The organism is Massilia brevitalea, from assembly GCF_030711405.1.
Classification (GTDB): Bacteria; Pseudomonadota; Gammaproteobacteria; order Burkholderiales; family Burkholderiaceae_D; genus Telluria; species Telluria brevitalea.
Genome location: NZ_JAULSI010000028.1, coordinates 1 through 57671, shown reverse-complemented (window position 1 = coordinate 57671; position 57671 = coordinate 1). Strand labels below are relative to the sequence as shown.

49 protein-coding genes and 2 pseudogenes (1 of these 51 running past the window's edge) are annotated in these 57671 nt (G+C 67.0%); 33 read left to right on the top strand and 18 right to left on the bottom strand.

Annotation, left to right across the window (positions count from 1 at the left end):
• The 16 genes from QWL29_RS17795 to kefC form a co-directional block, all read left to right on the top strand.
• Window positions 1-92, top strand: the end of a protein-coding gene (locus QWL29_RS17795; RefSeq protein WP_370663712.1) for a putative bifunctional diguanylate cyclase/phosphodiesterase. Its footprint begins 790 nt before the window's first position; 92 of the gene's 882 nt are visible here — the last part of the coding sequence; the start codon falls outside the window, past its left edge; it ends in the stop codon at window positions 90-92.
• An 8-nt stretch (window positions 93-100) separates the two neighbouring features.
• Window positions 101-481 carry an EAL domain-containing protein gene (locus tag QWL29_RS17790; protein WP_370663710.1) on the top strand — a complete coding sequence of 127 codons (381 nt, stop codon included), beginning with the start codon at window positions 101-103 and terminating at the stop codon, window positions 479-481.
• Between the two features lie 36 nt (window positions 482-517).
• Window positions 518-3904: a CheR family methyltransferase gene (locus QWL29_RS17785; protein WP_305824211.1), complete on the top strand. Its 3387-nt coding sequence runs from the start codon at window positions 518-520 to the stop codon at window positions 3902-3904.
• A 170-nt stretch (window positions 3905-4074) separates the two neighbouring features.
• On the top strand, window positions 4075-4653 hold the full coding sequence (locus QWL29_RS17780; RefSeq protein WP_305824210.1) for a TetR/AcrR family transcriptional regulator: 579 nt from the start codon (window positions 4075-4077) through the stop codon (window positions 4651-4653).
• A gap of 1 nt (window position 4654) precedes the next feature.
• Complete coding sequence (locus QWL29_RS17775; RefSeq protein ID WP_305824209.1) at window positions 4655-6343, top strand: MFS transporter; 1689 nt, start codon at window positions 4655-4657, stop codon at window positions 6341-6343.
• Window positions 6344-6349: 6 nt separating this feature from the next.
• A complete protein-coding gene (locus QWL29_RS17770; RefSeq protein WP_305824208.1) occupies window positions 6350-7699 on the top strand; it encodes an HlyD family secretion protein in 1350 nt (449 codons plus the stop codon).
• Window positions 7696-9075: an efflux transporter outer membrane subunit gene (locus tag QWL29_RS17765; RefSeq protein ID WP_305824207.1), complete on the top strand. Its 1380-nt coding sequence runs from the start codon at window positions 7696-7698 to the stop codon at window positions 9073-9075. The genes QWL29_RS17770 and QWL29_RS17765 overlap by 4 nt, the downstream gene beginning before the upstream one ends.
• A 415-nt stretch (window positions 9076-9490) precedes the next feature.
• On the top strand, window positions 9491-10723 hold the full coding sequence (locus QWL29_RS17760; RefSeq protein ID WP_305824206.1) for a 3-methyl-2-oxobutanoate dehydrogenase (2-methylpropanoyl-transferring) subunit alpha: 1233 nt from the start codon (window positions 9491-9493) through the stop codon (window positions 10721-10723).
• 79 nt (window positions 10724-10802) lie between these two features.
• Complete coding sequence (locus tag QWL29_RS17755; protein WP_305824236.1) at window positions 10803-11810, top strand: alpha-ketoacid dehydrogenase subunit beta; 1008 nt, start codon at window positions 10803-10805, stop codon at window positions 11808-11810.
• The gene (locus QWL29_RS17750; protein ID WP_305824205.1) at window positions 11811-13205 is read left to right on the top strand and encodes a dihydrolipoamide acetyltransferase family protein; all 1395 of its coding nucleotides are present in this window, start codon (window positions 11811-11813) and stop codon (window positions 13203-13205) included.
• Window positions 13206-13209: 4 nt separating this feature from the next.
• Window positions 13210-14607, top strand: a complete 1398-nt coding sequence (lpdA, locus tag QWL29_RS17745; RefSeq protein WP_305824204.1) for a dihydrolipoyl dehydrogenase — start codon at window positions 13210-13212, stop codon at window positions 14605-14607.
• 231 nt (window positions 14608-14838) lie between these two features.
• Window positions 14839-15360 (top strand): porin family protein, encoded by a 522-nt coding sequence (locus QWL29_RS17740; RefSeq protein WP_305824203.1) that lies wholly within the window; start codon window positions 14839-14841, stop codon window positions 15358-15360.
• A gap of 252 nt (window positions 15361-15612) precedes the next feature.
• A complete protein-coding gene (locus QWL29_RS17735) occupies window positions 15613-16203 on the top strand; it encodes a PEP-CTERM sorting domain-containing protein (protein WP_305824202.1) in 591 nt (196 codons plus the stop codon).
• A 206-nt stretch (window positions 16204-16409) separates the two neighbouring features.
• Entirely contained in the window at window positions 16410-16913 is a 504-nt protein-coding gene (locus QWL29_RS17730; protein ID WP_305824201.1) for a porin family protein, read from the top strand.
• Between the two features lie 142 nt (window positions 16914-17055).
• On the top strand, window positions 17056-17610 hold the full coding sequence (kefF, locus tag QWL29_RS17725; protein ID WP_305824200.1) for a glutathione-regulated potassium-efflux system oxidoreductase KefF: 555 nt from the start codon (window positions 17056-17058) through the stop codon (window positions 17608-17610).
• The gene (gene kefC, locus QWL29_RS17720) at window positions 17600-19408 is read left to right on the top strand and encodes a glutathione-regulated potassium-efflux system protein KefC (RefSeq protein ID WP_305824199.1); all 1809 of its coding nucleotides are present in this window, start codon (window positions 17600-17602) and stop codon (window positions 19406-19408) included. The genes kefF and kefC overlap by 11 nt, the downstream gene beginning before the upstream one ends.
• A 197-nt stretch (window positions 19409-19605) precedes the next feature.
• Here the strand turns inward: kefC and QWL29_RS17715 are convergent, their stop codons facing one another.
• Window positions 19606-20721 (bottom strand): serine hydrolase domain-containing protein, encoded by a 1116-nt coding sequence (locus QWL29_RS17715; protein ID WP_305824198.1) that lies wholly within the window; start codon window positions 20719-20721, stop codon window positions 19606-19608.
• Window positions 20722-20980: 259 nt separating this feature from the next.
• Between QWL29_RS17715 and QWL29_RS17710 the strand changes: the two genes are divergently transcribed.
• The gene (locus QWL29_RS17710; RefSeq protein WP_305824197.1) at window positions 20981-21502 is read left to right on the top strand and encodes a DUF6622 family protein; all 522 of its coding nucleotides are present in this window, start codon (window positions 20981-20983) and stop codon (window positions 21500-21502) included.
• A gap of 165 nt (window positions 21503-21667) precedes the next feature.
• Here QWL29_RS17710 and QWL29_RS17705 read toward each other — a convergent pair whose 3' ends face one another.
• The 5 genes and pseudogenes from QWL29_RS17705 to QWL29_RS17685 form a co-directional block, all read right to left on the bottom strand.
• Window positions 21668-22300: a chemotaxis protein CheW gene (locus tag QWL29_RS17705; protein ID WP_305824235.1), complete on the bottom strand. Its 633-nt coding sequence runs from the start codon at window positions 22298-22300 to the stop codon at window positions 21668-21670.
• A pseudogene (locus QWL29_RS17700) lies at window positions 22286-23142 on the bottom strand (chemotaxis protein CheW); the annotation flags it as partial. The gene QWL29_RS17705 and the pseudogene QWL29_RS17700, both read right to left, overlap by 15 nt.
• Window positions 23143-23273: 131 nt before the next feature.
• Complete coding sequence (locus QWL29_RS17695) at window positions 23274-23762, bottom strand: chemotaxis protein CheD (RefSeq protein WP_305824196.1); 489 nt, start codon at window positions 23760-23762, stop codon at window positions 23274-23276.
• Window positions 23759-24589 carry a CheR family methyltransferase gene (locus tag QWL29_RS17690; protein ID WP_305824195.1) on the bottom strand — a complete coding sequence of 277 codons (831 nt, stop codon included), beginning with the start codon at window positions 24587-24589 and terminating at the stop codon, window positions 23759-23761. The genes QWL29_RS17695 and QWL29_RS17690 overlap by 4 nt, the downstream gene beginning before the upstream one ends.
• Window positions 24590-24592: 3 nt before the next feature.
• A complete protein-coding gene (locus QWL29_RS17685) occupies window positions 24593-26290 on the bottom strand; it encodes a methyl-accepting chemotaxis protein (RefSeq protein WP_305824194.1) in 1698 nt (565 codons plus the stop codon).
• Window positions 26291-26917: 627 nt separating this feature from the next.
• Here QWL29_RS17685 and QWL29_RS17680 point away from each other — a divergent pair.
• The 12 genes and pseudogenes from QWL29_RS17680 to QWL29_RS17630 all read left to right on the top strand — a co-directional run bounded on the left by QWL29_RS17680 (window position 26918) and on the right by QWL29_RS17630 (window position 41517).
• The gene (locus tag QWL29_RS17680; protein WP_305824193.1) at window positions 26918-27394 is read left to right on the top strand and encodes a hypothetical protein; all 477 of its coding nucleotides are present in this window, start codon (window positions 26918-26920) and stop codon (window positions 27392-27394) included.
• Window positions 27395-27427: 33 nt separating this feature from the next.
• Window positions 27428-28756 (top strand): hypothetical protein, encoded by a 1329-nt coding sequence (locus tag QWL29_RS17675; protein WP_305824192.1) that lies wholly within the window; start codon window positions 27428-27430, stop codon window positions 28754-28756.
• A gap of 111 nt (window positions 28757-28867) precedes the next feature.
• The gene (locus QWL29_RS17670) at window positions 28868-29833 is read left to right on the top strand and encodes a carboxypeptidase-like regulatory domain-containing protein (RefSeq protein ID WP_305824191.1); all 966 of its coding nucleotides are present in this window, start codon (window positions 28868-28870) and stop codon (window positions 29831-29833) included.
• Window positions 29834-29839: 6 nt separating this feature from the next.
• Entirely contained in the window at window positions 29840-31183 is a 1344-nt protein-coding gene (locus QWL29_RS17665) for an SdrD B-like domain-containing protein (protein ID WP_305824234.1), read from the top strand.
• On the top strand, window positions 31180-33672 hold the full coding sequence (locus QWL29_RS17660; RefSeq protein ID WP_305824190.1) for a porin family protein: 2493 nt from the start codon (window positions 31180-31182) through the stop codon (window positions 33670-33672). Before QWL29_RS17665 ends, QWL29_RS17660 begins: the two co-directional genes overlap by 4 nt.
• A gap of 39 nt (window positions 33673-33711) precedes the next feature.
• Window positions 33712-35400 carry a CLIPPER-2 domain-containing protein gene (locus QWL29_RS17655; protein WP_305824189.1) on the top strand — a complete coding sequence of 563 codons (1689 nt, stop codon included), beginning with the start codon at window positions 33712-33714 and terminating at the stop codon, window positions 35398-35400.
• Between the two features lie 126 nt (window positions 35401-35526).
• Window positions 35527-37854 (top strand): annotated as a pseudogene (locus QWL29_RS17650) (PAS domain S-box protein); the annotation flags it as partial.
• Window positions 37855-37915: 61 nt separating this feature from the next.
• Complete coding sequence (locus QWL29_RS26810) at window positions 37916-38317, top strand: response regulator (protein ID WP_370663711.1); 402 nt, start codon at window positions 37916-37918, stop codon at window positions 38315-38317.
• A gap of 186 nt (window positions 38318-38503) precedes the next feature.
• Window positions 38504-39148, top strand: coding sequence for a response regulator (locus QWL29_RS17645; RefSeq protein WP_305824187.1), 645 nt, complete (start codon window positions 38504-38506; stop codon window positions 39146-39148).
• Between the two features lie 25 nt (window positions 39149-39173).
• Window positions 39174-40751, top strand: coding sequence for a sensor histidine kinase (locus QWL29_RS17640; RefSeq protein WP_305824186.1), 1578 nt, complete (start codon window positions 39174-39176; stop codon window positions 40749-40751).
• The gene (locus QWL29_RS17635; protein ID WP_305824185.1) at window positions 40744-41106 is read left to right on the top strand and encodes a response regulator; all 363 of its coding nucleotides are present in this window, start codon (window positions 40744-40746) and stop codon (window positions 41104-41106) included. Before QWL29_RS17640 ends, QWL29_RS17635 begins: the two co-directional genes overlap by 8 nt.
• Window positions 41107-41301: 195 nt before the next feature.
• Window positions 41302-41517: a hypothetical protein gene (locus QWL29_RS17630; protein ID WP_305824184.1), complete on the top strand. Its 216-nt coding sequence runs from the start codon at window positions 41302-41304 to the stop codon at window positions 41515-41517.
• Window positions 41518-41536: 19 nt separating this feature from the next.
• Here QWL29_RS17630 and QWL29_RS17625 read toward each other — a convergent pair whose 3' ends face one another.
• The 8 genes from QWL29_RS17625 to QWL29_RS17590 all read right to left on the bottom strand — a co-directional run bounded on the left by QWL29_RS17625 (window position 41537) and on the right by QWL29_RS17590 (window position 50740).
• Entirely contained in the window at window positions 41537-42559 is a 1023-nt protein-coding gene (locus tag QWL29_RS17625) for a GlxA family transcriptional regulator (RefSeq protein WP_305824183.1), read from the bottom strand.
• A 90-nt stretch (window positions 42560-42649) separates the two neighbouring features.
• Entirely contained in the window at window positions 42650-43660 is a 1011-nt protein-coding gene (locus QWL29_RS17620; RefSeq protein WP_305824182.1) for a Csu type fimbrial protein, read from the bottom strand.
• Between the two features lie 98 nt (window positions 43661-43758).
• Window positions 43759-46095 (bottom strand): fimbria/pilus outer membrane usher protein, encoded by a 2337-nt coding sequence (locus QWL29_RS17615; protein WP_305824181.1) that lies wholly within the window; start codon window positions 46093-46095, stop codon window positions 43759-43761.
• Between the two features lie 7 nt (window positions 46096-46102).
• Window positions 46103-46462: a fimbrial biogenesis chaperone gene (locus tag QWL29_RS17610; protein ID WP_305824180.1), complete on the bottom strand. Its 360-nt coding sequence runs from the start codon at window positions 46460-46462 to the stop codon at window positions 46103-46105.
• Window positions 46463-46500: 38 nt separating this feature from the next.
• Complete coding sequence (locus QWL29_RS17605; protein WP_305824179.1) at window positions 46501-46857, bottom strand: fimbrial biogenesis chaperone; 357 nt, start codon at window positions 46855-46857, stop codon at window positions 46501-46503.
• Window positions 46858-46874: 17 nt separating this feature from the next.
• Window positions 46875-47393, bottom strand: coding sequence for a Csu type fimbrial protein (locus tag QWL29_RS17600; protein WP_305824178.1), 519 nt, complete (start codon window positions 47391-47393; stop codon window positions 46875-46877).
• A 137-nt stretch (window positions 47394-47530) separates the two neighbouring features.
• On the bottom strand, window positions 47531-49852 hold the full coding sequence (locus QWL29_RS17595; protein WP_305824177.1) for a sensor histidine kinase: 2322 nt from the start codon (window positions 49850-49852) through the stop codon (window positions 47531-47533).
• Window positions 49853-50110: 258 nt separating this feature from the next.
• On the bottom strand, window positions 50111-50740 hold the full coding sequence (locus QWL29_RS17590) for a TetR/AcrR family transcriptional regulator (RefSeq protein WP_305824176.1): 630 nt from the start codon (window positions 50738-50740) through the stop codon (window positions 50111-50113).
• 114 nt (window positions 50741-50854) lie between these two features.
• On the opposite strand from QWL29_RS17590, the gene QWL29_RS17585 reads away from it, so the two are divergent.
• The 4 genes from QWL29_RS17585 to QWL29_RS17570 all read left to right on the top strand — a co-directional run bounded on the left by QWL29_RS17585 (window position 50855) and on the right by QWL29_RS17570 (window position 55396).
• Complete coding sequence (locus tag QWL29_RS17585; RefSeq protein WP_305824175.1) at window positions 50855-52333, top strand: flavin-containing monooxygenase; 1479 nt, start codon at window positions 50855-50857, stop codon at window positions 52331-52333.
• Window positions 52330-53139 carry an SDR family NAD(P)-dependent oxidoreductase gene (locus QWL29_RS17580; protein WP_305824174.1) on the top strand — a complete coding sequence of 270 codons (810 nt, stop codon included), beginning with the start codon at window positions 52330-52332 and terminating at the stop codon, window positions 53137-53139. The genes QWL29_RS17585 and QWL29_RS17580 overlap by 4 nt, the downstream gene beginning before the upstream one ends.
• The gene (locus QWL29_RS17575; protein WP_305824173.1) at window positions 53136-54101 is read left to right on the top strand and encodes an alpha/beta fold hydrolase; all 966 of its coding nucleotides are present in this window, start codon (window positions 53136-53138) and stop codon (window positions 54099-54101) included. Before QWL29_RS17580 ends, QWL29_RS17575 begins: the two co-directional genes overlap by 4 nt.
• 449 nt (window positions 54102-54550) lie before the next feature.
• Complete coding sequence (locus tag QWL29_RS17570) at window positions 54551-55396, top strand: DUF817 domain-containing protein (protein WP_305824172.1); 846 nt, start codon at window positions 54551-54553, stop codon at window positions 55394-55396.
• A 50-nt stretch (window positions 55397-55446) separates the two neighbouring features.
• Here the strand turns inward: QWL29_RS17570 and QWL29_RS17565 are convergent, their stop codons facing one another.
• From QWL29_RS17565 to QWL29_RS17550, 4 genes are all read right to left on the bottom strand, one after another.
• On the bottom strand, window positions 55447-55932 hold the full coding sequence (locus QWL29_RS17565; protein ID WP_305824171.1) for a hypothetical protein: 486 nt from the start codon (window positions 55930-55932) through the stop codon (window positions 55447-55449).
• Between the two features lie 248 nt (window positions 55933-56180).
• Complete coding sequence (locus tag QWL29_RS17560; protein ID WP_305824170.1) at window positions 56181-56627, bottom strand: STY0301 family protein; 447 nt, start codon at window positions 56625-56627, stop codon at window positions 56181-56183.
• Window positions 56624-57079: a BPSL0067 family protein gene (locus tag QWL29_RS17555; RefSeq protein WP_305824169.1), complete on the bottom strand. Its 456-nt coding sequence runs from the start codon at window positions 57077-57079 to the stop codon at window positions 56624-56626. The genes QWL29_RS17560 and QWL29_RS17555 overlap by 4 nt, the downstream gene beginning before the upstream one ends.
• A gap of 9 nt (window positions 57080-57088) precedes the next feature.
• Window positions 57089-57580, bottom strand: coding sequence for an Hcp family type VI secretion system effector (locus QWL29_RS17550; RefSeq protein ID WP_305824168.1), 492 nt, complete (start codon window positions 57578-57580; stop codon window positions 57089-57091).
• Window positions 57581-57671 lie beyond the last annotated feature (91 nt).

Here is a 57671-nt window from a genome sequence, read left to right as displayed (position 1 = left end):
GCGCCAGGATGCATGCGCTGCGCACCCATGGCGTCTGCNGGACATCCTGGCCGCAAGCGGCGCACCGCCCCAGCAGCTCTTCCTCGAACTGACCGAGAGCGTGTTCGCCGAAAACCTCGACGAGGCCTGCGCCAGGATGCATGCGCTGCGCACCCATGGCGTCTGCTTTTCGCTCGACGACTTCGGTACCGGCTATTCCTCGCTCGCCTACCTGAAGCGCTTTCCGCTGACCGAACTGAAGATCGACCGCAGCTTCGTCAAGGATTTGCCCGACGAAGCGCATGCCGGCGCCATCGTCGACGCCATCCTCGCGCTGGCGCGCACCCTGAACCTCGACGTGGTAGCCGAGGGCATCGAGACCGGCGCGCAGCGCGACTTTTTGGTGGCGCGCGGCTGCCGCCTGCTGCAAGGCTACCTGCTGGGCAAACCCAGCCCGATCGCCGACTTCGAATCGCAGTTCGGGACGGCCGGCCAGGCTTGACGGCCGCAAGTGCGCGCCAAATCGCCGAGCTGTGCGATGCTGCCTGCAACGGCTTCGCACTTTTCCATCATGGGCACCCAGAGATCCGACCAGGCACGGCAACAGAACCACGCACCATCCGCCCCGTCCTTTCCGGTCGTCGGTATCGGTGCGTCCGCCGGCGGCCTGGCGGCGCTGGCGACCATGCTGGAGAACCTGCCGGCGGCGCCGGGCATGGCATTCATCGTCGTCTTCCATCTGCTGGCCGACCAGCACAGCAACGCCGACCGGGTCTTGCAGGGTTCGACCCGGCTACCGGTGGTGCAGGTCAGGCACGCCACGCTGGTCCTGCCCGACCACGTTTACGTGATCCCGCCTGCGCGCAGCATGAAGATGGAGGACGGCTACCTGGTCCTGTACCAACTCGATCGCACACCGGGCCATCCGGCGACCGTCGACAGTTTCTTCGCTACGCTGGCCATGGCCCACCGTGAGCACGCCATCGGCGTCGTCCTGTCCGGTCTCGGTTCGGATGGCACGGCGGGCCTGGCGCACATCAAGGAACAGGGTGGCGCGACCCTGGTCCAGTCGCCTGCCGATGCCGAGCACCCCGGCATGCCGCAGTCGGCGATCGATGCCGGCGTGGCCGATGCCGTGCTCGCGGCTGCCGCCATCCCGGCCGCGCTGGCGGCGCTGCGCCCTGGCCTCGGCCCCGGCCAGGAGCGCGCCTTGCAGGATGTGCTGTCGCTGCTGCAGGCGCAGACCGGCCACGACTTTCGCCACTACGCGCGCGCCTCGCTGCTGCGCCGGCTGGAACGGCGCCTGGCGCTGCGCGGGCAGCCGGACCTGGCGGGCTACCATGCGCTGCAGCGGCAAGACCCCGCGGAATCGCAGGCCCTGCTGAAGGACCTGCTGGTCGGCGTGACCCGCTTCTTCCGCGACCCCGCGGCATTCGCCATGCTCGAGCAGATGGTGCTGCCGCGTATCTTCGCCGGCAAGGGCCCGCACGATACGGTGCGCGTGTGGGTGGCCGCCTGCTCCAGCGGCGAGGAAGCCTATTCGGTGGCGATGCTGCTGGCCGACCACGCGGCGTCGCTGGCCGATCCGCCGGCGATCCAGGTGTTCGCGTCCGACATCGACGCGCAGGCGATTCGTACGGCGCGCGCCGGACTGTATCCCGCGTCGATCGCGCAGGACGTGCCGCAGGACCGGCTGCAGCGCTATTTCACGGCCGAACACGGCGCCTACAAGGTACGCAAGGCGCTGTCGCGGCAGGTACTGTTTGCCGAGCACAACCTGCTGCGCGATCCCGCCTTTTGCACGCTGGACCTGGTCAGCTGCCGCAACGTCCTGATCTACCTGGACAAGGCCATGCAGCGTCAGGTCTTCGACAAGTTCCACTTTGCCCTGTGTCCGGGCAGCTATCTCATGCTCGGCAGCACGGAAACGGCCAATGACGCAACCGGCCTGTTCGAGGCGGTCGACAGCGGCGCGCGCATCTACAGGACGCTGCCGGAGGCGTGTTCTACGCCAACGCCGGCGCCCGCCCTGTCCCGGCATGTCGAGCGGCATGTGGAACCGCATCTTCAGCGCCATGAACCGCAGCCCGGCATGCGCCGCCGCAGCCGTCTGTTTTCCTTTGCCGACATCCACCTGCACAAGATAGCGGAGGGGGCGCCGCCCAGTGTCCTGGTCGACGGCAATGCCGACATCGTGCACATTACGGCAGGGGCCAGCCGCTTCCTGCGCCATGCCGGCGGCGAGCCCACGCGCGAGCTGGTGGCGCTGGTTCCGCCGGCATGGCGCCTGGCGTTACGCACCGCACTGTTCCAGGCACGCAAAACCGGCCGCGAGACCGGCACCGGCGCGGTGCGGTACGAGGAGAACGGCGAGCAGCGCGCGGTCGACATCAAAGTCGTGCCCTTCCACGACGAGCATGCCGAAGGCCTGCTGATGCTGGCGAGCTTCATCGACGTCCCCGCCCTGCCAGCGGCGGCTGCGGCACCCGACCTGCGCGGCCAGTCGATGCTGGAACAGTTCGACCAGGAACTGCGCGCTACCCGTCACCGGCTGCTGGAAACCATCGACCAGGCCGAACAATCCGACGCCGCGCTGCGCACCAGCCTGGAAGAGACGAGGACGACGGTCGAAGAGCTGCGCGCGTTGAACGAGCGGCTTGGCGCGGCATTGGACAAGGCGCGCGCCGCCAACGGCGAGCTCCAGGCCGCCAACGCCGGCCTGGCGCAGCGCCTGGACAGCCTGGTCAAGTCGCACGACGACCTGGACAACCTGATCGCCTCGTCCGACGTCGCGACCCTGTTCCTCGACCGCGGGATGCGCATCGAGCGCTACACGCCGGCCATCGCCGGCCTGTTCAACGTGATCCCGGCGGACATCGGCCGTCCGCTGCGGCACATCACCAGCCGGCTCGACAATCCCAACCTGGCCGCGGACGCCGCCCGCGTCTTCGAGACGCTGCAGCCGCTGGAGCAGGAAGTCAACGGCAAGGACGGCCGCGTGTACATCGTGCGGGTCTACCCGTATCGTACCGGCGCGCACCGCATCGCGGGCGCGGTCATGAGCTTCTTCGACATCACCGGCCGCAAGCGGGCGGAAGACATGCTGCGCGAGCGCGAGGTGCTGCTGCGTACGCTCCTGGAAAGCCATGCGCAGGCCATCTGGCAGACCGATGCGCAAGGCCGGGTGGTGGCCGATTCGGCTTCGTGGCTCGCGTATACCGGGCAGTCCGGCGCCCAATGGTCGGGAGAAGGCTGGGCCGACGCACTGCATCCGGATGACCGCGAGATGGCGCTGCGGGTGTGGCGTGCGGGCATCGCCGCAGGCCAGGCCATCCGCAACCGCTTCCGCCTGCAAACCGCGCACGGCGTCTGGCGCTGGACCAGCGTTCTGGCCGCGCCCGTGCGCCATCCGGATGGGTCGGTGCGCAAGTGGGTCGGCATGAACATCGACATCGATACCGAACAGCGTGCCGAGGACCTGCTGCGCGCGAGCGAGATGCGCTTGTGGGCGCGCCCGGCCGACCAGGCTTGCTCGCGCCTGTTCGAGGCGGCTCCGGCGCCGCTGCTGGTGGTCGGGACCGACGCGCCGCGCTTCACCATCCGCGAGGTGAACAGCGCGTATCTGGCGGCCACCATGCGCAGGCGCGAAGACCTCGTCGGCTGCGGCATCGTCGACGCCTGGCCCGACCATCCGCAAGGCGCTGGCGGCGGTACTGCGGCGGCGCTGCGCGCGTCGTTCGAACACGTGCTGGCCTCGCGCGAGTCCGACTGCCTGCCCGACCTGCGCTACGACATCGTGCGGGCTGACGGCAGCGTCGAGGAACGCTGGTGGCGCCCGATCAATGCGCCGGTGCTCGACGGGGACGGCATGGTCGAGGCCGTCATCCACCATGCCATCGACGTCACCACGGCGCGCCGCGCCTGACACCGCATTCGGGCATGGGCCGTGGCGTGCGCTGGGAACCGGGCGAATCGCAGTATTCTAATAGCAAATATACAATGAGAAACAATGAGAGACAATGCGTGGCGCCGTGCGACAAGGATGCCGCGCCGTCCTCCTTGCCTGCCTCGATTAACCGGACAAAGGTGTCCCACTTGACGACCACGCTTCGATCCGACGCCGCATTGCGGCGCGACCAGATCCTCGACGCAGCCGATGCGGTCTTTTCGCGCCATGGCGTGACCGCGCCGCTCGACCTGGTGGTGGCGCAGGCCGGTGTCGGCCGGGCCACGCTGTACCGCAACTTCCCCGACCGCGCGGCCCTGATGGACGCGCTGCTCGACCGTTCCCTCGCAGCGCTCGAAACGGGCGCCGGCGGAGCCGATCTGTTCGTGCTGCTGGAGCAGGTGGCGCAGTGCATCGTCGCCTCGCCCGCCGTGACCGACTACTGGCGCGCGGTCGACGCCGGCCATCCGTTGGCCAAGGAGGGACGCGAGCGGCTGGCGCGCCTGTTCCGCGCGCCGCTGGCCGCCGCCATCAAAAGCGGCGCCTGCCGCGCGGATCTGAAACCCGGCGACATCGTGCTGGTGTGCGGCATGCTGGGCGCGGCCCTGCGCGGCAGCAGCGTGGCCCAGCAACGCAGCCTGGCGCGGCGCGCCATCGAACTGGTGCGGGGCGGGATCGCTTCGCCCGCCTCGACATCTACCTCGACGGCAGCAGCGCGGAGACGCTAGCATGGCGGTGCTGCTCAAGCCGACGCCGAACTGGGAAGAGCACGAAAAGCCGACCCTGCCCGGCTCTGCCTCGATGCCCTACCATACGCCCGCGGTGCGCCTGGCCTATGCCTGCGTCGCGCTGCTGGTGGGGATTACCGGGGGCCTGGGCAATGCACTGGTCACGGCCAACCTGGCCACGATCCAGGGCCAGCTTGGGCTGACGCCGTCCGAAGGCGCCTGGCTACCGGCCGCCTACGTGATGGTGAACATCACGGTGAACATGCTGGTTTTCAAATTCCGCCAGCAGTACGGGCTGCGCCTGTTCGCCGAGATCGGTCTCGGCCTGTACGCCGCCGTCACCCTGCTGCACCTGCTGGTCGGCGGTTTCGCGATGGCGGTGCTGGTGCGCGCCGCCAGCGGTTTTGCCGCCGGCACCGCCACCACGCTGTCGATGCTGTACATGCTGCAGGCGGCGCCGCGCGCCTACACCGGCAAGATGGTCGTCATCGGGGTCGGCATCCCGCAACTGGCCACGCCGCTGGCCTGGCTGCTGTCGCCGACGCTGCTGGTGTTCGGCCAGTGGCACAACCTGTACCTGTTCGAGGCCGGCCTGGCCCTGTGTTCGCTGGCGGCCGTCGTCGTGCTGAAGCTCCCGCCCGGCATGCACGTGAAGGTATTCGAGAAGAAGGACTTCATCAGCTTCGCGCTGATGGCGCCGGGGGCCGCGATGCTGGTGGCGGTGCTGGCCCAGGGCTATTCGCACTGGTGGTTCGACGAAGCCTGGCTGGCCTGGCTGCTCATCGGCGCCGTGGTCTTCATCCTCGCCGCCCTGTTCGTCGAACACCACCGCGAGAACCCGCTGCTGCAGACGCGCTGGCTGGTCACGCCCAACATCCTGCGCTTCATCGTCGGCGCCTTCTTGATCCGCTTCCTCACCTCCGAGCAGACCTTCGGCGCGGTGGGCCTGCTGCGCACCCTGGGCATGGGGCCGGACCAGATGCAGCCGCTGTTCGTCGTGATCCTGGCCGGGACGATCGTCGGCATGCTGGCCAGCGCCCTCACCTTCAGCCCCAGGACCCTGATCGCCCAGCTGATCGCGGCCATCGTGCTGTTCGGGGTGGCAGCCATGATCGACTACGGCCGCACCAGCCTGGACCGGCCGGAAGACTTCTTCCTCAGTCAGTTCCTGGTGGCCCTGGGCAGCGGCATGTTCATGGGGCCACTGGTCTTCCTGGGCATCAGCCAGGCGTTGAAGTACGGCCCAAATTATGTGGTGACCTTTACGGTGGTGCTGTCGCTGACCCAGTCGCTGGGCGCGATGACCGGCTCGGCCCTGCTCAGCACCTACCAGCTGCACCGCGAGCAGGTGTATTCGAGCGCGCTGACCGCCGACATCAACCCGGCCGACCCGCAGGTGGCGCTGCGCCTGCAACAGCAGCAAGGCGTGTACCGCGCGCTGATCACCGACCCGGTGCAGCGCGCCGCGCAAGGCACGGCCCTGCTGTCGCAGATCGCACGGCGCGAAGCCAACGTGCGCGCATTCAACGACGTGTTCGCACTGTCGGGCATGCTGGCCCTGGCCTTCCTGTCGTGGTCGCTGTTCGTGGCGATCCGCGCCTCGGTACGCAACCGCCGCGCAGCTGCTGCCGCAGTTGCTACCGCTACCGCTTCCCCCAATCCGGCGCCGCCAGGCGCCACCAAAGCTTGATTACGCATGAACACTCCGATCCATCCGACCCGCGAAGAAACCGAAGAAACCGAAGTCAATCCGCCGCCGCCCGGCGACGGCAACGACCCCAGGCCGCCAGCAGCCACCACGCCGGCAGCCGACCCGCCGCCCAGTCCCTACGCGGCCGGTGCAGCGCCTGCTGCCGCTGCCGCTACCGGTTCAGGCTCGGCCTCGGCCCCGGCTTCGGCCGCCGCCGCCCCGGCAACGCCCGCCACCCTTGAGCCGCCGCCGAAGAAAATCCGCGCCACCCCGGCCGCGATCGGCATCATGATCACGGTGGCGGCGGTCGGTATCGCCCTCATCATGTGGGCCTGGCACATCGGCCCCTTCAACAGCACCCGCATGAGCACCGACAATGCCTATGTGCGCGGCGCCGTGACGGTGCTGTCGCCGCAGGTGAACGGCTACGTCGCCGACGTGCTGGTGAAGGACTTCCAGTACGTGAAGGCGGGCCAGGAACTGCTGCGCATCGACGACCGCATCTACGCCGAGCGCGTGCGCCAGGCCGAAGGCCAGCTGGCCAACGCCGTGGCCCAGCTGAACAATGCCGAGCAGACCCAGGCCCAGAACACGGCCTCGGTCGGCTCGGCGCGCGCCAACCTGGCGGCGGTGGAGGCCGAGCGCGCCCGTGCCCAGGCCGAGCAGGGCCGGGTCGAGGAGCTGGCCGAGCGCGGCTCGGTGTCGTTGAACGAACGCGACCGCGTGCGCACCACGGCGCGCCTGGCCGCGGCCAACGTACTCAAGGCGCAGGCCGATATCGACATCGCCCAGCAGCGCGTGAAATCGACCACGGTGGCGCGCGGCGGCCTGGAAGCCCAGGTGAGCATGGCCGAAGCGGCGCTGGCGCTGGCGAAGATCGACCTGGCGAACACCGTGGTCACGGCGCCGCGCGACGGCCAGGTGAGCGAAGCGACCGTGCGCCGCGGCCAGTACGTGACGGCCGGCTCGCAGCTGCTGTTCCTGGTGCCGGACCAGCTGTGGGTGGTGGCCAACTTCAAGGAAGGCCAAACCTGGCGCATGCGCATCGGCCAGCCGGCGCGCTTCACGGTCGACGCCTTCGAGGGCGCGGCGCTCACCGGCCATGTGGAACAGATCGCGCCGGCCACCGGCTCCGAGTTCAGCGTGCTGCGCCCGGACAATGCCTCGGGCAACTTCACCAAGGTGGTGCAGCGCCTGCCGATCCGCATCGCCATCGACCCCGGCCAGGAACTGGCCAAGCGCCTGCGCCCCGGCATGTCGGTGACGGCCGAAGTCGATACCGGCGCCCAGCCGCGGGAAGCGGCCCGCCCTGCCGGTCCGCCAGCTAAGCAGAGCGCGCCGGGGACGGCGCAATGAAGCGGCGCACCTTCAATACCGCACTGGCCATCGTTGGCGTCGGCATGCTGGCCGGCTGCGCGCCGGCCTGGCGTCCGGCGCCGCCGCTGGCCAGCGTCGCACCGCCCGATACCTGGCGCGAGCCGAACGATGGCAGCGGGAGCGTCGACCCGCAGTGGTGGATCGCCTTCGGCGATCCGGAACTCAACCGCCTGGTTGGCGCGGCCCTGGTGCGCAACAGCGACGTCCTGATTGCGGTGGCCCGGGTCGACGAAGCGCGCGCCCAGGCCGAACTGGCCGAGGCTGCGCGCCTGCCGGCGCTGAACGGCGCGCTCGGCCTGCAAGCCGGGCGCGCGCTGCAGGCGACGGGCATCGGCACTGCGCGCTCGGTCCAGCCTTCGCTGCAGGCCAATTGGGAGCCCGATCTGTTCGGCCGCATCCGCACCCAGATCCGCGCCGCCGCGCTGCAGTTCCGCGCCACCCAGGCCGAGCGCGATGCCGCCGCCCTCACCGTGGCTGCGGCCACGGCGCAGAACTACATCGCCCTGCTCGCCATCGACGCCCAGTTGCGCATCACGCGCGAGACGGTGGCCTCGCGTGCCGAAGCACTGCGCCTGGCGAGCGACCAGGCGCGCGTCGGCTACATCTCGCAATTGCAGCTGACCCAGGCCCAGTCCGAATACGAGGCGGTGCAGCAATCGATCCCGGAACTCGAGCTGGCCATGCGGCGCCAGGAAAACGCTGTGCGCCTGCTGGCCGGCGAACTGCCCGGCGCCGTAGAACGCGGCAAGGCCTTCGAGGACCTGACCCTGCCGACGGTACCGGCCGCCCTGCCCTCGCAGCTGCTGGCGCGCCGGCCCGACGTCGCCCAGCGCGAACTGCTGCTGGCCGCCGCCGACGCCGGCCTGGCCCTGCGCCGCCAGGCTTTCCTGCCGCAAGTGAGCCTGAGCGCGCAGCTGGGCAGCATTCTGACCAGTTCGCTCGACTACGACCCTGTGCGCGTGTGGAGCATCGGCGGCAGCGTGCTGGCGCCGATGTTTTCGGGCGGACGGCTGCAGGCCCAGTACGAGGCCTCGGCTTCGGCGCGCGACCAGGCCGCGTTTGCCTACCGGAGGACGGTGCTGACCGCGTTTTCCGAAGTCGAGAATGCGCTGGCCGGCGTGCCGCGGCTGCAGGACCAGGTGGGGCATGCCATGCGGCGGCGCGAGGTGTTGACGCGCTCGCTGGGGTACGCGCGCGACCGTTACCAGGCCGGATATGCGTCGTATCTCGAAGAATTGGACGCGCAACGCAATTTGTACCAGGTCGAGTTGGCGATGGTTACGCTGCGGCGCACACAAATTGAAAATTTGATCAGCCTGTATCGGGCGCTGGGTGGCGGGTGGACCTCGACCTGAGGGTTTGACACACGCAAGCAAGGGCCTGGACAGGCTGATTTTTCGAATCCGTAGGGTGGGCACTTGTGCCCACGCGGTCGTACCTCACGGCACCAATAATGGCAATTGTGGCTCGCGCCCCGGGCCTCCCGGAACGCAGGTGGCACGCCACCGCCGTACCGCGTGGGCACGAGTGCCCACCCTACGACACACACGTTTGGTCCACATCGCATCCACATCACGCGCTGCATAGTACGGTCCGGATGGCTGTCGAGCGCGCAATCATCATGCGCATAAGCGCGCCGCTCACGCACTATTTCACCCAATAAATGCTGCAATGCAGTACGAAAATACTTTCGCGCAATGCCCGCGCAGGCGCTTGCAGGATTTATCATTCCGGGCTGCCGCACATCACCTTACAAAGGGAAAGCGTATTATGAGCCAGGGTAATCCTCTGTCGCTGCACGTCCCGGAGCCAACCGGCCGTCCGGGTTGCAAGACTGATTTTTCGTATCTCCAGTTGTCCAGGGCAGGCGAAGTCCGCCGGCCCGAAGTCGATACCGCGTTCGGCGACACCGCCGACCTCGTGTCCTCCCTCATCCGCGTCCTCGACGAAGACGGCAATGCCGTCGGCCCGTGGGCGCCCGACATCGGCGTCGACCAGCTGCGCTTCGGTTTGCGCACGATGATGAAGACGCGCATTTTCGATGCGCGCATGGTCATCGGCCAGCGCCAGAAGAAAATGTCCTTCTATATGACCTCGCTCGGCGAGGAAGCCATCGGCACCGCGCATTCGCTCGCGCTGCAGGACGGCGACATGTGCTTCCCGACCTATCGCCAGCAAAGTTTGCTGATGGCGCGCGAATACCCGATGGTCGACATGATCTGCCAGCTGCTCTCGAACGAGCGCGACCCGATGAAGGGCCGCCAGCTGCCGGTCATGTACTCGGTCAAGGACAAGGGTTTCTTCTCGATTTCCGGCAACCTGGCCACGCAAGTGCCGCAGGCGGTCGGCTGGGCCATGGCCTCGGCGATCAAGGGCGACACCAAGATCGCGTCGGCCTGGATCGGCGACGGCGCCACCGCCGAATCCGACTTCCACACCGCCCTGACCTTTGCCCACGTGTACCGCGCGCCCTGCATCATCAACGTCGTCAACAACCAGTGGGCGATCTCGACCTTCCAGGCGATTGCCGGCGGCGAGAGCGTGACCTTTGCCGCACGCGGCGTGGGCGCCGGCATCGCCAGCCTGCGCGTCGACGGCAACGACTTCCTGGCCGTGTACGCGGCCTCGTGCTGGGCCGCCGAGCGCGCCCGCCGCAACCTCGGACCGACGCTGATCGAATGGGTCACCTACCGCGCCGGCCCGCACTCCACCTCCGACGATCCGTCGCGCTACCGCCCGGCCGATGACTGGACCCGCTTCCCGCTCGGCGACCCGATTTCGCGCCTGCGCCAGCACCTGACGAAGATCGGCGCCTGGTCGGACGAAGAGCACGAGCGCGTCCAGGCCGACCTGGAAGCCGAAGTCATCGCCGCGCAAAAGCAGGCGGAACAGTACGGCACGCTGGCCGACGGCCGCGTCCCGAGCGCGGCCTCGATGTTCGAGGATGTCTATAAAGACATGCCGGAACACCTGCGCCGCCAACGTCAACAATTGGGGGTGTAAGATGGCACGCGATAACGATAGCAATACGGTCGAGCAGGACCCGGCCAAGCAGGAAGGCAAGAACGACGGCACCTCGCAGATGACCATGATCCAGGCCTTGCGCTCGGCCATGGATGTGATGCTGGGCCGCGACGACAACGTCGTCGTCTACGGCCAGGACGTGGGCTATTTCGGCGGCGTGTTCCGCGCCACCGATGGTTTGCAGGTGAAATACGGCAAGCAGCGCGTGTTCGACGCGCCGATTTCCGAAGGCGGCATCGTCGGTACCGCGGTCGGCATGGGCGCCTATGGGCTGCGCCCGGTGATCGAGATCCAGTTCGCCGACTATTTCTACCCGGCGTCGGACCAGATCGTGTCGGAAGCGGCGCGCCTGCGCTACCGCTCGGCCGGCGACTTCACCGCCCCGCTGACCATCCGCATGCCTTGCGGCGGCGGCATCTATGGCGGCCAGACCCATAGCCAGAGCCCGGAAGCCCTGTTCACCCACGTGTGCGGCCTGCGCACCGTGATGCCGTCGAACCCGTATGACGCGAAAGGCCTCTTGATTGCCGCCATCGAGAACGACGACCCGGTGATCTTCCTGGAACCCAAGCGCCTGTACAACGGCCCGTTCGACGGCCACCATGACCGTCCGGTCGTGTCCTGGGCCAAGCACCCGATGGGTGAAGTCCCGGATGGCTACTACACCGTGCCGCTGGATAAGGCAGCCATCTTCAGGCCGGGCAACGACCTGACCGTGATCACCTACGGCACCATGGTCTGGGTCTCGGAAGCGGCGGCGCTGGAATCCGGCGTCGACGCCGAGATCATCGACCTGCGCACCCTGTGGCCGCTGGACCTCGACACCATTGTCGAATCCGTGAAAAAGACCGGCCGCTGCGTGGTCGTGCACGAAGCCACCCGCACCTCGGGCTTCGGCGCCGAACTGGCGGCACTGGTACAGGAACACTGCTTCTATCACCTGGAAGCCCCGATCGAGCGCGTGACCGGATGGGATACCCCCTACCCGCATGCGCAGGAATGGGCATACTTCCCCGGCCCCGACCGTGTCGGCGCCGCGTTCAAACGTGCGATGGAGGCGAAATAAATGGGTATTCACGTCATTAAAATGCCGGACCTCGGCGAAGGCATCGCGGAAGTTGAAGTCGTCGCCTGGCACGTCAAGCCGGGCGACACGGTCAAGGAAGACCAGGTGCTGGCCGACGTCATGACCGACAAGGCGACGGTAGAAATCCCGTCGCCGGTGAACGGCACCGTGACTTCGCTCGGCGGCAAGCTGGGCGAAGCGATGGCCGTCGGCGCGGAACTGATCCGCCTCGAAGTCGAAGGTGCGGGCAACCACAGCGGCGAATCGGCTACGGCAAAAACCGCCACCGCGGCGCGCCAGCATACCGACAAGGCTGCGCCGGGCGGGAGCGATACGGTCGACGAATTCATCCCGATCACCGTGGCCCAGCCGGAAACCGTGGTCACCACGGTCACCAGCGAAGCCACCGCTGCGCCGGCCAAGGCCGCGCCGCAGCGCCCTGCCACCCCGGCCTACACCCAGGGCGGCAGCCACGGGGGCGGCCACGAGACGGCCCCATCGCACCACGGCCGCGCCGCCGGCGAAAAGCCGCTGGCCGCACCCGCCGTGCGCCAGCGCGCCTGGGACATGGGCATCGAGCTGCAATACGTGACCGGCACCGGCCCGGCCGGCCGCATCGGGCATGCCGACCTCGACGCCCACGTGGCGCGCGGCCAGCGCAAGGCGGCCGAAGGCGACCGCCGCTACGCCGTGCTCGAGGGCGAACAGGCCATGCCGGTGATCGGCATGCGCCGCAAGATCGCCGAGAAGATGGCCGAGGCCAAGCGCCGCATCCCGCACTTCACCTATGTGGAAGAAATCGACGTCACCGAACTCGAAGCGCTGCGCGTGCAGCTGAACGCGCGCTATGCCGGCCAGCGTCCGAAACTGACCCTGCTGCCGCTGATCATGCGCGCCGTGGTGCTGGCGATCCGCAAGTACCCATCGGTGAACGCCCGCTTCGACGACGACGCGAATATCGTCACCACCTACAACCCGGTCCACCTGGGCATCGCCGCCCAGACCGACGCCGGTTTGATGGTGCCGGTGGTGCGCAATGCCGAAGCACGCGACCCGTGGTCGGCCGCGGCAGAAGTGGCGCGCCTGGCCGAAGCCGCGCGCAGCGGCAAGGCCCTGCGCGAGGAACTGTCCGGCTCGACGATTACCATCACCAGCCTCGGCGCGCTGGGCGGCATCGTCACCACCCCGGTCATCAACCGCCCGGAAGTGGCGATCATCGGCGTCAACCGCATCATCGACAAGCCGGTCATCCTGAACGGCGCCATGGTGGCGCGCAAGACCATGAACCTGTCGTCCTCGTTCGACCACCGCGTGATCGACGGCATGGTGGCGGCCGAGTTCATCCAGACCATCCGCGGCTACCTCGAGTGCCCGGCAACCCTGTTCGTGGAGTAAACGCATGCAACCCATCTCCACTCATTTGCTGGTCATCGGCGGCGGCCCCGGCGGCTATGTCGCCGCCATCCGCGCCGGCCAGCTCGGCATCAAGACCATCGTGGTCGAGGCTGCGCAGCTGGGCGGCACCTGCCTGAACATCGGCTGCATCCCCTCGAAAGCCCTGATCCACGCGGCCGAGGAATTCGACAAGGCCCAGCACTACGCCAGCGGCTCGGCGATCGGCATCTCGGCCAGCGCGCCGAGCATCGATTTGAACCGCACCGTGGCCTGGAAGGACGGCATCGTCAAGCGCCTGACGGGCGGCGTCGGCGCCCTGCTCAAGAAGAACGACGTGCAGGTGATCAACGGCTTCGCGCGCATCCTCGACGGCAAGACGGTCGAAGTGAAGCAGGCCGACGGCGAGCTGGTGCGCATCCGCTGCGAGCACCTGCTGCTGGCCGCTGGTTCCGAAGCCGTCGAACTGCCCTTCATGCCCTACGGCGGCATGGTGGTGTCCTCGACCGAGGCGCTGTCGCCCGAAACGATTCCGCAGCAGCTGGTCGTGGTCGGCGCCGGCTACATCGGCCTGGAACTCGGCACCGCCTACCGTAAACTCGGCGCCGAAGTGACGGTGGTCGAGGCGGCCGACCGCATCCTGCCGGCCTACGACGCGGAACTCACGAAGCCGGTGGGCGCGGCGATCAAGCGCCTCGGCATCGACCTGCGCCTGGGCACCTCGGTGCTCGGCCTGAACGCCGGCGGCGACGGCGTGCGCGTGCGTGAAGCGAACGGCGAAGAAACCCTGCTGTCCTGCGACCGCGTGCTGGTGGCCGTGGGCCGCCGCCCGCGTACCGGCGGCTGGGGCCTGGAATCGCTGCAGCTCGACATGAACGGCCGCGCCGTGAAGATCGACGACCAGTGCCGCACCTCGATGCGCAACGTCTGGGCCATCGGCGACCTGGCCGGCGAGCCGATGCTGGCGCACCGCGCCATGGCGCAGGGCGAAATGGTGGCCGACATCATCTCGGGCAAGCGCCGCCACTTCGTGCCGAACGCGATGCCGGCCGTGTGCTTCACCGACCCGGAAGTGGTGGTGGTCGGCATGTCGCCGGACGAGGCGGACAAGGCGGGGCTGGACGTCATCAGCGCCAACTTCCCGTTTGCTGCGAACGGCCGCGCCATGACCATCGAGTCGACGGACGGTTTCGTGCGCGTGGTGGCGCGGCGCGACAACCACCTGATCCTCGGTTGGCAGGCGGTCGGGCGCGGCGTGTCGGAACTGTCGGCGGCGTTTGGCCAGTCGATCGAGCTGGGCGCCACGCTGGAAGACGTCGCCGGCACCATCCACGCCCACCCGACCCTGGGTGAAGCGGTACAGGAAGCGGCCTTGCGCGCGCTGGGGCACGCGCTGCATATCTGATCGATTGAAACGGTGAACGCGGGCGCGAGAGCGGGGACTGTTGGTCCCTCCTCTCGCGCTGTCGATTTGGCACCACATTTTGCCCCAACCGTGCGGTATCCACGCACCGAAATGTGGCATAACGTCAATCCCACGCTTCATGGCTTCCAGACAAGCACATGAGATGTGGGTTAATCGTTCGGGGCGGCGATGGTCGCTGCCCAAGAAAACCAATACGAGAGATCACCTACCATGTTCAAGAAAATCGCAGCCGCAGCAGCCTTCCTCATCGCTTCCTCGTTGGCTTTTGCCCAGCAGATGCCGCAGTTCTACGTCGGCGGCGACGTCGGCTCGACCAAGGTCGACGGTGCAAGCCGCGAAACCGGCGCCGGTGTCTTCGTCGGCTACAACTTCACCCAGAACTTCGCCATCGAAGCCGGCTGGCACCGCCTGGCCGACGCCGACATTTATTACCGTGACCTGAACGCCAGCGTGAAGACCAAGTTCGACCAGACCGACGTGTCGCTGATCGGCACCCTGCCGCTGAGCAATGGCTTCGGCGTGTATGGCCGCCTGGGCTACAACCATCTGAAAATCAAGGCATCGGCCCGCGCCGGTAACGTGACCGTGTCGGCATCGGATTCGGAAGACAAAGTCCTGTACGGCGCTGGCCTGTCGTACACCTTCAGCCCGCAGATCGTCGGCCGCCTGGAGGTGCAGAAGCCGCACAGCGACATCACCAAGGTGGCAGTGGGCGTCGGCTTCAACTTCTAAGCAGCACCTGCCGGGATGGCCCGGCCTTCAGCAGAAAACGGAGCGCAATGACGCTCCGTTTTTTTCGCCAGGCAGCGCATGGGTGCAGTCCGGCGCCATTATGCATAATGATTGTCGGAAAATCTTACGTATTCACCGTAAGTTAATTTACAAGCGCCAAGTTTTCTTATTTGAATCAATTACCTGCAAGAATATTGCATTATTGGCACGCTACTTGCTGACACTTCGGGTCCACACTAAACGGAGATCAACATGTCCCTGAATGTCCTGAAAAAAGCGCTCGCCTGCTCCTTGTTCCTTGCTTCGACCTCGGTATTTGCGGCGCAGCTGACTGTCGATATCAACGGCATCGACAGCTATGGCCTCTTGCGTTCCCCAGAAAATTCGGTCCTGAACTTCAACATCGGTGCGAACTCGTATATCACCAATGTCACCTACAACGTCAATGTGTCGGCCTACTCCCCGAGCTGGCTGTCGGAACTGGCCTTTGCCTTCACCAACTCGAAAGTCACCGACGGCGTGCTGATCAACCCGGCATTCATCTACGATATCCCGGGAACCGCTACCTTCTTCGACACCCTCGACCTGGTCGCTGAAGACCTGGACTTCTACGTTGGCGCCGACGGCATCCTGCGTCTCGAATTCTACGAAGACTACAACGATCCGCGTATCTCGCCGGATGGCCGCTGGAACTTCGGCACCATTACCTTCGACTACACTCCGGAAGCCGTCAACGCCGTGCCGGAACCGGCAACCGCCCTGCTGCTGGGCGGCGGCGCCATGCTGATGGGATTTGCCGGCCGCCGTCGCCGCTCTGCCAAGGCGCCGGCAATCGCAGCCTGAACCGCATCAAGTTCGACCACAAGGGCGCCGCTGGCGCCTTTGTTCGTTTACACAGCCATGTGCCCATCGATACAGCGGCATGGAACGACCTCATCCATAGAAAATTCACCGTTGTCAGCAGGAAAAGTTTGATCGTGCGATAATCCGGCCCCGGCCGAAACATGGCGTTTCGGCCTTTCCGTTTTACCGCAAGAAAAGGCATTACCATGTTCAAGAAAATTGCAGTCGCAGCAGCCCTCGTCGCCGCATCGTCGGTCTCCATCGCCGCTCCACAGACCCCGTTCTACGCCGGTGTCGACGTCTCGTCGACCAAGGTCGAGGGCTTTGACGACAAGGGCGGCTACGGCGCCTTCGTCGGCTACAAGCTGAACGAGAATGTCGCTGTCGAAGGCGGCTACCACCGCCTGGTCGACACCGACAGCAACGTGCTGGGCTTCCGCGCTGACTCGACCATCGACCAGGTCGACGTGTCGCTGGTCGGCAGCGTCCCGCTGTCGAAGGGCTTCAGCCTGTTCGGCCGCATCGGCTACAACCGCCTGAACGGCGAAGCCAAGTTCGACGGCGAAAAAATCAAGGACCACCAGCAGAACGCCCTGTACGGCATGGGCCTGGGCTACGTCTTCACCCCGGAAGTCACCGCCCGCCTGGAAGTGCAAAAGCCTGACAGCAACGTGACCAAACTGGTCGCCGGCGTCGCTTACGCCTTCTAAGGCAACGTTGTTCCGGCCCTGGGCCGGGTGCGACGAGGAAACCGGGCTGCCTGCGCAGCCCGGTTTTTTTATGCCCGAACCCATGACGGGCGCTGCGCGCGGCCTGCTTGTACAATTCGTACAACATCACTACTCAGCCACCATGCCGAACCACCGCATCCTGGTGCTCTACGCCCACCCGGCGCCGCACCGCTCGCGCATCAACCGCCGCCTGGCCGACGCCGCGCGTTCCATCGACGGCGTGCTGCTGCACGACCTCTACGAAACCTATCCCGACTTCTTCATCGACGTGGCGCACGAGCAGGCCCTGGCCGAACAGGCCGAGCTGATCGTCTTCCTGCACCCGCTGCGCTGGTACAGCATGCCCTCGCTGCTGAAGGAATGGGTCGACGCCGTGCTGCAGCCTGGCTGGGCCTACGGTCCCGGCGCCACGGCGCTGCAAGGCAAGGGCTATCTGCTGGCCCTGACCACCGGCAGTCCCGTCGACACCTATGCCGAAGGCGAACGCCACGGCCACCCCTTCGAGGCCTTCCTGCCGCCCTTCCGCCAGACGGCGGCCCTGTGCGGCATGCGCTGGCTGGCGCCGCACATCCTGCATGGCGCGAACAGCACGAACGAGGAAGCAGTCGATGCCCACGTCGCCGCCTTCCGGTCCCGTCTCGACGCCTGGCTGCAGGGAGATCGCCATGGAGCATAGCCTGCTGACGAACGCCCTGATCTACCTGGCCGCCGCCGTGGTCGCGGTGCCGCTCGCCAAGCGCCTCGGCCTCGGCGCGGTGCTCGGCTATCTGCTGGCCGGGATGGCGATCGGCCCCTGGGGCCTGAAGCTGATCGGCGACGTCCAGGACATCCTGCATTTCTCGGAGTTCGGCGTGGTGCTGCTGCTGTTCGTCATCGGCCTGGAACTCGAACCCAGCCGCCTGTGGTCGCTGCGGCGCCAGATCTTCGGCTGGGGCACGGCCCAGGTGCTGCTGGTGGCCGCCGCCCTGTTCGGCGCGGCGCTGCTGGTCGGCATCGACTGGCGCGTGGCCCTGATCGCATCGCTAGGCCTGTCGCTGTCGTCCACCGCGATCGCCCTGGCCACGCTGGGCGAGCGCAACCTGATGGGCACCCCGGCCGGCCAGGCCGGCTTCGCGCTGCTGCTGTTCCAGGACATCGCTGCGATTCCCATGATCGCGCTGGTGCCGGTGCTGGGCGTAGCCGTGGCCGATGGCGCGCACGCCGGCGGCTGGCAGAACGCGGCGCGCCTGGTGGCGGTGATTGCCGGGGTCGTGGTCGGCGGGCGCTACCTGGTGCGCCCTGCCCTGCGCATCATCGCCAAGGCCGGGATGCGCGAGATCTTTACCGCCTTTGCCCTGCTGCTGGTGATCGCCATCTCGCTGCTGATGCAATGGGTTGGCATGTCGATGGCGCTCGGCGCCTTCATGGCCGGCGTGCTGCTGGCCGACTCGGAGTACCGCCACGCGCTGGAAACCGACCTCAAACCCTTCAAGGGCCTTCTGCTCGGGCTGTTCTTCATTGCGGTCGGCATGTCGGTCGACTTCGGCGTGTTCCTGGCTAAGCCGTGGATCATCCTCGGCCTGGTGCTGGGCTTCCTGGCCATCAAGCTGGCGGTGCTGTTCCTGCTCTCGTTCCGCTTCGGCATCGCGCGCGGCCAGCGCTGGCTGTTCGCCTTCCTGCTGTCGCAAGGCGGAGAGTTTGCTTTTGTCGTGTTCGGCGCGGCGGCCACGGCGCGCGTGTTCGCACCCGAAACCGGCTCGCTGCTGGTGGCGGTGGTGGCGCTGTCGATGGTCTCCACGCCCCTGCTCCTGCTGTTCCACGACAAGGTGCTGGAACCGCGCTACCGCGGCCAGAACAAGCGCGAGCCGGACGCCATCGACGACGACAACGAGGGCCACGTGATCATCGCCGGCTTCGGCCGTTTCGGGCAGATCATCGGGCGCCTGCTGAACGCCAACCGCATCAAATTGACGATCCTTGACCACGACCCGGACCAGATCGAACTGCTGCGCCGCTTCGGCTTCAAGGTGTTTTATGGGGACGCCACGCGCATCGATTTGTTGACCGCCGCCGGCGCCGCCAAGGCGCGCGCCCTGGTGCTGGCCATCGACGACATCGACGACAGCCTGGCCCTGGCCGACGCCGTGCGCGAGAATTTCCCCGACCTGCCGATCCTCGCCCGCGCGCGCAACGTGACCCACATGTACCAGTTGATGGACCGCGGCGTGACCATCATCGAGCGCGAGACCTTTGAATCGGCGCTGCAGCTCGGGCGGCGCGCCTTGTCCCAGCTGGGCTTTGGCGCTTATCGCGCACGCGAAGCCATGCTCAAGTTCCGCGAGCACAACAAGAACAGCGTGGATGCGGTCTATCCGTATTACAAGGACCGCGAGCAGTATGTCTCGATGGCCAAGCGGGCGCGCGATGAATTGAATGCCATGTTTGCGCGCGATTTGAAGAATATCGACAAGGAGACTGACCAGGGATGGGATTAGGAGCGCCTGATAACACCACTTGCTTGCTCCGGAGTGTATGAATTCCTCACAGCCGGGGTCAGGTCTGACATTCGGACACGAACCCATCTGTAGGGATAATTCCGTGCCCGGATAGCCGGCTTTTCGCAGCATCGGCGCGCCGATAATGTAACCAACAGTCGAGCTTGCGTCCGAATGTCAGACCTGACCCCCGCTGTTCATTTCGCTTTGGCGGGACTCAACTGCCCGAACAGCTTCCCGGCCAGGCCCATCAGCACTTGGTCGGCGCCCATGTCCGGACCCGCATTGGCGACCATCAGCGCCCCGGTCCCCTGCCCAGGAAACAGCACGGCAATGGCCAGCCAGTTGCCGTCCGAACCCTGATGCACCAGCACGGGCCCCTGGCGGCCCGCGATCGATTGCTGCACGCCCCAGTCAAGGCCCGCCGGGCTGCCGGGCTGCGCCGTCTGCATCAACCGGTAGGACGCAGGCGAGAGCAGCTTGCCCTTGCCCGCCGCTCCCGCCAGCTGGTCCAGGTTGAACCTCGCCCAATCCGCCAGGCTCATGTGCAGGAAGCCGGCGGGCGCGTACATGCGGGGAGCGCCGTCCTCTAACCTGGCCATGTGGAGCATCGGCTTGCCATGCTGGTGGCCACGATTCTGTCCCGCGCTGGTGTTGCCGAAGCCGGTACGCGTCATGCCCAGCGGCTTGAATACCTCTGCGCCCATCAGTTCCTCGTAGCTCGCATGCGCGGCGCGCTCGGCGATGACGGCGGCGACGATGAAGCCGGCGTTACTGTAGCTAAAGCTGCCTGCCTTCGCTTCCGGCTCGTCAGTGAGTGCGGCGGCGACATAGCTCAGACGCTGCTCCGTGCTGGAGCGGCTGTCGCGGAAAAACTTCACCATCGTCTCTTCGTTGCGCAGGTCGCGCGGAAAGCCGGCGCGGTGCGAGAGCAGCTCGACCAGGGTCACCTTGCGGTATTCAGGCCGCATGCTTGCCGCCATGTCCGGCAGCATCGCATCGAGCGGCGTGTCCCAGGCCAGCACGCCGCGTTCGACCAGGCGGGCGATCATGGCCACCGTCATGACCTTGCCCGTCGAACCGATCAGCCAGACATCGTCGTGCGCCACCTCGGCCTTGCCACCCGCCTCGCGCACGCCGAGTACGGCCTGCGCCGAGATGGCGCCGTCGCGCAGGACGACGGCGCCGACGGCGGGCACGTTCGATCCGGACTTCGCCGCTGCGACCGCGGCCGCCAGCTCGTCCGAGGGGCTTGCTGCGGCTGCCGCAGCCAGGGTGAAGGCGGCAACGCCGCAGAAAAACCGTTTCAGCATGGTGTGTCCTTGTTGACTTGTGTAGCCCAAGTGTAGCCAGCGAACTTGCAACGTGGGCAATATTGCGATGAACGGAAGAATGCAGGGAATAAACAAGGGCAATCTGCCGCCAGGTTGCAGCGTGAGGCGACTGCGGCCGTTGACTGGCGCCGCCAGGATGCATTTCGCGCCGCAGGCAAGCGTTTCGTCGCTTCGGTCCGTTGCGCGCGCCGGGCTCTGGCACAGTGGCTGCAACTTACATCACTTTGCGGAGCCTGCAATGAACCACCTGCTGACCCATACCCCCGTCTACGTCTGGCTGATCCTGGCCCTGATGGTCGCGCGCGGCCTGATAGCCCTGCGCGAACGCGAAACGACGCTGAAGAAGCTGTGCATCATCCCCGCCATCATGTTGCCGGTGGCCCTGCTGGATATCGCGCGCAAGTTCGGGCTGGAAGGGCTGCCGCTTGGGACGTGGGTGCTGGCGGTGGCTGCGTCGATGTGGGCGGTGTGGTCGCTGGGCGGGCGGCGGATCGCCGCCGGCAGCGCGCCGGGCACGGTACGGGTTGGCGGCAGCGTCATGCCGCTCCTGCTGATGCTGCTGATCTTCATGATGAAGTATGCGACCACGGTAATGCTGGTGACAGCGCCGACGCTGTTGCACAGCCCTGCCGTCACCGCGGCGGCGTGCGCACTGATGGGTGGCGCGAATGGCTGGTTCTTCGGGCGCCTGCTGCGCGATGTGCTGGACACCCGGGCAGCCGGTGGCGGGATCGCGCAAGCCGACATCATCGCAGCCTGATGTAGGGTGGGTTCTCGAACCCACCAAGCTGGTCGTGCGGAAGATGAACGTGCGAATTGCGGATCGGGCATGGTGGGTTCAAGAACCCACCCTACAGGAGATTTCCCGACAATCCGTGAAAAAACAGGCGCCGCAGCGCCTGTTTTTCATTCGATCACGCGATCTTCAACCGCCCAGCTGCTCGCGCAGCGTTGCTGCAAAGCGCTCCTTGTCGAACAGGCAGATCACGCGCTCGACACCATGCTCGTCCGGCACTTCCAGCACCTCGTTCAAATCGCGGCGCATGTCGCCGGCCAGGCCTTCGTTGCGGGTCAGCTTGGGCGATGGGCGGCGCTGGCGGTCCGAGACGGTCATGATGCTGTCCACGCCATCGACCACCAGACCAAAGCTCTCGCCCTCGTGCTCGAGGATCAGGATCTTGCGCTCCGACAGGTCGTCCAGGGCCGGCATGCCGTACAGGCGACGCAGGTCGACCACGCACACCATCTGCTGGCGCAGCTGCATCATGCCTTCCACGCAGTCCGGCATGCCCGGCGGGCGCAGGGCGATCGAACCGAACGGTACGATCTCGCGCACCTGGCCGATGTCGGCCGCCCAGGGTGTGCCCAGCGAGAACGCCAGGTAGACCTGGCGCCGCGTCACCGTCGATTCGCGGCGGGCGGCGGCGGCGGCTTCGTCGCCGTACAGGCGGCGGTGGCCGGCGCAGATCTCGGCCACTTCGCCTTGCGTGAAGATGTGCTCGGCCGCCAGGAACAGCGCGTCCTTGCCGTCCGGGTGCGGCAGGCAGCCGCGGAACATGCCGGCGCGGCGCGTGCCCAGCATCGGGATCGGCAGGATGTCGCTGTCGTAGTAGGCACGCACATCGTCCACCGAATCGACCAGCAGGCCGAGCAGGTCGTCGCCGAGGCGCACGATCAGGATGCGGCGTTCTTCCTCGCCGGGGGGGGGGTGGCGCATTGCAGCAGCACGCCGAAGTCGACCACGCCGACGGCCTTGCCGCGCAGGTTGATCCAGCCCTTGCACAGCGCGCTGAGCATGACCGAGGCCTGGATCTCCGGGACGCGGATGATTTCCTGCACCGCCAGCATGGGCAATGCGAAGGTCATGGCGCCGGCGCGGAAGGTAATGCCCTTGTGGCCTTCGGCCTGGCGCAGGAAGCGCGCGCGCTCGGCGCTGCGCGCGGCGCCGGCCAGCGACCGCACCTGCGGCACGTTTTCCACGCGGATCAGGGCGTTTGCATCGAGCACCTGCACCAGGCGCCGGCCTTCGTCGAGCAGGATGGCGCCGTTGATCACGGCCGCCGCGCCGCTGTGTTCACCGTACTGCACGCTGCTACGCTGTTCCGGACGCACGCGCAGCACTTCGCCGGTGGCGTCGAACAGCAGGCCAACCTGCACGCCGTCGTGGTCGAGGATGGCGATACGCTGGCCTTCGCTCACGCCGGGTGCGGCAGCGTCGAAGATGCGGCCCAGGTTGAGCACGGGAATCGCGGCGCCGCGCAGGGTGAAGATACCCTCCAGGTAGCATGGCGACAGCGGAATCGCGGTGATCTGTTCCGGCAGGTTGACCACTTCGCGGATTGCCAGCGCCGGCAGCGCGAACTCCTGGCCGTTCAGGTGGAAGGTGCCGTACAGCTCCATGCCGGCGGCATCGGCCAGCACGCGCGCCGCCTGGGCGCGCGCGGCATTCATGGCCGCCAGGGCTGCCTTGGCGTCCGGCATCGCGTCCGGTGCAGCCGACAGCGCGCTCGTCTCGTGACCCAGCGCCGGCATCATTGCAGCACTCCCGGGGTACGGCCGATACCGACCACCGAGTAGCTGTGGCTGTCGCAGTCGATGCTGATGCGGCGGCCCTGGTGGCCACCGACATCTTCGTAGCGCACGCGCAGGCCGCGGCGGCTCAGGTGTTCGCGCGCGGCGGCCACGTTGCGGCGGCCGATCGGCTCGGCGCCGCGCAGGGCGGCCAGCATGCTGGCGCCGCCGGCCACCACCACTTCGACTTCGTCGTACTGCTCGCGGCGCACGCCGAGTTCGCGCAGCATGCGCGGCACGGCGTCGCTGACGTAGCGCGCGTTGGCGTCAAGCGAGGTCATGTCGGTTTCCGGCAGCAGGCAGTGGGCCAGCGCGCAGCGGCGGCCGTTACGCCAGATCATGCCGATGCCCACGCAGGAGCCGAGCAGCGCGGTCAGGACCTGCTCGCCGGCGCCAACCTGCATTTGACCAGCGAAAACGTGACGGGTTTGTTCGAAGTGCAGGTTCATGATTGGCCTTGGCGGATGCGGTAGACGTGGGTTTGTTCAAAATCGAAAGGGGTGGCGATGCGGGTAATCGACTCCTGCTCGCCCAGGATCAGGCGCGCCTGCGGGGCCATGGCGGCACGCACGCTGTGCAGCACCCGCTCCTGGGTCGCTTCGTCGAAATAAATCAGCACATTGCGCAGCAGCACCAGGTCGAACTGGGCGCCCTGGCGCCAGGGCGCCAGCAGCTGGTGTTCGCCGAAGCGCACTACGGCGCGCAGTTCGGGAATCGCACGGATGCCCTCGCCTTCGCTGCGGAAATACTTGCGCACCAGGTCGGGACGGCTGGCGCCGAAGCGCTCGGCCGAGCGGCCTTCGTAGTAGCCTTCCGCCGCCGTGGCCAGCACGCCGGTATCGATGTCGGTGGCCTGGATTGCGAAGCGGAACCCGCGGTGGCGCTCCTGGAATTCGCTGCACAGCATCGCCATCGAGTAGGCTTCCTCGCCGCTGGCGGCGGCAGCCGACCAGATGCGCAGGGTGCAGCCCGGGTTGGCCGCCAGCCAGGCCGGCAGGAAGTCGCGCTCCAGGTAGTCCCACACGGCCGGGGTGCGGAAAAAGGCCGTGTCGTTGGTCGTCACCAGGTTGATGAAGGGCTGCAGTTCGGTGCGGTCGGCGCGCACGCGCTCGATGTAGTCGCGGTAGCGCGCCAGGCCGAGGGACCGCATGCGCGGCAGCAGGCGGCCCTGCAGCAGCACGCGCTTGTGCTCGTGCATGGCGATGCCGGTGTGTTCGCGCACCAGCCCGGCCAGCGCGGCGAATTCCAGCGGGTTCAGTTCGGCGAGTTCCGGCATGTCTTACACCACGAAGCTGGAAACGATGCGGTTCAGCTGCTCGGCGTTCTCGTTCAGGCCTTCGGTCGAGCGGGCGATGCTGTCGCAGGAGCCGGCCGAACGCTCGGTTTCCTGGGCGATGTAGGAGATGGCGGCAGCCACTTCTTTCGCCGTGAGCGACTGCTCGTCGGCGCTGCGCGAGATGTCGGAAATCGCCAGCGAGGTCTTTTCCACGCCCGAGGCGATGCGATCAAAGGCGTCGCTGGCCTGGCGCGAGATGTCGCTGCCCTGCACCACGCGGCGCACCGATTCGTTGATCAGCTTCGAGATTTCCTTGGTCGCTTGCGAGGAACGCTCGGCCAGCTTGCGCACTTCGTCGGCTACGACCGAGAAGCCCAGGCCGTGTTCGCCGGCACGCGCCGCTTCGATTGCCGCGTTGAAGGCCAGCATGTTGGTCTGGCTGGCGATCTCGCCGATGACCTTGACGATTTCGCCGATGTCTTCCGACGACTGGTTGATCAGGCCCATGGCTTCGATGGTCTTGGCCACGGCCTTGGCGCCGACTTCCGCTTCGTTGCGGGTGGCTTGCGCCAGGGAATTCGCGTCGGTGGTGCTGCGGGCGATCGAGCCGATCGAGGCGGTCAGGCCGTCGACCGAGGCGTTCATTTCCTCGACGGTGGCGCCCAGGGCCTGGGCGCTGGCGGCGACCACGTTCGAGCGGTCGGCAATGGTGCGCGAGGAACCCGACAGCTTGCCGGCGGCGCCCACGACCTCGCCGATCACGCCGCGGAGGTCGGCGATCATCTTCATGACGCCGCGCGAGAGCTGGTCGAGCGGCTCGTCGCCAACGACATCGGCCTCGCCGGTCAGGTCGCCGTCCGAGGCGCGCGCCACCAGGTCGAGCAGCACGGCCACTTTGCGCTGTTCGGTTTCGGTACGCGCGGCGCTGCGCTCTTCCAGCAGCACCTGCTCGGTGATGTCGGTGGCGAATTTCACCACTTTGACCGGCTTGCCGTTCAGGTCGAGGATGGGATTGTAGGTGGCCTGGATCCAGACCACCTTGCCGTTGTTGCCCAGGCGGCGGTAGCGGCCGCAGTCGAACTCGCCGCGGTTCAGCTTTTGCCAGAACTTGCGGTAGGCCAGGCTGGCGGCGTAGTCGTCGTCGCAGAACACGCGGTGGTGCTCGCCGCGCACGTCGTCGATGGCGTAGCCCATCAGGCCCAGGAAATTCTCGTTGGCATTGACCAGCAAGCCGTCCATGTCGAATTCGACCACGGCTTGCGCCTTTTGCATGGCGTCGACCAGGCCGGCCAGCTCGGCGGTACGTGCTTTTTCAGCGGTCACGTCGGTGGCGAACTTGACGATCTTGTGCACGCGGCCTTCCGGATCGAGCACCGGGTTGTAGGACGCGTTGATCCAGACTTCGCGGCCGCCCTTGCCGATGCGCTTGTACCCGGCGCGCTCGACCTTGCCCGAAGCCAGGTCGGCCCAGAAATCCACATACGCCGCCGATTGCTCGAACGACGGTTCGCAGAACATCGAATGGTGCTGACCGACCACTTCCTCCAAGGCATAGCCCATGACGTCGAGGAAATTCTCGTTGGCGTGGGTGATGTAGCCATCGAGGGTGAATTCGATGACGGCCTGGGCGCGGTTGAGCGCAGTGTGGATGGCTTGCAGTTCGTGCACGGCGTTGTGGGTTTCCTGTTGGCTGATTTGCATGGCTGACCTGTAGAGAGCGAATAAACCCGGCACGGTGCCGGAGACGGGGCTGACGTTCTTTCTTGGTCAGCGGAAACTATGATGCCCGAAATCAACGAATCAGTAAATCCGGCAAATCGGAAAATAACGAAATGATCTTGAACGTGTTGCTGAAGACCAACAGCCACTTGACAGGTCAGAAAACATGGTGAACTAACACCAAATTTCCTACAACTGAGCACTCAACCGGCTTATAACCGGAAGTATCTCACAAACCAAATTAAGTATTGCTGAGCTATCGGCTGGGCTGTCCCGTCCGATTTCGCCACCGAATTTCCTACAGCTGAGCTGCGCCCGAATATGCGCGTGGCAGGTGCTGACGCCCCGTGAAAGAAAGACTAGACGGACTGGCAAGGAGGATGCGCCTGCCCTTCCCTATATAAGGGGAATGCTCCTGCCCCACGTCCCGACACGCACCGCGAAGGTGCGTCGGAGCAACAATGATGTCGTACGGCAAAAAAACTTTGCATCAAATCAGTAAATTCGATACGATGCGTTTCGTCAGGGAAATTCAGCAAATCCAGAAACCTTGACCGGCCTTTGCCACCCGGGCCTTGTCAGCGGGCGGCTCTCGATACCGGAGCATTTGTGGAACGCGTCTTTCTCTTCCTGGCACTTTGCCTGTTTCAACTGAGCTCGGCATTCGCCGCCCCCAGCGACGTCAACGTCACCCTGCAAGCCTTCCAGGTCGTCGGCTCGGCCAAGGACGTCAAGCTGGTCCCGACCACCCGCGCCAACCCCGGCGACACCATCGAATACCAGGTGACCTACCGCAACAACGGCAGCACCCCGGCCAAGCAGACCAAAGCGGTGCTGCCGGTCCCGGAAGGCGGAATGGCTTACCTCCCGGACACTGCCTCCCCCGCCAAGGTGGAAGCCAGCCTGGATGGCAAGACCTACGCCGCTGTGCCCCTGAAACGCGAAGTCGTGCGTGATGGCAAGAAAGTCACCGAAGCCGTACCCGCAACCGAATACCGCTTCCTGCGCTGGGACCTGGGCGATTTGCCCCCCGGCCAGGCGGCGACCGTGAAGTCCCGCATGCGCCTGAATAGCGCGAACAATTGATCGTAAAACCCTGTTTTTAAAAGGAATAACAAGATGAAACTTCGTTTGAATGCCCCTGCACGCCTGTCGTTCGCTGCAACCATGCTCGTGCTCGCTTCCCAAGGCGCGCATGCGGCGACCACCGCCGCCGGCACCGAGATCACCAACCAGGCCAGCGCCGTCTACCTCGACTCGCTGCTGCGCGGCCATACCGCCGTGTCGAACATCGTCACCACCGTGGTGCAGCAGGTCGGCAGCGCCGACATGGGCGACGGCTCGGCCAAGAACGCCGCCGCCAGCGCGCAAGTGGTGTATTCGCACAGCATCACCAACACCGGCAACGGCGCCGACACCTTCACGCTGAGCGCAACCAACGGCGGCGCCTTCAACATGGCCAATGTCGTGTTCTATGCCGACGCCAACGGCGACGGCATCGCCGACAACGCTACCCCGATCACCGGCACCGGCAGCCTGCCGGCCGGTGAGACCTTCCGCTTCGTTGCCGTGGCAACCCTGCCGGCGAATGCCGCACCGGGCACCAACAACGAGCTGACCGTCAAGGCCACCAGCACCTTCAATCCGCAAGTCGTTGCCACCAGCAAGGACACGACGACCGTCACCGCTTCGGCGCTGATGGACATCACCGCCAACGGCCCTGGCAATGGCGCCACCGGCGCGGGCGCCGGTGCGGAAACCGCGGCCGTGGTCACCAACACCACCACCGCCGGCTCGACCACCCGCTTCACCATCTACTTGAACAACGCGGGCGGCAGCAACGAGACCTTCAACCTGCAGGCCAGCACCAGCTCCACCTTCGCCAACACCGACCTGCCGAGCGGCTGGACCGTGGTGTTCAAGGATGGCTTCGGCAACACCATCAACAATGCGCAAGTCAACAGCGGCGCCTACCGCATGGTGTACGCCGACGTGACGGTTGCCGCCGGCGCGACCCCGGCCACCACCCAGCTGTACTTCCGCGCGCAGTCGGGCACGACGAGCGTAGGCGACACCATCCACGCCGCCGTGAACGTCGTGAACGAAGCCGTGCAAGTCACCCTGACCAAGAAGCAAGCCCTGGATGCCGCCTACGACGGCACGCCGGATACCGACTTCAGCGCCGACAACATCACTGCCGGCGCCGTACCGGGCGCCTGCATCCGCTACCAGATCACGGCCACCAACACCGGCGCGACCGATGTCAACACCCTGATCGTTCGCGACACGATCCCGGCCTATACGAGCTTCCACTCGGCGCCTGGCAGCACTACCGGCGCGGTCATTGCGCCGATCGTCAACCTGCTCGGCACCCTGTCGGCCACCATCGGCACCATGTCGCCGGGCCAGTCGTCGACGATGACCTTCGGCGTCAAGATCTCGCAGTAACCGCACCGGCATTCGCCAACAACAATAAATAAATAACAAGAACCTCCCCGTCCACCGCCAGCAATGGCGGCGGATGGGGATCTCTACGCCCGAATTCCTGAGTTTGCCGCCATGAACAATCGTTTGCGTTTCCTGATCTCCCTGTTCACCCTGCTCTTCCTGTGCACCGGCGCCCACGCGGCGATCCGCAACCAGGCCACCGGCGCCTATGCCGACGCGCAGGGCAAGAACGTGAACCTGCAATCGAACGTCGTGCGCGCGATGCAGCCGGAAACCATCCGCTATTTCACCAACGCAAATTACACCACCCAGGCCATCGTCACGACCTACGGCCGTGCGCTGTTCGTCGAAGCGGTCGCGCCGGCCTGCGACACCGACCCGACCAGGATCGACACGATTACCCTGAACATCTCGTCGAAAAAGACCGGCGACACCCAGAGCTACCTGGCCGACGAGACCGATGTCGACAGCGCCGTCTTCCACATCACCTCGAAGGCAACGACCGACGAAGCGAAGAGCATGAGCGACGTCAGCGCCGGCAACGGCGCCCTCGAGGTGATGGCCGACGACACCCTGATGGCCTCCATCGAGAGCTGCGGCGGCAATACCGCGTTCGCCTCGATCCTGGTCGACCCGGTCGGCATCGTGTTCGACAGCAAGACCAACCAGACCCTGGCCGGCGCCACCGTGACCCTGATCGACGTCACCGGCGACGGCAACGGCGGCCGTCCCGGCGAAGCCGCCGTGGTGTTCGACACCGACGGCGAAACCCGCATGCCGAGCACCGTCGTCACCGACGCCGACGGCCACTACCACTTCCCGCTGGTCGCCCCCAGCCTGTACCGCCTGGCCGTGACCGCGCCGACCAACTACACCTTCCCGTCGAAGCTGGCTGCCGGCCTGCTGCCGGAAGGCCGCGAAATCAACCTGTACGGTTCCTACGGCGGCAGCTTCACCGTCAGCGCCGCCAGCGGCGTGGTGACCATCGACGTGCCCCTGGACGCCGTGCCGGGCACCCTGTACCTGGAAAAGAACGCCTCGCGCGCCATTGCCGAGATCGGCGACTTCGTCGACTAAACCGTCATCGTCCACAATACCGCCGAGCAAGCCCTGGCCGGCGTGAAGGTCGACGACGTGCTGCCGGCCGGTTTTGCCCTGGTGCCGGGCACCGTGCGCCTGGATAACGTGAAAGTGGCCGACCCGCAGGCCGGCACTGCCACCGCCCTGCAATTCGACATCGGCGCCGTGCCGGCCAGCGCCAGCATGACCCTGCGCTACCGCGTGCGCATCGGCGCCGGCGCCCTGCAAGGCGACGGCATCAACCGCGCCAGCGCCACCAGCGCCGCGCCACTGGCCCTGTCCAGCGTGATCGCCGCCGCCAAGGTGAAGGTCGAGGCCGGCGTGTTCTCGGAAAAAGGCGTGATCCTCGGTAAAGTGTTTGCCGACTGCAACGCCAACGGCGTGCAGGACAAGGACGAGCCGGGCGTGCCGGGCGTGCGCATCTACCTGGAAGACGGCGCCTTTGCCCGCACCGATATTGACGGCAAGTACAGCTTCCTGGAAACCCGTCCACGCACCCACGTCGCCAAGGTCGATCCATCGACCCTGCCGCAGGGCGCCACCCTGTCGGTGCTGTCGCAGCGTAACGCTGGCGACGCCGGCAGCCGTTTCGTCGACGCCAAGGATGGCGAGCTGGCCAAGGCCGACTTCGCCCTGGCAGGCTGCAGCGACGCCCTGCGCCGCGAGATCGCTGCGCGCCGCGCCGTCATCAAAGCGGACACCAAGGCCGCCGACGCCACCGTGCATGCCCCGGCCGCCAAGGCTGCCCCAGTCAAGGTCGACCTGGCCCAGCTCGACAACACCCTCGGCTTCGTCGACCTGGAAAACGGCGCCGTGCTGGTCTCGAGCCAGGCCACCGTGCGCGTCAAAGGCGCACTCGGCGCCCGCTTCGCCCTGCTGGTGAACGGTGAAGCCGTCGCTGATACCCATATCGGCCAGCGCAACAAGGTCGCCGAACACCAACTGGAAAGCTGGGACTACGTCGGTGTTGCCCTGCGCGCCGGCAAGAACACCCTGGAGCTGCGCCAGAACGACAGCTTCGGCAATGCCCGCGGCAGCAGCCGCGTGGACGTGATCGTGCCGGGCGCCCTGGCCAAGCTGCGCGTCGAACTGCCGCAAAGCAAAGTGGCCGCCGACGGCCGCGCCGCAGCCGGCGTCATCGTGCACCTGGAAGACGCGCAAGGCGTGCCGGTCCTGCAGCGCACCCCGGTGACCCTGGACACCAACCTGGGCCAGTGGCTGCAGGCCGACCTCGACCCGCGCGAGCCAGGCTTGCAGGCATTCGTCGAAGGCGGCCGGGGGAATTTGCCCTGCGCGCCCCGAACGAAGCCGGTGAAGCCAAGCTCGTCGCCAGCAGCGGCGCCGTGAAGACCGAACAGCTGCTCTCCTTCGTGCTGAACCTGCGTCCGCTGGTCGCCGCCGGCGTGATCGAAGGCGCTGTCAGCCTGAACAATATCCGTGGCAACACCAGCAACCCGAACCGCTCGTTCGACGCCTTCGAAGACCAGCTGCGCAGCGTCTCGGGCAAAATCGGCAATACCGATGCCGAACTCGGCGGCCGTGCCGCCGTCTTCATGAAGGGCACCGTTGCCGGCGACACCCTGCTGACCATGTCCTACGATTCGAGCAAGGAAAAAGAAGAAAAGCTGTTCCGCGACGTCGACCCGCTGGGCTTCTACCCGACCACCGGCGACGACGCCGAGCGCGGTTTCGAGGCGCAGTCGACCAGCCGCGGCTACCTGCGCGCCGACCGCAACAAGTCCTGGCTGCTGTTCGGCGACATGACCCCGCCCGGCACCACCCCGGCGCGCAACCTGGGCGCCTACAACCGCAGCCTGACCGGCCTGCGCCACCACTACGAGGCGAATGGCCTGACCGTGGACAGCTTCGCCAGCCGCGACAGCACCCGCCAGATGGTGGAAGAAGTCGCCGCCAACGGCACCTCGGGCCCTTACCTCACCGGCAGCGGCGCCATGGTCCTGAACAGCGAGCGCGTCGAGATCGTCGTGCGCGACCGTAACCAGACCGGCATCGTGCTGTCGAACAAGGCGCAAGTGCGCTATGTCGACTACGACATCGAGCCACTCAGCGGCCGCATCATCTTCCGCGCCCCGGTGGCCAGCCTGGACGAAGGCATGAACCCGGTGTCGGTGCGCATCAGCTACGAAGTCGACCAGGGCGCCCCGCAGTTCTGGGTCGGCGGCAGCGCGGCCCAGTACAAGCTGAACAAGGCCGTGGAAGTGGGCGGCAGCGTCATCAGCGACCGCAACCCGATCGCCAGGTCCACCCTGTCGAGCGTGAACGCCACCGTGAAGCCGGACGACAAGACCACGATCATCGTGGAAGCCGCCCGCATGGACAAGGAAGTGCACGACGGCAACGCCGTGCGCATCGACGCCACCCGCAACGACGGCAAGCTCGAAGCCCGCGTGTACGCCGTGCGTACGGGCGAGTTCTTCGACAACCAGTCGGCGATCCTGCCGAAGGGCCGCCTGGAAGCCGGCGTGCGCGCCGGCTACAAGCTGACCGAACAAGTGCGCCTGGATGCCGAACTGCTGCGCACCGAGGATCTGGTGAGCGGCGCCGCGCGCGACGGCGTGCAGGTCGGCGCCGGCTACGCCTTCCAGAACGGCGTGCGCGTCGAAGCCGGCGTGCGCCATGCGCAGGAAACCGCGGCCGCGGGCAGCACCCTGGTCCAGCCCGATCTGACCAGCGTGCGCGCCAAGGTGACGAGCCAGATCCCCGGCCTGCCGCAGGCCAGCGTCTCGCTCGAAGCCGAACAGGACATCAAGGACAGCGGCCGCCGCATGGTCGCCATCGGCGGCGACTACCGCCTGGCCGGTGGCAGCCGCCTGTATGGCCGCCATGAGCTGATCAGCAGCCTGGGCTCGAACTATGCACTCAACGAAGGCCAGGAGCGCAACGCTACCGTGTTCGGTGTGGATTCGGAATACATGAAGGATGGCCGCGCGTTCTCGGAATACCGTGCCCGCGGCTCGGCCCTGGGTTCGAAGGAAGCCGAAGCGGCAATGGGCCTGCGCAATCTGTGGACGATCGGCCAGGGCGTGCGCGCCAGCACCAGCTTCGAGCGCGTGCGCGTGCTCTCCGGCCCGGCGGCCAATGAGTCGGTGGCCGTGACCGGCGCCATCGATATCGCCCGCAATCCGCTGTGGCGCGCCAACGCACGCCTGGAACTGCGCCATGGCGAAGACAGCGACGCGGTGCTGAATACCCTGGGCCTGGCGTATAAATTGAGCGAGGAATTCACCTTCCTGGGCAAGAACGCCTACGCCGCCAACCGCAGCCGCACCACCGACAGCATGCGCGTCAACGAACTGCTGCAAAGCGGCGTGGCCTACCGTGCGCCGGGCACCCTGGGCGTGAACGCCCTGGCCAAGTACGAGTTCAAGCTGGAGTCCGACAACGGCCCGGCCGACCTCAAGCGCGCCGTGCACGCCGTGTCGGTGGCCGGCAACTGGCAGCCGACCCGCGAGACCGTGTTCAGCGGCCGCTACGTCGGCAAGCTGGCGAACGACCGCTCGAGCGGCCTGGATACCCGCGGCACCGCCCACCTGCTGGCCGCCCGCGTGACCCACGAGCTCAAGCGCGACTGGGACGTCGGCGCGGTTGCCCAGGTCCTGTTTAACGGCGAAGGCAGCGGCCGCCAGTACGGCCTGGGCCTGGAAGCCGGCTACCAGCTGCAGAAGAACATGTGGGTCTCGGCCGGCTACAACTTCCTGGGCTTCAAGGAACGCGACCTGGCCGGCGCCGATGCCACCAGCAAGGGCGTGTATGTGCGCCTGCGCATGAAGTTCGACGAACGCGCCCTCGAGGGCATGATGAACGCACTCAACTAAGCTGTATTGACTACGCTGTATTCAATTAAGAAAATGACGATGACTTTCCCAAAGAATAGTTTTGCCTGGCTGCGTACGATCTTCCTGGCCCTCGCCTGCCTGGCCGCCCTGCCCGCCCAGGCCGCCTGCGTGGCCGGCGCCTGCATCTCGGCCGGGCCGCGCCTGGCCAGCGTCGACAGCACGCAAAGCGCCTTGCTCAATCCCCTGCTCGGCGGCCTGCTCGGCACCAGCCTGAACCTGAACGTGGCCGACTGGAACGCGCTGGCCGGCGGCGACGTCAAGCTGCTCGACTTCCTGAACGCCCTCAAGCTCCAGGCGAACGTATCGAGCCCGACCCAGGCGCTGGGCACCACCGTCACGCTGGGCCAGGTGGCGGCGGCGCTGAACGCGGCGGCCCAGCTCGAAGCCAAGACCAGTTTATCCGGCGTGCTGTCGCGCCTGCAGCCGCTGCTTGCCAATACCGGCGCCAGCGTGCGCGTGGGCGACCTGGTGAAAGTGAGCACCGATGCCGGCGCCCTGGCCGGCACCACCATCAACTCGCTCGACATGCTCACCGGCCTGATCCAGCTGTACAACCACCGCAACATGATCACCACGCCGACCCCGGTCGGGATTTCCGGCGGCGCGCTGGGCATGACGGGCCTGATCAACAACCTGCAGCTGTACGCGCAGGTGATCGAGCCGCCGGTGTACGTGTGCGGCCCGACCGGCTCGCAGTTCCATACCGCGGCCATCCGCCTGAAGCTCAAGCTCGACCTGGTGACCCTGAGCCCGGTCACCGACACCCTGAAACAGGTGGCCGGCGTGAACAGCGCCTCGGTCGCCATCGGCAAGCTCGACGTGTACGTGGAAGCGGCGCGCGGCGAAGGCAGCCTGTCGGCGGTCGACGCCGTGGCCAAGGCCGTCACCCTGCAGGTGGCGCCGGGCGTGGGCGACATCTACCTGGGCAGCATCCCTGACAACGTGTTCTTCAACCGCACCCGCACGCTCTCCGCCGCCGACGTCGGCTACGGCCAGATCGGCGAACTGGTCCTGAACGGCATCCGCGTCGCGCTCGAAATCAAGAGTACCGCGCGCGGCCAGGCGCCCTTCGCTTCCAGCGTGACCTTGTCGGGCACCTTCCCGCAAACGCGCACGGTGAGCACCAGCGCGGCGTTCATCACTGGCCTGACCAACAGCCTGGTGGGCAATCTGTCGCTGCGCACCACCATCTTGACCGGCGGCCTGCTCGACCTGGTGCTGGTGCCGGTAACCAACCTGTTGAACGGCCTGCTGCAGCCGGTACTCAAGGGGCTGGTGGTGGACACCCTGTCGCCGATCCTGACCCCGATCCTGACCGGCGTGGCCGATCCGCTGCTGAAACTGCTGGGCATCGGCCTGGGCCAGATGACGGTGACCGTGAACGGCATCTGCCAGTCCTGCGACAGCTTCGCGCTGACCAAGACCGCCGACAAGGCGAACGCCGTGCCGGGCAACACGATTACCTATGAAGTCGCGTTCGAGAACACCGGCACCACCACCCTGTCGGGCCTGACCGTGACCGACAACACGCCGGCGTTCACCACCTTTGCCAGCGCCGAATGCGGCACCCTGCCGGCCGACCTGAACAGCTGCGCGATCGCGGTCCAGCCCAAGGCGGGCGAGAATGGCGCCGTCGAATGGCGCTTCACCGGCAGCCTGCAACCCGGGGCCAAGGGAAGCGTGCGCATGAAAGTCGTGGTGCAATAGGGCCTGTGCGCCCCGGGTCCAGACGGACGCGTTTCGGCCGTCAACTATGTGTACAATGCAAGCTTTTTCCTCAAGGAAGCTGTGAACAGCACCAGCCAGCATGCCTTCCTGGACAACGGCGGCGCCATGGGCGAACGCGTCCGGGACATGGACTGGTCCGCGCATGCGCTCGGGCCGGTGTCCGGCTGGCCGCCCGTGCTGCGCACCGGCCTGGCCATCGTGCTCGGCTCGGCCTTCCCCACCTTCCTGGCCTGGGGCGAGAAGCTGACCCTGTTCTTCAACGACGCCTACCTGCCGATGCTCGGCAACAAGGCGCCGACCGCGCTCGGCGCGCCCCACCCCGAAGTCTGGCACGAGGTCTGGCATGAACTGGAACCGACTATCCGGCGCGTGCTGGCCGGCGAGTCCTTCTTTTTCGAGAACCTGGCGGTCACCGTCGAACGCCACGGCTACCCCGAGCAGGCCTGGTTCACCTTTTCCTTCAGCCCCCTGCGCGACGAGCTGGGCGCGGTGCAGGGCCTGATCTGCACCGTGGTCGAAGTGACCGACAAGGTGCAGGCGCTGGCGCGCCACAAGGACGCCGAGGAACGCCTTGCCCTCTCGCTCGAGGCATCGGGCAACATCGGCACCTGGAGCTATGAGCTCGACGGCGGCGCCACCCACGTCGACGAGCGCTTCGCACGCCTGTTCCAGGTCGAGGCCGCGCTGGCGCGCGAAGGCACCGAGCTGAACCGCTTTACCGACATGATCCACCCGGAAGACCGGCCGCGCGTGCTGGCGGCGATCGCCCACGCCATCGAGACCCGCACCCTGTACGACACCGAGTACCGCATCCCGCAGCGCTCGGGGCTGGACGTGTGGGTGAATGCACGCGGCAAGGTGTTTACCGACCCGGCCGACGGCACGCGCCGCTTCGCCGGTATCGCGGTCGACATCAGCGAGCGCAAGGCGCAGGCCGAAGCGCTGCGCGCCAGCGAGGCGCGCGCCGAAAGCGACCGGCGCCGCCTTGACGTGCTGCTGGAAGCGGCGCCGGTCGGCATCTTCTACGTCGACCCGAACGGCCGCCTGCTGGTGGCGAACGCCGCCAACCACGCGATCTGGGGCCATTATCCCGACAGCCGGTCGGTCGACGAATACGGCGCCTGGCGCGGCTGGCACATCGACGGCCCGCTGGCCGGGCAGCCGCTGGCCGCCGCCGAGTGGCCGGTGGCGCGCGTGCTGGCCGGGCGCGACACCGACGCCGGCGTGTTCGAGATCGAACCGTTCGATGTCCCCGGCCTGCGCCGCACGGTGCTGGTGCGCGCCGCCGCCCTGCGCGGCGCCGACGGCGCACTGCTCGGCGCGGTGGCCGCGCACATGGACATCACGCCCCAGGTGGCGGCCGAAAAGGCGCTCAAGGAAAGCGAGCGCCGCTTCCGCGCGATCGCCAACGTGATCCCGCAGATGGTGTGGTCGACCCACGTCGACAGCGGCGTCTATTATTTCAACGAGCGCTGGCAGGAGTTCACCGGCCTCGACTTCCCGGCCTTGCAGGCAGGCGCCTGGCGCGCCGCCGTGCATCCCGACGACCGCGACGCCCTGCGCACGCACTGGCAGCGCAGCCGCGACGCGGGCGCGCCTTTCGAATTCGAGCATCGCCTGCGCCACCACAGCGGAGAATACCGCTGGCTGCTGAGTCGTGCCCTGCCCTTTGCCGATGCCGATGGCCGCGTGACCGACTGGATGGGCACCCTGACCGACATCCACGCGCAAAAGAGCGGCGAAGCCGAGCTGCGCGCCCAGGCCAGGCGCAAGGACGAGTTCCTGGCGATGCTGGCGCACGAATTGCGCAATCCGCTGGCGCCGATCAGCAACGCCGCACAACTGCTCGGCATGCCCGGCCTGGACGAGCGCCGCCTGCGCCAGTCGAGCGAGATCATCGCGCGCCAGGTGCGCCACATGACCGAACTGGTGGACGATCTGCTCGACGTGTCGCGCGTCACGCGCGGGAAGGTAGAGCTCGACCGCGCCCTGGTCGACGTCGGCGCCGTGGTGGCCGGCGCCGTGGAACAGGCGCGCCCGCTGATCGAGGCGCGCCGCCACACGCTGGACCTGCAGCAGGATGCCGGCGGCTGGGTCGACGGCGACCGCACGCGCCTGGTGCAGGTGGTGTCGAACCTGCTGAACAACGCCGCCAAGTACACGCCGCAGGGCGGGCGCATCGCCCTGCAGGTAGCGCGCGCCGACGGCCTGGTGACGATCTCGGTGCGCGACAACGGCATCGGCATCGCGCCCGACGTGCTGCCCCAGGTGTTCGATTTGTTCACGCAAGCCGAGCGCACGCCGGACCGCTCGCAGGGCGGCCTGGGCCTGGGCCTGGGCCTGGCGCTGGTGAAAAGCCTGGTGCAGCTGCATGGCGGCAGCGTCCAGGCGCTCAGTGCCGGCCTGGGCCAGGGCAGCAGTTTCAGTGTGACGCTGCCGCTGGCGCAGCGCGAAGCCGGCGCCGCAGCGCGAAGCCGGCGCCGCGGCTGCGGCCATGCCGTCGGCCGCCCTGCCCGGCGCCGGCGGCCAGGTACGCATCCTGATCGTCGACGACAACCTCGACGCGGCCCAGTCGCTGACCGAGGTGCTGCGCGCCTTTGGCCACGCGGTGGCCAGCGCCGCCTCTTCACGCGAAGCGCTGGCCCTGGCCGAACAGGACTGGCCGCAAATGTTCGTGCTCGACATCGGCCTGCCCGACATCGACGGCTACGAACTGGTGCGGCGCCTGCGCTCCCTGCAGGCCGGCCGCTCCGCCCTCTACCTTGCCCTGACCGGTTACGGCCAGGCCCACGACCGCGTGCTCTCGCGCAGCGCCGGTTTCGACCACCATTTCGTGAAACCGGTGGACCTGCGCGCCCTGATTGCCGTGATCGACGGCATCGGGGCTGCTCCATGAACCCGCTTACACCCATCCAACCGCGACGCATCGCTAGTCGCACGCCAGCCTCTACCGGAACAGCTGTAAAGCCGGTGGTGGTGGTAGCATGATGCCCTTCGCGCCTGCGCCCCTGGGCCATGCGCCGCAACTGGACCGCGCCCGCTTCCTTGACAGAAGCCTCTGCGGACCCAAGAATTCATACCTATGTTGAAACCTGAAGAAGACGTGCGCGACCCGGCGTACAACGCCGCCGAGTTCTGCTCGACAAAAGACGCCGCCCGCCTGCTCGGCGTATCGCACCGCACGGTGCAGCTGTGGGTCGAGAACGGCACCCTGCAAGCCTGGAAGACCGCCGGCGGCCACCGCCGCATCACGATGGCGTCGGTGAACAAGCTGGTCAACGAACGCCACGAGGCCACCGCGCCCGTGGCGCCGGTCGCCGCGGCCGAACCGGAAAAATCGCAGCGCAAGAAAGTCCTGCTGGTCGACGACGACCGCACCCTGCTGCGCCTGTACGAACTGGAACTGCAGGGCTGGAACCTGCCGCTCGACGTGGTCAAGGCCCACGACGGCTTCGTGGCCCTGATCCGCATCGGCGAACAGCGCCCCGATCTGCTGGTGAGCGACCTGAGCATGCCGGGCATGGACGGCTTCCGCATGATCCGTACCCTGCGCGGCGACGCCGACTATGGCCAGATGGCGATCATCGTCGTCAGCGGCCTGGACCGCGCAACGATCGCCTCGATGGGCCTGCCCTCCGACATTCCGGTGTTCCCGAAGCCGGTGCCTTTCGCCCAGCTGCGCGCGGCGGTCGAACATGCGCTCGACGTGCGCGCGGACGCCACCTGACCGGGACGCTGCGTTCCCCAACGCCATGCTTCAGCCCTTACTGCCGAACGATGAAGCCAGCCGCCTGCAAGCGCTGCTCGACCTGAAGCTGCTCGACACCGCCCCCGAGGAACGCTTCGAACGGATCACGCGCCTGGCGGCGCGCCTGTTCGACGTGCCGATGGCGATGGTCGGCCTGCTCGACGCCGACCGCCTGTGGTTCAAGTCGCGCATCGGAGTGCTGGAGCAGGAAATCCCGCGCGTGGTCACCTTCTGCGGCCATGCCATCCTGCAGGACGAGGTCTTCGTGATCGAGGATACGTCCACCGACCCGCGCTTCGCCGACAATCCCGTCATCACCGGCCCGCTGCGCCTGGGCTTCTATGCCGGCCTGCCGCTGGCCGCGCCCGACGGCAGCCGCGTCGGCACCCTGTGCGTGCTCGATCACCGGCCGCGCAGCTTCAGCGACGCCGACCGCCTGCTGCTGCGCGACCTGGCGGCACTGGTGACCGCCGAATTCGCCAGCGACGCGCTGCAACGCGCATTGCGCCGCCAGCGCGACAGCGAAACCTGGCTGCGCGCCCTGCTGGACCATTTGCCGGAAAGCGTGCTGATGCTCGACGAGGAGGCGAATGTGCTGTCGGTGAACCCGGCCGCCGAGCGCATGTTCGGCGCACTCGCGCAGCAGCTGGTCGGCCGCAACCTGCAGTGGCTGCTGGTGGAAGCCGTGCCCGACCTGGTGCGCTGCCTGCCCGAGGGCCAGGTCTGCACCCGCGAAGGCACCGGCCGCCGCGTCGACGGCGGCACCTTCCCGCTCGAGATATCGACCTGCGTGATGCACCTGGGCGGCCACCGCCGCTACGCCGCCATTGCACGCGACAATGCCGCGCGCCTGGAAGAAACACGGCGCCTGCGCGCCGCCGGCGAGCGGCGCAGCCGCTTCTTCAAGATGGCCGCGCACGAGCTGCGCACGCCGCTGGCCAGCATCATCGGGTTTTCGGAACTGCTGTTGAAACGCGACTTCGACGCCGCCACCGCGCGCGCACTGCTCGACATCGTGCACCGCCAGGCGAGTCACCTCTCGGCCCTGGTGACCCAGGTGCTGGACCTGGCGCGCCTGGAATCCGGCGGCCCCGCCGTGCTGCAGATCGGCCCGCAGCGCATCGAGGCCATCCTCGCCGAGGCCTTGGGTACGGTCGAACCGCTGGGCCAGAACGCGCGCATCGCGCTTGCAATCGAGCCGGATCTGCCGCCGGTCGCAGCCGACCCGCACAAGCTGGGCGCGGCGCTGGCCCATGTGCTGAACAACAGCCTGGTGTACTCCGCGCCGGGCACGCCGGTGACGGTGCGCGCCTGGCGCGGGCCGGACGCCGCCGTCGGCACCGTGCTGCTGCGCATCAGCGACAGCGGCATCGGCATGAGCGAAGAGCAGCAGGCCGCCATGTTCGAAGCCTTTTACCGCGCCAAGCCCGACGCCCGCCCGGAAAGCACCGGGCTGGGCCTGGCCATCTTCCACGAAACGATCGAGCTGCACAACGCCAGCGTCGACGTCGCCTCGACCCTGGGGCGTGGAACCGACATCACCCTGACCTTGCCGGCCGCCGCCGCCCTGCCCCATGCCTGAATCCATCCTTGTCGTCGACGACCAGCCCGAACTGCGGCTCCTGATCCGCCTGACCCTGCAAACCGTGGGCAAGGTGGCCGTGGCCGGCTCGGGCGACGAAATGATGGCGCGCATCGCCGCCGAGCGGCCGCGCGTGATCGTGCTCGACGTGTCGCTGGGCGGCGAAAGCGGCCTGGAACTGTGCCGCGCGCTGAAAGACGACCCGGCGACCAGCGATATCCGCATCCTGCTGCTGTCGGCTTTCGTGCAGGCGGCCGACGTGGCTGCCGGCAAGGCCGCCGGCGCCGACGACTACATGGCCAAGCCCTTCAGTCCGCGCGAACTGCAGGACGCAGTGAATGCGTTGCTGGCCTGAACCGCAGGGTATTTGCCGAAATCATTTAAATTCAGTAAAAACGATACCAAAATCGGCTAACGTGCAATGATCCTTTGCCTAGGGAGCGCTGGGGCCAAATTTCGTGTATCATTGGCTGCAATTGATTTGAAGCAACATCTATAGCAACTGCTGCCTCTTTCCACCATGAGACCTTACCCCATCTCTGGCGCTGTATTGCTGTCCCTGCTGGCGCTCCCCGCGCATGCCGGCATGGCGAATGCCACGATGCAGGTCGGCTTTGTCCTGACCGAGGCCTGCACCGTCAGCGCCCAGGCCGGAACGCCAAACGTCTCCTGCTCGCACGACAGTCCTTATCGCTTGGGACGCGTGGATGCGGGTGTCCAGCAAGGCAATCAGGCTGCAGAAGCTGCCTGGACCATCTACTTTTAATTCCGGCGGAAAGCCTTCCTCAGGCAAAGCGCGCCTGGTACTCGCTCGGCAGCACACCCAGTTCGGCGGCAAAGGCGCGGCGCAGGTTGTATTCGCTGCCGTAGCCGCTCGCGCGCGCGGCCTGCTTGACCAGGGTTCCGGGCTGCTCCAGCAGCAGGCAGGCGCGTTCCAGGCGCAGTCGCGCCAGCAGCTGGGCCGGCGTCAGGCCGGCTTCCTCGTATAGCTTGCGATACAGCGAACGCTCGGACAGCGCACAGGCGCCGGCCATTTCGCCGACGCCGATGTCCTGCGCCAGGCGTGGGCGCAGCCAGGCGGTCAGCTGCGCGCAGACGCCCGGCGCCGGCGACTGCGCCAGCAGTTCGGAACTGAACTGGCGCTGTCCGCCCGGGCGCTTCAGGAACAGGACCATGCGCTTGGCAACCGCCAGCGCGGCTTCGCGTCCCAGGTCTTCCTCGACCAGGCTGAGCGCCAGGTCCATGCCGGCGCTGATGCCGGCCGAGGTGCGGAACTTGCCGTCGCGAACGTGCAGCGCGTCGTCCAGCAGCTGCAGCCCCGGATGCTCGCTGCGCAGGGCCTCGACGTCGGCCCAGTGCGTCACCGCCTGGCGCCCGTCGAGCAGGCCGGCGCGCGCCAGCACGAAGCTGCCGGTGCAGACCGAACAGCAGCGCGCCGCTTCCGCCCCTGCCTGCGCCACCCAGTCCAGCACGGCACGGCCTTCCGCCGTGGCGCTGGAAGGCAGGGCCGCGACACGGCCGCCGGCCACGATCAGGGTCGCGCCCCCGGCGCCAGTCCGTGGCAACGGCTCGGCCAGCACGCCCAGACCGGAGGACGAGACGACCGCGCCGCCACCCGCGGCCAGCAGCCGGATGCGGTATGGGGCCGGCAAGCCGGCATCGCGCGCTTCGTCGTTTGCGCTCGAAAATACCTGGGCCGGGCCGGTGGCGTCGAGCAGCAGGAAGTCGGGAAACACCAGGAGCCAGACCTCGCGGGCGGCAGTGCTGGCCGCCGCAGGCGGGTTCGATGGCAAGGCGGGACGGTTCATATTGGCAGATATTCAAGCATCGCCTACATTTCTGTCAAGCACCTCACTGGCAGGTGCGCACCGCGCCGCGTAACCGATGCCCGGCGCCGCTCAGAAATAGATCGTCGCCGTAACCGTGTCCTTGTAGTCGCCCGGCGAAGGCGTGGTCTGCTTCGGCACGCTGCCATACAGCGGCACGCTCTGCACAACGCCGGTCCCGGTGCCGGTGACCATCACCGTGCCGCCGCTGCCGTCGCCCCAGGCCGGGCCGTCGGGCGTACCCGCGATCAGGTACAGCACGGTTTCGCCGGTGGCCGCGTTGCGCATGCGGCGCGCCGCCACGCTGCCGTTCCTGCCACCGTCCAGGCTGATGCGGTAGGCGTTGTTCGCCGTGCACTGCACCGACAGCGCCGCATTGGCACGCACCGCCGAGGTGAGCACGGTACTGGCGCCGAAGGCCAGGTTCGAGGCGTTGATCACGCAGTTGTTGACCACGGTGGCGCGCACGCGGAACGGCACCGTGGTGGTGGCGCCGGATGTGCAGGGCGAAGACAGCAGGCTCCAGAACGAATAGTTGACGATCGCCTCGCCCGAGAAATCGCTGGAGAATTCGGTATCGGCGTTGCCGACGGTGCCGACGCCGCTCAGGGAATTGCCCGGGATCTTGCCGTAGATGGTGAAGCTCGCCGTCTGGGTGCCGAGCGAGAGCAGGCCGGCGCTGATGCTGGTGTTGAGCGAGGTCGGGCTGTTCGGGGTGGCCGGGCTGCCCCATACCGCGGCCGCCGTGTAGCTGCCGTCGCGGTAGAGGTTGAACGGCAGGCGCCCGGTGCCGCCGCTCATGGTGCGCCATTGACCCTGGGTGCCGCCGCTGCCGGCGCCGAGGTAGACGCAGATCGACGCATTCGGGAACAGCAGCTGGGGCGGAATGCCGGTCAGCAGGCCCCAGGTGCAGCTGAGGGTGAGGGTGCCGCTGGCATAGCTGTCGCTGGACGCGATCGGGCTGACGTTGCCGAACACGATATCGGTCATGGTTGCGCTGCAGCTGTCGGCGCGCGCGGCATTCAACCCCGCCAGCCAGAACACGATCGCCAGGCTCACCACCCGCATCACACGTTTGAACATTACTTCCCTCCCTCGATGGGCATGCAGCGCAGCGGCCCGATGCTTGCCATACCTTCGCCGGCGGCGCCGTCATTGGCTGCCGGATAACGGAACCTTACCTAGCAGTCGCCTTCGCGTGCGCGCAGCACGAGACGGTTGTCGTCCCCTGCCTGCTCGACAAAGACCATGCCGCCGTGGCCGACGATGGTGCTTTCGCCGCCATTTACCTCGACCGGCGTGCCGATGGCGATGGGTTTTCCATCCGCCCCGTGCACGGTCACGCTGGCCGCGCGCACGCGTTCGAGCGCAAAGCCGGCCACCACGCCCGACAGCAGGCGCGGCGCGATTTCCACGTTGGTGGCGCGCACGCGCATGTCGAGCGGCAGGCCGCTGGCGTCGATCGCCAGCTGGTTCGCCGCGTACGGCACCAGGTCCGGCACCAGCAGGCGGCCGTGGCGGTCGGTGCGGCCGATGACGCGGTTTTCCTGCAGCACCGGCACATCGGCCACGCCGGCCGAGACCATGGCAAAGGCGCGTCCCACCTGGCGCGCCGGCAGCACCGCGCCGTCCATCGCCACCAGGGCGCCGGTGGCGTTGAATGCGGCGGTGACGCCGGCGCCGCCGTCCTGCACCAGCAGGCCGAGCTGGCCGGCGCTGCCGAGGTACTGGAGCTGGCCCTGGCCATAGCGCTGGCCGGCCTGGGTGGCGCTCTGCACGTTCCAGCCGAAGCCGCCGGCGAAATCGGCCGAGCGGTTCAGGCCCAGGTTCCAGCTCGGCTGGCCCGCGCGGCGGCCGGCGCCGACGCTGGCGCCGATCCGGCCCGGCAGGCTGAAGCTGAGCGAGGCGGTCACGCCGCGCGCCGAGGTCTGGCCCAGGTCCTGGTAGGCGTTCACGCCGAGGTAGACGCCCTCGCCCAGGCGCATCGACCAGGCCAGCGAGGCGATGCGCGCCGTGTCGTGCCCGGCCAGGCGGTAGGCGACGAGGCTGGCGCTGAGCGACTGTCCGGCCGAGGGCGAGAAGTTGGCGGTAATGCGGTCGTTGACGCGGTTCACCGGCACCCCTTCGCGCGTGCCGAGGTCGGCGTAATCGCTACTGGCGCGCGTGCTTTGCACGTCGACCGAGAAGCGCGGCGACAGGTACTGGTAGCCAAGCGTGGCCTGCGCACCGCTGCCGTCGCCGCCGCCGCTGGCGGCCAGGGCGCCGTGCAGCACGCCGGCGTGGCCCAGGCGGATCAATGCGCCGGCGCCGGCGTTCGCCACCCCGGCCGCCGCTTCCGCATGGGCCTCGACGGTCAGGGCATCGGTCAGGCCATGGCGCAGCGAGCCGGTCAGCGCCGGGCGCGCCGCGTAGCTGAACGAGCGCAGGCCGTAGTCGCGGCGCGGCAGGCCGAAGGCGGCGGCGTAGTCGGACAGGCCGGGCGCCAGCAGGCGCGTGTCGACGTACAGCGGCACCGAGGTGGCGACTTCGCGCCCCAGGCTGTCGCGCGTGACCACGGTGGCCTGGCCGGCGCCGTTCAGGCCGGCCACCTGGTCCAGCACGAAGGGGCCGTCGGGCACGGTGGAACTGAACTGCTGCATGCCGTTCACGTACAGGGCGACGCTGCTCGGCACCACGGCCGAGCCGGCGATCTGCGTCATCGGGTAGGTGACCAGGTCGGGCCGCAGGTCGAAGTTCTTGCGCCACTCGATGCCGCCAATGCGCAGCGAGCGCGACCAGGTGAGCGAACGTGTGATCAAATCGCCCACCTGGAGCGAGGTCAGGGCCACCGGGTCGGCCCAGCTCCAGGAAGTGTCGTGGCGCAGGTAGCGGCGCCCGGGCCCGTGCAGGGTGGCCACGCCGGTGCTGCTGATGGCGCCGCGCGCGTCGAACCAGCGCAGTTCGTGCAGGGCCGAAGCCCGGGACTCGGCACTGGACCCGGCGCGGGGCTGGGCGTAGATGTCGTAGTTGAGCAGCATTCCCGGGCTGGCGCTGCCGGCGCCGACTTCGCGCGGGTTGCGTGCCTGCAGGCGCAGGGGGGTGCGCAAATCGTCGGCCAGGCGCAGCGATATGCTCTGGGCGGCGGCGTCGAAGCTGTAGCGAAGGCCGGGAATGGCGTCGAGGTCGCGTTCGCGCGCCTCTCCGAAGCCGAGGGTGGCCGGGTCCAGCCCGAGTTCGCGCAGGGTGTCGGCGTCGACGCGCAAGCCTTGCGCGCCGCGCGTGAAACGGGCGACGGCGCCGGTAGCGGCGCCGTTCACGGAGACTTCAAGCCAGAGTTCGATCGGCGCGGCGGGTATGGCGGGGGGGGCGGGTGTGGCGCCGGGAGGCGCCGTGATGGCGGCAGCAGCGGCAGTGGCGGGAACAGACGCGGGCGCACCCTGCCCGGCCCGCGCCGGCAGTGGACATGCCAAAGCCAGGCCCAGGGCCAGCGCAAGAAGAGCGCAAAAGCGTGCGCGCGCGCGGGTACCGCCTGCCTTCATCGGCCGTTCACTTGGCGCCGGCGCTCTCCGCCGCCACGCTGGCGGCTGCGCTCGCGGCGCGCGCATTCACGTTGGCGCGCACGGTCATCGGACCGGCCACGCGGGCGCCTGGTTCCAGCGGCAGGCGCCATTCGCGCTCGCGGCCGGCCAGCGCATAGCCCAGCAAGCCCTTGCTCAGCTCGATTTCCTTGCCGGCGGCATCGACCAGGCTGGCCGCGCCGACCTGGGCATGCAAGGCGCCGCTATTTTTGGCGCGCAGGATCCAGCCGCCGTCCTTGCGCAGCACGGTCCAGGCCAGGCTGGGGGCGGCCGCTTCGTCGGTCGGCGCCACGAACACCGGCACCGAGTACTGCAGGCGGATCGCCACGCCGCTGGCCAGCTCGTCTTCACGCGGAATTTCGTCGATCAGCAGGCGGTAGGTGCGCTCGGGCCTGGGACGGCGCCGCCCTTGCGCACCAGGCGGATGGTCTGGCTGGACTTGGCGCCGACCTCGATGATCGGCGGGCTCGCCACCAGTTCGTCGGTCGGGGTCAGGACGTCTTCGCCGTTACGCTGGTCCCAGGCGAACACGCGCACCTGGCCGTACACCGGCTTTTCGCCCAGGTTCTGCAGGCTGATGCCGCCGGCAGCCTGGCCGGCGCGCAGGCTGATCGACACCGGCGAGATCTGCAGGCTGGCCGCCTGCGCGGCGCAGGCCAGGAACAGGCCGGCGCAGAGGGCGAAGGCGGTGCGCCAGGAACGCAGGGACGAAGACAGGTTCATCGGTCGGAAATAATCGCTCAGAAATACACGGTCGCGGTGATGGTGGATTTGTAGCTGTCCGGCGTCGGCGTGTTCTGGGCCGGGATTTCGCCGTAGACGGTCAGGTTCTGGGCGGCGCCGTTGCCGGTGCCGGCCAGGGTGTCGGTGCCCTGGGTCGCGCCCCACGGGGTGCCGCCCGGCGCCTGGAACAGGTTGAAGCGCACGGTCTCGGTGTTGGCGCCGGTGCCGCGCATGTAGCGCGTGGTGCCGCTCGAACCCGGGCCGTTGCCGGCGTCGAGGCCGATGTTGTATGGGGTGGTGTTGCTACAGGTAACGCTGATGTTCGCGGTGGCCGACACGGTGCTCGACAGCACGCCCTGGCGCTGGCCGAAGTCCAGGCCGTTGGCCGAGATGGCGCAGTCGGCGTTGATGCGCAAGGTCACGTCGAAGCTCGCAGGCTGGCCGGCCTTGCCGTAGACGGCGGCAGTGGCGAGTGCCGGGAAGGCTGCGATGACGATGGCGCCGAAGGCGGCGGCGCGGAGCTTGGCTGAGAACATGGTTTTCCCTGTAAAAATCGAAATGAATGAATTGCCGTACATCAACTATACGGTAATTACCGAAATCGGTAAAATCGAAACTTTCAGAAATTTCGATACAAGTTGCGCAAAAGCATCAACCCCTGTTCTCCCCCTTTTCAGGCCGTGGCGGCGGCCTTGACGATGCTCGGCGCCACTTCGCGCGGCAGCGTCACGTGGAACACGGTACCGCCGCCCGGCGCATCGGCAATCGAGATCGTGCCGCCATGTTCCTCGACGATGCGCTTGCAGATCGCCAGGCCGAGCCCGGTGCCGCCGGTGCGCGGCTTGCCGCCGTCCTTCTGCCCGATCTGCACGAAAGGCTGGAACACGCGCTCGCGCAGCTCGGGACGGATGCCGGGCCCGCGGTCGGCCACCGACAGGCGCGCGCCGTGCGCCTGGGCGATCACGTGCAGGATCACGGCGCTGCCGCCCGGCGCCACCTTGATCGCGTTCGACAGCAGGTTCGTCATCACCTGGGTCATGCGGTCGTAGTCGATGGCGGCCACGGCTTCGCTGGCATCGGCGCCGGTGTCGAGCACCAGCGAGACGTCGTTCGCGGTGGCCATGCCCTGCATGGTGCGGATCGCCTCGCGCGCCAGCGGCAGCACCGGCTGGGACACCGGCACGAAGCTCATCATGCCGGCCTCGATCTTCTGGATGTCGAGCATGTCGTCGACCAGGCGGTTCAGGCGGATGCAGTTGTTGTAGCAGATGTCGATCAGCTCCTGCACGTCGGGCGTGAGTTCGCCCATGGCGCCGTCGGCCAGCAGCGACAGCGAGGCCCGGATCGACGTCAGCGGCGTGCGCAGCTCGTGCGACACGGTGCCCACGAACTCGTTCTTGGCGCGGTCGATGCGCTTGCGCTCGGTAATGTCGCGCAGGAAGATGCTGAGCATGGTGGAATCGCCCTCGCCGGTCAGGCTGGTGCTCATCTCGACCGGGATCTCGGCGCCGTGGCGGTCGGTGACGACCCGTTCCACGCGGCGGTCGAGCGCGCCCTGGCGGTTCGAGGCCAGCAGCTGCGGCAAGGCGTCGCTGTCGCTGGTGCGCAGCGGGTCGGCCAGGTTCAGGTCGTCCAGGCGCCGCCCGAGCGCCTCGGCCCGGCGCCAGCCCAGCATCTGCTCGGCCTGCGGGTTCCATTCGCTGATGCAGCCCTTCAGGTCGACGCCGATAAAGGCGTCCTGGGCGGTGTCGACAATCGCCCGGATGCGCGATTCGCTGCCCTGCACGGTTTCCAGCGCGCGCCGCAGTTCCACTGTGCGCGACTCGACCATCTGCTCGAGGGTGCCGTTCAGCTGCTGCAGCTGGCGCCGGCGCTCGCCCAGGTCCTGCACGAGCAGGTTCAGCGAGCTGCTCAGCGCCTTGACTTCCTCGTAGGGGCCGCCACTGGCGATCTGCACGGCGCCGCCGCCGCGCAGCTCACCGGCGGAGGCGGCTAGCTGCTTCAGCGGGCGGGTGATGCGGCGCGCCAGCGCCACGCCGACCAGCGAGAACAGCAGGGCCAGCAACAGGCCGCTGACCAGCGCATGGCGGCGCATGTCGTACAGCGGCTGCCAGGCAGTGTCCACCTGCTGGCGCACCAGCACCACCCAGCCCAGGCCGGGATAGCTGGCGTAGCCGCTGCCCTTCTGGAAGCCGACCACGTAGTCCTTGCCGTCGGGCCAGCGCTCGACCATGAAGGCGCCGCGCTGGGTCGGGCTGGCGTTGCGGAAGCTGTCCAGGGCCAGCGTGGTGTCCATCAGTTCGCGCGGGCCGAGCAGCACGCGCCCGGTGCTGCTCAGGATCAGCGTTTGCGTATCGCTTTCGCGGTCGGCCGAACCGACCACCGAGCGCTCGACGTCGCGCGCCCAGTTCCACGACAGGTGGGCGCCGAGCACGCCGCGCACCTTGCCGTTTTCGTCGGCATAGGGGAAGGCGACGTCGACGAAGCGGCGCGGCGCCTTGTCCGCCTGGGGCGGCAGCAGCTTGTCGAGCAGCAGCGCCTCGTGCACGTCGCCGACGTAGCCGCCGCGCATGCCCTCGATGAACCAGGGACGCTTCGAGACGTCGGCCCCTTCGAGCAGGCGGTTGCCCGAGACCAGCACCTTGCCCTCGGTGTCGGTCAGCCCGATCCACTCATAGTAGTCGTAGCTGCGCTGGACCCGCTCGAGCGCCTGGCGGCGCTGGTCGAGCGAGTATTCATCGGTTGTCAGGACCGGACGCGAGGTGACCAGCGCGATCTCGCGGTAGCGCTCGAACATGCCGCGTTCGAGCTTGTCGGAAGTTTGCGCCGCCAGGTCGGCCAGATTGTGGCCGATGCGGTCCTTGATCTGGTCGATGGCGCGCCGCTCGACCACGAGGATCAGGGCGATCGTCAGCACGACCGACAGCAGCGAGAAGGCCAGCGCCAGCTGGGCGCCGAGGCCACGGGGAATGAAACTGGTGAATGTGCGTTGCAAGGCAGCCTTCTGGTTCGATCCGGTGACGCCGACGTGGCCGAGCCTATCACAGGGCAAATTGCCGAGCGATTAGTTTGCAGGCGTGCGCGTTCATGCGTCCTGCATGAAGTCCACCTGTGGCTGCCACGGAGGTCTCACCGCCGCCGCGGACACGGCCGCAGGGGCGGTCTCGGGCAGTATAGGGAGGGTCGCGTTGCTTGTTGAGAACTAAAAATGCGTAACCAAAAATCTGGGCAAGCGGGTGCCCGTGGGTTCGTTTCAGCCGGCCTTGCGGCGCGGCGCCGGCGCGGCCAGCACCATGCCCAGGCGCAGCGCGGTCTCGACCACGCTGTCGAGCGGCGGCTGGTAGCCCTGGTCGATCCAGCGCAGGGCGATGTGCATCACGCCGCCGATGACGCCGGCGCGCAACAGTTCATCATCGGCTGCCCCAGGGGCGGAGTGGCGCGCGATCTCGTCGCCGATTGCCTGCAACGAGGCGTCGAAGGCCTGGTCGACGGCCCGGCTCACGCCGCGGATCTCGACCAGGAACACGCGCGCCGATTGCGGGTCGCGCTGCAGCGCGCCAAAGTAGGCGCGCAACATGGCCCGCGCCCGCTCCCCGCGCGCGCGCCCGGCCGACTGCCCGGCGGCGGCGATGTCGCCGAATACTTTATAGGTGACGGTGCGGTAGGACGTGATCAGGAGGTCTTCGCTGTTGGCGAAGGATTCGTAGAAATAGCGTTCGGTGAGCCCGGCTTCCTCGCACACGGCCTTGACGGTGGCCTGGCGGTAGCCGCGCTTGCCGTAGACGGCGATGGCGGCGGCGATCAGCTTGCTGCGCCGCTGGGCGCGGCGTTCTTCGGGAGACACGCCGCGGTAGGCGCGCGCTGGGGGGAGTTCTGGCGTCATCCGGCTATTTTGACACACCCCGGGTACGCCACGGAAAGTTTCAGCTTGCCAACGCAAAGTTGACAATGTAGAGTGTCAATTACGTTCTTAATACTAGATCAATATCGAGACACCATGCTGAACCATCCTGACGAGGACGGCCTGCTCGACGTGCTGATCGTCGGCGCCGGCCTCTCGGGCATCGGCGCCGCAGCGATCCTGCAGGCGCGCTGTCCCGGCAAGCGCTACGCGATCCTGGAAGCGCGCGACGCCATCGGCGGCACCTGGGACCTGTTCCGCTATCCCGGCATCCGCTCCGACTCCGACATGTACACGCTGGGCTACTCCTTCAAGCCCTGGCTCGACGCCAAGGCGATTGCCGACGGTCCCTCGATCCTGCGCTATGTCCGCGACACCGCGCGCGAGCACGGCATCGAGGCCCACATCCGCTACGGCCACAAGGTGGTGCGCGCCGAATGGTCGAGCGAGGCCGCCTGCTGGACCGTCCATGCCGGTGGCCCGGACGGCGCCGCCCGTACCGTGCGCGCGCGCTTCCTTTACATGTGCAGCGGCTACTACAGCTACGACCACGCCTACCGGCCGCAATTCGAAGGCGAGGACGGCTACCGCGGCCGTATCGTGCAGCCGCAGTTCTGGCCGCGCGACCTCGACTACGCTGGCCAACGCGTGGTGGTGATCGGCAGCGGCGCCACCGCGGTGACCCTGGTGCCGGCCATGGCGCAGCAGGCTGCCCACGTGACCATGCTGCAGCGCTCCCCCACCTACGTGGTGGCGCGCCCGTCCGAATACCGCTTCGCACGGCGCCTGCAAGCGCTGCTGCCGGCGAAGGCCGCCTACTGGGGCACGCGCTGGCGCGTGATCCTGGAGTCGATGCTGCTGTACCGCCTGGCGCGCGCCAAACCGGAGCTGGCGAAACAGCGCATCGTCGAGATGGCGCGCCACCAGCTGGGGCCGGGCTTCGACGTCGCCACCCATTTCACGCCCAGCTACAAGGTGTGGGACCAGCGCGTCTGCGTGGTGCCCGACGGCGACATGTTCCGCGCCATCCGCAAGGGCCAGGCCTCGGTGGTCACCGGCCACATCGACCGCTTCACGGAACGCGGCCTGCTGCTCCAGTCCGGCCAGGAACTCGAGGCCGACGTGGTCGTGATGGCCACCGGCCTGAGCCTGTCGATACTCGGCGGCTCAGCGATCACGGTCGACGGCCAGCCCTTCGCACCGAACGAGGCGATGTCGTACAAGGGCATGATGTTATCAAGCTTGCCGAACTGCGTGATGAGCTTCGGCTATACGAATGCCTCGTGGACGCTGAAGGCCGACCTCACCGCCGAGTGGGTCTGCCGGCTGCTGAGACACATGGACCGGCGCGGCCAGCAGGTGGCCGTAGTGCGGCGCGAGCCGGGCGTGACGCCTGCGCCCTTCCTCAGCTTTACCTCGGGCTACGTGCAGCGCGCCGCCGCCCTGCTGCCGCAGCAGGGTTCGCGCCGGCCGTGGCAGGTCTATCAAAACTATGCGCAGGACATGATGACGATCCGCTTCGGCCGCATCGCCGACGGCGTCATCCGCTTTGGAAGAGAAGGAACCATGCCTTGAAGGTCTCGAACCGTGTAGCCCTGATTACCGGCGCCGGCGGCGGCATCGGCCGCGCCACCGCCCTCGCCCTGGCGCGCCGCCACTGCCACCTGGCGCAGGCCGACATCAGCGCCGAAGGCCTGAAGGAATCGGCGCGCCTGCTCGCCCACATGGGCGTGCGCGTCACCACCCACCTGCTCGACGTGGCCGACCGCGAGGCGGTGCAGTCCTTGCCGGCCGAGGTGGAGGCCGCGCACGGGCGCCTCGACATCCTCATGAACAACGCCGGCGTGGCCCTGGGCGGCAGCTTCGAGCAGGTGTCCGAGGCCGACTTCGAGTGGCTGATGGACATCAATTTCAATGGCGTGGTGCGCATGACGCGCGCCTTCCTGCCGCTCCTGCGGCGCAGCGACGACGCGCGCGTGGTGAACGTGTCGAGCATCTACGGCATCGTGTCGCCGCCGGGCCAGTCGGCGTACTCGGCCAGCAAATTTGCGGTGCGCGGCTTTTCCAACGCCCTGCGCCACGAGCTCGAAGGCAGCACGGTGGGCGTGAGCGTGGTGCATCCGGGCGGCGTGGCCACCTCGATCGCGCGCAGCGCCCGCATCCCGGCCGGCGCGCCGCTTGAGGACATCGAGCGCGGGCGCAAGGTCGCCGAACGCCTGCTGCGCCTGGCGCCCGAGGAAGCCGGCGAAATCATCGCGCGCGGCATCGAGCGGCGCGACGCGCGTATCCTGGTCGGCAGCGATGCCAAGGCCGTCTCCATCCTCGAACGCCTGGCGCCGGTGAATTACTGGCGCTTCCTGAAGAAAGCGACCTCCCGATGAAAACCCTCCTCTTCTTCCTGGGCCTGGCGGCGCTGCCGCTGCTCGGCCTGGCCTGGTTCACGCGGCGCACCGCGGCGCGCATCGTCCAGTACCTGCCTGCCAAGGGGCGTTTCGTCGACGTGCCCGGCGGCCAGCTGCACGTGCGCGAGAGCGGACCCGACAGCGCGCCGGCCGTGCTGCTGGTGCATGGCCTGGGCGGCCAGATGAGCCATTTCGACTATGGCCTCGCCGAGCAGCTCGCGCAATCGTTCCGCGTGGTCGTGGTCGACCGCCCCGGCTCCGGCCACTCGCTGCGCGACGAGATGACCTCGGCCGACGTCTCGACCCAGGCCGCGGCGCTGGCCCTGCTGGTCGACAAGCTGGCGCTCGGCCGTCCGACCGTGGTCGGCCACTCGCTGGGCGGGGCGATCGCCCTGGCGCTGGCGCTGGAGCACCCGGCCTCGGTCGGCGCCCTGGCCCTGGTGGCGCCGCTGACCCATGCGCCGGAAACCGCGCCGCAGGTATTCAAGGCGCTGACCATCGAGACGCGCTGGGTGCGCAAGCTGTTCGCCTGGACCCTGGCCACGCCGGGCGCGATCGTCGGCAGCAAGAAGGTGCTGGCGGCCGTGTTCGCGCCGGAACAGGCGCCGGCCGACTTCGCGGTCAAGGGCGGCGGGCTGCACAGCCTGCGGCCTTCGCAGTTCCTGGCCGCGTCCAGCGATTTGCAGGCGATCCCGCTGCGCATGCCGCTGGTGCAGGGCCGCTACGCCGAACTGGCGCTGTCGCTCAGCGTGCTGTACGGGCGCCAGGATGCGATCCTCGACTGGCAAGAGAATGGCCAGGCCCTGGTCGACAAGGTGCCGGGCGCGCGCCTTGAGCTGGTCGATGGCGGGCACATGCTGCCGGTGACCCAGCCGCAGGTGGTGGCCGATTTCGTCGAACGCGCAGCGCGTGCGGCGCCGCCGCAACAGCGGGCGGGTTGAGTCACGGGCGCGGTGGTGGGTTCGAGAACCCACCAACCCGTACGATTGATTACATCCCCGGAGTGTGAAGATCCGTAGGGTGGACTCCCGAGTCCACGCGGTACTACCCGAGCATGTCGAAACGCGTACCGTCGTCCCGGAACGCATGCTGCAACGATGTTTGCATGTGTCGCGATGTACGAGGGCACGACCGCGTGGACTCAGGAGTCCACCCTACGAGGATGTGAAAAAATCGCCATGGCTGCGTTGCCTCGTCTCGCCGTACGCTCGTACTGTCTTCGACTCGGCGCCTTGCCCTGACAATTTTTTCACATCCTCTACGGACTGACCACATGGCGCGGTCGAAAGTCCACCCCCGCGCGCCGTCCGTGATCGGCCCTGGCGCTTTTCGATTGCCTCCCGCCTCGGCTTGGCTCTACACTGGCAACCCGACACCCAAGCCCGCCACCATGCTGCTTACCGCGCTCGACAACCTCCTGCTCGACGACCGCCCGCGCCAGCTGGCCGGCCTGCGCCGCGGCGCGCTCGAATTCTGGTACTTCGGCATCAAGCAGGCGCGCGCCTGCCTGTTCGTGTTCACCTTCATGGCCGCCGTCCTGCTCATGCCGCGCGCCGGCATCGCCGGCATCCCGCGCTACGACCTGCTGCTGGTGGTGGCTCTCGCCATCCAGTTCGGCATGGTCTGGTCGAAACTGGAAACCTGGGACGAACTCAAGGCGGTCTGCCTGTTCCACGCGGTCGGCTTCGCACTCGAAGCGTTCAAAGTGTCCGGCAGCATCCAGTCCTGGAGCTACCCGGATTTTGCCTACACCAAGGTCCTCGGCGTGCCGCTGTTTTCCGGCTTCATGTACGCGGCCATCGGCAGCTACATCATCCAGGCCTGGCGCATGCTCGATTTGCGCGTGCGCCACCACCCGCCCTACTGGATGGCGGCCACGATCGCGATCCTGATCTACGCGAACTTCTTCACCCACCATTGCATCGGCGACTACCGCTGGTACCTGGCCGCCTGCGCGCTCGGCCTGTATTCGCGCACGGTCGTCATCTACCGCCCGCTCGACCGCGAGCGCCAGATGCCGCTGCTGCTGGGCTTCGTGCTGATCGGCTTCTTCATCTGGCTGGCCGAGAACATCGGCACCTTCTGGGGCGTGTGGCGCTATCCGAACCAGCTGGGCGCCTGGTCGCTGGTGCATCTCAGCAAATGGAGCTCGTGGTCGCTGCTGGTGATCATGACCTTCACCATCGTGGCCAGTTTGAAGCACGTGAAGGCGCGCATCCATATTTCGGAAGACTGAACCGGTGCCGCCCAAAAGGCATTTCGCCGGGACGGCATTCTTATCCGCTTCTACTTCGCAGGCGCGCCAGGATCAGGTGCAGCGGCCGAGGCAACCGGCGGCGGCGGGACGGTTGCCGCAGTATTGAGTTTCGCGGCAACCTCGCCGATATTTCCGATGCTCTGATCATGCGTCTTGAGTATCCCTTCGATCTCCGCAATCGCGAGGCTTCTGGCCGTGTCGTTCTTGGCTGACTTCAGCTTCGCGAGCGAGGTCGCCAATAGCCTGGATTCGCCATCTCCCATATTCTTGGCCAGTGCGACCAGCTGCGTCGTAAGTGTGCCGATCGTTGCCTTGGTCGAGGTGAGCTCCTTTTCGTGTTGCTTGACACGCTCGGTCTGTTCAAGAATCGTCTGGTTCTTGCTCGCTGCGTCCTGCGTAATACCCTGCAGTTTTTCAAGCCCGACCCTGATCGAGCAGGCATTGTCGTAGCCATGCACTGCCGCAAGCGCATCGTAGATGGTGAACGTGCGGATATCATCGGTGTACCGTTGCACAAGCGCCTGCTTGCGCTCTTCCCGCTCGGCGTGGATCGACGAGGCGAGCGATTGGAAGGTCTTTTCGAAATAATAGGTCGAGTTGACGTTATCGACGGTCTTACCGATGATCAGACTGGACGTAAAAGCCAGTGTTTATGCGGGTTACGGTTTGCCTGTGTGCACTCATCCGTAACAGTTGATGTTGACGAACCAATAAAAAAAGGGGCGCTTGCGACTACGGCTCGCCGCACTCCCTTGCGATGTTGTCACTGAGCGGAGGGCTGATTACAGTCGGCCGTCACTTTCCAGACGGTTTGCATCTGCGGCTCTTTCACTTCCCGCACTTTAAGCAAGCAGGAAGTGATTTTAGGGTCAAGCCTCTCCCACCGTTCCACCGTTCCACCTCCCCACGCATCGCCGCCATACGTGCATACCAACCAGTTCTTGTACTCTGGACTAAAGGTGTACTTGGCATCCCAACCGCCCTTTACTTTCTTACTCGCTGGGGGCGTAAAGAACTGCTCGCCGTAGAGTTCGCCAAAGTACATATAAGCGTGGGATAGATGCCCTCTTTGAACGCGAGCCGCCCCTGTTTTGCCTAAACTGACTTCGGTCAAGGCGGTCTCGTTAGAGGGGAAGAGCTTGGGACACTCGATCACATGCGCGTGTGCGGTTGCGGACAGGAGAAGGCTTACGAGTAGGAGTTTGTTCATTTGACAAGCACCACATAAAATTCGTCGGCCATGTTTGAGGGTTTGTAATTGACTGGGAATCTCGTCTTGAACGACTCGGGAAGAATTGCCATTCCTCGCTCACCGGGCTTCTTCTTTACCCATTGGTCGATCATTGAAAACTCGCAAGGTAGCCCGTTGGTCATGATCCGTCTTCCCTCGAAACGATGAAACAGGCCAGCGTGCCAGCCTTCTTGATTGGGGAATATGAATTTACCATCAACCAACTTGAAGTTTGCAATCACTGTGCCGGGGAGCAAGTGGGGAGAGTCAAGCACTCTTGGCCCCCGCGTCCAACCGCTTGTGTGGCCGACGCTGGTTAACTCTTGAGGGAGGCGAGCGCACTGCCCGTTAGCAAGTCTCTTCGTGTCCGCGTCTTTCCATTTCTGTAGCAAGGCTTTCAAGTCGCCTTGGTAGACAACTGGGTGCGGCATGTTGCCTCCTTAGACGCACTTGTTCGTAGCGCAGCACCAGCCGCCGGACGAGTTGCCCTCGGTGCCGCCCCGAATGCCTTGCTTGGTGTATTTCCACTTCATTTTGGAGTAAGCAAGCTGGACGCTCTCTCGGACGACGCCGCCTTCGCCGCTTTCTGGGGTGATGCTGGAGATCATCACGTTCTCGATTTCCACGGTGTAGTAGTTGATGGGCTTGCCGTCGCCGTCTGCACGCATGAACTCGAATTTCATCTTGGGGATCGTCTTCCCCATTGCACAGGTCTGCTGCAACACTGGCGACGAAATGTCGGCCAGCTTATTGAAGGAGAGGTTTGACAGTTCGGCTCGCCCGGTTGTCATGCCTCCTGCTGTGGAGGCAACCCCGGCCCGTGGCTGGTAAACGCTCCAAGTCACATCTGTGATTTCTAGCCAATCTTTGTGGCCGCTATCGGTAGATTCACCTTTAATCCCCTCGATTTGCAAGTAAGCGTCCAGTGCCATTCGTTCCTCCGTTGTGGGTTGTAGTGGTCTAATGTCCCCGGACACCTCGATAGGTGGATAATTCACCTTCGAAGGAGTTTACATGACCAGG

Bases quoted from the DNA above. Each gene is read 5' to 3' on its own strand.
- QWL29_RS17785 (WP_305824211.1), top strand. From the start codon at position 518: ATGCTGCCTGCAACGGCTTCGCACTTTTCCATCATGGGCACCCAGAGA.
- QWL29_RS17775 (WP_305824209.1), top strand. From the start codon at position 4,655: ATGGCGGTGCTGCTCAAGCCGACGCCGAACTGGGAAGAGCACGAAAAG.
- QWL29_RS17770 (WP_305824208.1), top strand. From the start codon at position 6,350: ATGAACACTCCGATCCATCCGACCCGCGAAGAAACCGAAGAAACCGAA.
- QWL29_RS17765 (WP_305824207.1), top strand. From the start codon at position 7,696: ATGAAGCGGCGCACCTTCAATACCGCACTGGCCATCGTTGGCGTCGGC.
- QWL29_RS17760 (WP_305824206.1), top strand. From the start codon at position 9,491: ATGAGCCAGGGTAATCCTCTGTCGCTGCACGTCCCGGAGCCAACCGGC.
- QWL29_RS17755 (WP_305824236.1), top strand. From the start codon at position 10,803: ATGACCATGATCCAGGCCTTGCGCTCGGCCATGGATGTGATGCTGGGC.
- QWL29_RS17750 (WP_305824205.1), top strand. From the start codon at position 11,811: ATGGGTATTCACGTCATTAAAATGCCGGACCTCGGCGAAGGCATCGCG.
- lpdA (WP_305824204.1), top strand. From the start codon at position 13,210: ATGCAACCCATCTCCACTCATTTGCTGGTCATCGGCGGCGGCCCCGGC.
- QWL29_RS17740 (WP_305824203.1), top strand. From the start codon at position 14,839: ATGTTCAAGAAAATCGCAGCCGCAGCAGCCTTCCTCATCGCTTCCTCG.
- QWL29_RS17735 (WP_305824202.1), top strand. From the start codon at position 15,613: ATGTCCCTGAATGTCCTGAAAAAAGCGCTCGCCTGCTCCTTGTTCCTT.
- QWL29_RS17730 (WP_305824201.1), top strand. From the start codon at position 16,410: ATGTTCAAGAAAATTGCAGTCGCAGCAGCCCTCGTCGCCGCATCGTCG.
- kefF (WP_305824200.1), top strand. From the start codon at position 17,056: ATGCCGAACCACCGCATCCTGGTGCTCTACGCCCACCCGGCGCCGCAC.
- kefC (WP_305824199.1), top strand. From the start codon at position 17,600: ATGGAGCATAGCCTGCTGACGAACGCCCTGATCTACCTGGCCGCCGCC.
- QWL29_RS17715 (WP_305824198.1), bottom strand. From the start codon at position 20,721: ATGCTGAAACGGTTTTTCTGCGGCGTTGCCGCCTTCACCCTGGCTGCG.
- QWL29_RS17710 (WP_305824197.1), top strand. From the start codon at position 20,981: ATGAACCACCTGCTGACCCATACCCCCGTCTACGTCTGGCTGATCCTG.
- QWL29_RS17705 (WP_305824235.1), bottom strand. From the start codon at position 22,300: ATGTTCCGCGGCTGCCTGCCGCACCCGGACGGCAAGGACGCGCTGTTC.
- QWL29_RS17695 (WP_305824196.1), bottom strand. From the start codon at position 23,762: ATGAACCTGCACTTCGAACAAACCCGTCACGTTTTCGCTGGTCAAATG.
- QWL29_RS17690 (WP_305824195.1), bottom strand. From the start codon at position 24,589: ATGCCGGAACTCGCCGAACTGAACCCGCTGGAATTCGCCGCGCTGGCC.
- QWL29_RS17685 (WP_305824194.1), bottom strand. From the start codon at position 26,290: ATGCAAATCAGCCAACAGGAAACCCACAACGCCGTGCACGAACTGCAA.
- QWL29_RS17675 (WP_305824192.1), top strand. From the start codon at position 27,428: ATGAAACTTCGTTTGAATGCCCCTGCACGCCTGTCGTTCGCTGCAACC.
- QWL29_RS17670 (WP_305824191.1), top strand. From the start codon at position 28,868: ATGAACAATCGTTTGCGTTTCCTGATCTCCCTGTTCACCCTGCTCTTC.
- QWL29_RS17655 (WP_305824189.1), top strand. From the start codon at position 33,712: ATGACTTTCCCAAAGAATAGTTTTGCCTGGCTGCGTACGATCTTCCTG.
- QWL29_RS26810 (WP_370663711.1), top strand. From the start codon at position 37,916: ATGCCGTCGGCCGCCCTGCCCGGCGCCGGCGGCCAGGTACGCATCCTG.
- QWL29_RS17645 (WP_305824187.1), top strand. From the start codon at position 38,504: ATGTTGAAACCTGAAGAAGACGTGCGCGACCCGGCGTACAACGCCGCC.
- QWL29_RS17640 (WP_305824186.1), top strand. From the start codon at position 39,174: ATGCTTCAGCCCTTACTGCCGAACGATGAAGCCAGCCGCCTGCAAGCG.
- QWL29_RS17635 (WP_305824185.1), top strand. From the start codon at position 40,744: ATGCCTGAATCCATCCTTGTCGTCGACGACCAGCCCGAACTGCGGCTC.
- QWL29_RS17625 (WP_305824183.1), bottom strand. From the start codon at position 42,559: ATGAACCGTCCCGCCTTGCCATCGAACCCGCCTGCGGCGGCCAGCACT.
- QWL29_RS17620 (WP_305824182.1), bottom strand. From the start codon at position 43,660: ATGTTCAAACGTGTGATGCGGGTGGTGAGCCTGGCGATCGTGTTCTGG.
- QWL29_RS17615 (WP_305824181.1), bottom strand. From the start codon at position 46,095: ATGAAGGCAGGCGGTACCCGCGCGCGCGCACGCTTTTGCGCTCTTCTT.
- QWL29_RS17605 (WP_305824179.1), bottom strand. From the start codon at position 46,857: ATGAACCTGTCTTCGTCCCTGCGTTCCTGGCGCACCGCCTTCGCCCTC.
- QWL29_RS17600 (WP_305824178.1), bottom strand. From the start codon at position 47,393: ATGTTCTCAGCCAAGCTCCGCGCCGCCGCCTTCGGCGCCATCGTCATC.
- QWL29_RS17590 (WP_305824176.1), bottom strand. From the start codon at position 50,740: ATGACGCCAGAACTCCCCCCAGCGCGCGCCTACCGCGGCGTGTCTCCC.
- QWL29_RS17585 (WP_305824175.1), top strand. From the start codon at position 50,855: ATGCTGAACCATCCTGACGAGGACGGCCTGCTCGACGTGCTGATCGTC.
- QWL29_RS17575 (WP_305824173.1), top strand. From the start codon at position 53,136: ATGAAAACCCTCCTCTTCTTCCTGGGCCTGGCGGCGCTGCCGCTGCTC.
- QWL29_RS17570 (WP_305824172.1), top strand. From the start codon at position 54,551: ATGCTGCTTACCGCGCTCGACAACCTCCTGCTCGACGACCGCCCGCGC.
- QWL29_RS17560 (WP_305824170.1), bottom strand. From the start codon at position 56,627: ATGAACAAACTCCTACTCGTAAGCCTTCTCCTGTCCGCAACCGCACAC.
- QWL29_RS17555 (WP_305824169.1), bottom strand. From the start codon at position 57,079: ATGCCGCACCCAGTTGTCTACCAAGGCGACTTGAAAGCCTTGCTACAG.
- QWL29_RS17550 (WP_305824168.1), bottom strand. From the start codon at position 57,580: ATGGCACTGGACGCTTACTTGCAAATCGAGGGGATTAAAGGTGAATCT.